The organism is Streptomyces sp. NPDC058470 (assembly GCF_042721055.1).
Classification (GTDB): domain Bacteria; phylum Actinomycetota; class Actinomycetes; order Streptomycetales; family Streptomycetaceae; genus Streptomyces.
Genome location: NZ_JBHXMF010000038.1, coordinates 1 through 46,931, shown reverse-complemented (window position 1 = coordinate 46,931; position 46,931 = coordinate 1). Strand labels below are relative to the sequence as shown.

Here is a 46,931-nt window from a genome sequence, read left to right as displayed (position 1 = left end):
CGGGGACGGCCTGGTGTGTGGCGGGGGGTGGTGTGGTTCGTGGGTTGGGAACGGCCTGGTGCTCGGCTGAGAGCGGCCTGGTTTCGTGGGCCGGGAACGACCTGGTTCATGGGCGGAGCAGGACCTTTCCGACCTTCGGGTCGCCGGACCCCACCAGTTCGATGGCCGCCGGGAACTCGGCGAGCGGCAGCTCGTGCGTGACCAGCGGCAACGGGTCGAGGAGCCCGGCGCCGAACACCCGCACCGTGTGGGCCCAGGCAGTCGGCGGCGCCCCGAACACGGTGTGCACCTCCAGCTGTCGTACGACGAGATCGGTGGGGTCGAGACCCTCGGCGCCCGGCGCCGGGATACCCGTGAGGACCAGGCGTCCGCCACGCCGGAGCAGGGAGGCGGCGGTGCGCGCGGCGGACGCGGACCCGGCGGTCTCGATGACCACATCGAAGTCCTCGGGCAGTACCTGTTCCTTCGTACGGAAGTCGGTGGCGCCGAACGTCCTGGACAGCTCCGCGCGGTCGGGACGGGTGCCGACGACCAGCAGTTCGGCCGGGGAGCCCGCCGTGAGGAACTGCACGGCGAACATCCCGAGCGTGCCGGTGCCGACGACCGCGACCCGCTCTCCGGGCAGTGCGGCCGCCTTGAGCGCGGCGGCCGCGATGCACGCGGCGGGCTCCAGCAGGGCCGCCGCCGTCAAGTCGGCCTCGTACGGCAGGACATGGAGGAGGCGGGCGGGCAGGGTGAGGGTGGCGGCCATCGCGCCGGGCCGGGTGAAGCCGGTCTCCTCGTACCCCGCCGTGCACAGCGTGGTCTCGCCCGCGTGACAGCGGTCGCAGACCTGACAGTTGCGGAAGCCCTCCCCGACGACCTTGCGCCCGACGAGAGCGGGCGGCACCCCGGCACCGATCGCGTCCACCGTCCCGGACCACTCGTGGCCGGGGATGAGGGGGTAACGGACGTACCCCTTGGGCCGGTTGCCCTGGTAGACCTCGCGGTCGCTGCCGCAGATACCGACGGCGTGCACGCGCACAAGAGCCTCGCCGGTATCCGGCCGCCTGGGCTCATGAACGGTCAGCCGGTGCTCGCCCGGGGCCGTGACGAGGACCGCCTTCCCCGTACTCACTGAGCGCACTTCGGCCTCCGCTGCTCCCAGCCGTCCGCCCACAGGTCGAACCGGGCCTGCTGCTGCGGGAATTCGGCCGCCGCGTCGACGTCCAGCTCGACACCGAGGCCGGGCGCGTAGGAGAGGTGGAAGTACCCGTCGACGACCTCAGGGGCCCCCTTCACGACCTTCTTGATCTCCGCGTCCGCGAAGTCGTTGAAGTGCTCCAGAATCTTGAAGTTCGGCGAGGAGAAGCCGACTTGGAGGGAGGCGGCGGTCAGGACCGGCCCGCCCACGTTGTGCGGCGCGACGAGTATGTAGTGCGCCTCGGCGGTGGCGGCCAGTTTCCGGGCCTCCCAGATACCCCCGATGTGACCGACGTCGGGCTGGATGATGTCGACGGCCTGGCTCTCGAACAGCTCACGGAACTCGATGCGGTCGTGGATGCGTTCGCCGGTGGCGAGCGGGATGTCCACCTTGGCGGCGACCTTCTCCAGTGCCTTGAGGTTCTCCGGCGGAACCGGCTCTTCCAGCCAGGCGGGTTCGAAGGGCGCGAGTTCGCGGGCGAGCCGGACGGCGGTCGAGGGCGAGAAGCGGCCGTGCATCTCCAGCATCAACTCGGTCCCGGGGCCGATCGCGTCGCGCACGGCCTCGATCAGCGAGACGGAATAGAGGGTGGCCTCGTGGTCGAGCTCGAAGTGCCCGGTGCCGAAGGGGTCGATCTTGAGCGCCTTGTATCCGCGCGCGACGACCTCCTGAGCGGCCTTGTGATAGGCCTCCGGGGTCCGCTCGGTGGTGTACCAACCGTTGGCGTACGCCTTGACCTTGTCGGTGACCGTGCCGCCGAGCAGCTGCCAGACGGGCACGCCGAGCGCCTTGCCCTTGATGTCCCAGCAGGCCATCTCGACGACGGCGATACCGGACATCACGATCTCGCCGGCCCGGCCGTAGTCGCCGTACTTCATCCGCTGGACGAGATCCTCGACAGCGAAGGGGTCCGAGCCGAGGATGTGGTTGGCCTCCGCCTCGCGCAGATAGCCGATCAGCGCGTCGGTGTGGCCCAGCATGCGGGTCTCGCCGACTCCGGTGACACCTTCGTCGGTGTGCACCTGGACGTACGTCAGGTTCCGCCAGGGCGTCCCGACCACGTGTGTGCTGATTCCCGTGATGCGCACGGCAGTTGCCCCCTGTGCTCTTCGTCTCTGTTCGAAATTTCGTCATCCGTTCGAAATGTTGGCGTGACAGTAAGGAAGCAGCCCGGGGGGTGTCAATGGGTCGAACGCTCAACGGTTTCGATGTGATGCGCGAGGGATGCCTGGGGATGTTGGGAAATGTGCGAGGGCGTCCCCAACTCGGCCACCGGAACGGGTGGTTCCCCACAGAACATTCACAGCCGTGACTATGAACGTTACCTGTGGGGAACTTAGTCTTCCGGCGTCATGGACTACTGCCTCCCGTGCCACAGGCACCTCAATGGCGCCCTTGCATGCCCGGGGTGCGGCACACCGGCCGAAAAGGTCCGCGAACACGCGGACGCGGTCGAATCGCGTCCGAAAGCGGAGGACGGTGTCGACAACGGGCACGATGACGACGACACGGGTCCCCGTGGGCGGCGTCGGGGTTCCGCCGCGGGCGGGGGCAGCCGCCGGGACCGGAAGGCCGCCGCGCACCGGCGAAGGCGCCGTGGAGCCCTGATAGTCGGCGCCGGCCTGCTTCTCGCCGCGGGCGGCCTGAGCCTCGCCGAACTCGGCGTGGAGGCCCCGGGGTCCAGCCCGAAGGCCGCGACGGCCGACGAGTCACCCGAGGGAGGCGCCAACACCCCGGCCGAGACCGCCCTGCCCATCGATGACACGGCAGGCTCCACCGGCGCCTCGGCCGGCGCCTCACCCTCGGCCTCGGCCTCCGAGTCGGCCTCGCCGTCCGCATCCGTATCCGCCTCGGAGTCCGCCGAGGCGGAGGACGGCGATGAGGGTTCGGCCTCAACGATCACCACCCCGGAGACCTCGGCCCCCGAGTCCACGACACCCACTGAGACCTCCCGGCCCCCGAGCACCGACCCGACCTCGGCCGACCCGACACCGGAGCCTTCACCTTCGAAGTCGTGCGACCAGATCTTGTGGTGGTGCGCGTAGGGGTTTTCAGCCTGTCCGGCGTTTGAGGACGGGCGCGTCCAACGCGACACGGGGGTCTGGGGCGGAGCCCTCAGGAGCAAGGGACGGGTGGGGGTGGAGGGGGCGAAAACCCGGACCACAGCACTACGCGGCGAGCATCCGCTGAAGCAGCCCTCGCAGCGACACCCGCTCCTCCCGCGACAGCCCCGCCAACGGCTCCCGCGCAAAGCGGAGTGATTCCCGCAGACTGCGAGCAACCCGCAGCCCCTCCTCCGTCGCCGCCGCCAGCTTGACCCGGCGATCCGAAGGATCCGGCCGCCGCTCGACCAGCCCCCGCACCTCCAGCCGGTCCACGATCCCGGTGACATTGGACGGTTCACACTTCAGCTTCTGCGCAAGCCGCCGCATCGGCAGCGGCTCCAGCGACAGCAGGCTCAGCAGCCGCGCCTGCGCACCCGTCAGCGCATGCTCACCGGCGGCTTCCTCGTACTCCTCGTGATATCGCGCCACCACCGTGCCGATGAGGTCGACGACCTCCAGCGTCAGCGGGTCGATACGGGGGGTCTTCTGCGTGGCCATGCGCTCCAGAGTACCCCGTTACTTGACATCATGAAATATTCAGGAGCATGGTTGTTTCAGGTGCTGAAATACCTGAGCCGTCAGAGCCGCAGACAGCACCCGCAGCAACCCGTAGGAAAGGCGCCCTCCCATGACCGACACCCCCCAGCTCCCCGCCGTCAGCCGCGAATGGCACCTGGTCAGCCGCCCGGAAGGCTGGCCCAAGCCCGAGGACTTCGCCCTGGTCGAGGCCGAGGTGAAGCAGCCGGGTGAGGGTCAGGTGCTGGTACGGAACAAGTACCTCTCCGTCGACCCGTATATGCGCGGCCGCATGAGCGCCGCCAAGTCGTACGTCGCCCCCTTCGAGCTGGGCAAGGTCATGCAGGGCGGCGCGGTCGGCGAGGTCGTCGCCTCCAACGCCGAGGGCATCGAGGCCGGCGACCACGTACTGCACTTCCTCGGCTGGCGCGAGTACGCCGTGGTCGACGCCAAGCAGGCGGTCAAGGTGGATCCGGGGGCCGCGCCGCTGAGCACGTACCTCGGTGTGCTGGGCATGACCGGCCTCACCGCGTATGCCGGTCTCCTGCGCACCGCCTCCTTCAAGGAGGGCGACTCGGTGTTCGTGTCGGGCGCCGCCGGCGCGGTCGGCAGCCAGGTCGGCCAGATCGCCAAGCTCAAGGGCGCCTCGCGCGTCATCGGCTCGGCGGGCTCCGACGAGAAGGTCAAACTGCTCATCGAGGAGTACGGCTTCGACGCCGCGTTCAACTACAAGAGCGGCCAGGTGCACGCACAGCTGCGCGAGGCCGCCCCCGACGGCGTGGACGTCTACTTCGACAACGTCGGCGGTGACCACCTGGAGGCGGCCATCGGCCAGCTCAACCGGGACGGCCGCATCGCGATCTGCGGCGCGATCTCCGTCTACAACAGCACCGAGCCCGTCCCCGGCCCGAAGAACCTCGCCCGCCTGATCCAGACCCGCGGCCGTATCGAGGGCTTCCTCGTCGGCGACCACTACGATCTGCAGTCGCAGTTCGTCCAGGAGGTCGGCCCCTGGGTCGCCTCGGGCACGCTCAAGTACCGCGAGACGGTTGTCGAGGGCATCGAGAACAACCTGGAGGCGTTCCTCGGGGTCCTGCGCGGCGACAACACCGGAAAGATGATCGTCAAGCTCTGACCTTTGCCCGCCGTTCTGCTGGGCTTCCGATCCCCGCCCTTCTACTGGACTTCCGGCATGCGGTAACTTCTTTCCATAATCGTCGCGATCGCGGGCGCGAGTCGCGGCGGACCAAGGAGGAACGCACCGTATGTCCATCCAGCAGTCAGACGTCCTGTACACCGCCGTCGCCACCGCCGAGAACGGCCGCGACGGCCGAGTAGCCACCGATGACGGCAAGATCGACGTCGTCCTCAATCCGCCCAAGGAGATGGGCGGCAGCGGCGCCGGGACCAACCCGGAGCAGCTGTTCGCCGCCGGTTACAGCGCCTGCTTCCAGGGCGCCCTCGGCGTCGTGGCCCGTCAGGAGAAGGCCGACATCTCCGGCTCGACCGTCACCGCGAAGGTCGGCATAGGCAAGAACGAGGACGGGTTCGGGCTCATCGTCGAGATATCCGCCGCCATCCCGAACGTGGATACGGCGACGGCCACGGCGCTGCTCGAGAAGGCCCACCAGGTCTGCCCCTACTCGAAGGCGACGCGCGGCAACATCACCGTGACGCTCGTCTGACCGCAGTCGTTGCACACGACGGAGGCCGCACCCCAAGGACGTGGGGTGCGGCCTCCGTCGTACGGGCCCTGCTACTGCGGAAGTGTGAGCAACGCCCGGGCCACCTGCGGGAATTCACCCTTCGGATGGTCGCGGAAGAGCGGTTCCGTCCCGAAGAGGACCGCGTGCGGACCACTGACGACGGAAGCCTGGCCCCCCGCCGCCGCAGGCCCGGCCGTGCCGTCGGCCAGCGCGCGCCAGTGCCCGGAGACGAGCGGATCGCCCGTCGCGTACGACTGTTCCACGCGGACCCCGGGGCCGAGGTCGGTGAACCAGAGTGGGGCGTAGACGAAGCTGTGGTCGGGGGCGCCTGCGGTCACCGCGCCCGAATTCACCACCCGTACAACGCCGTTGGCGTCCCCGTCACCCGCCACCGGCCTGACGGCGAGCAGCCCTGTGGCGGCGTTGAGGGCGGCGCCGGTGGCTCCGCGCCCCACCAGGCCATGGGTGTCCAGGAAGGCGCCCAGCGCGGCCCGTGCGGACGCGTTGAGGTCCGTGTGGCTGAGCCCGGATGAAGCGAACAGCACATCCGCACCGGACCAGTTGAAGCCCGCGTTGAGGATGGCCGTCGACACCGGGACCACGTCGAAGTTCATCTCGCGCAGCGCGAACAGCTCGCCCGGGGTGACGGCGGCGGCGACCCGGGTGAGACGCAGGGGAGTGCCACCGGTCACCTTCGTCGCGTCGAAGGCGACGTCGTACCTGCGGGCGGCGACGACGGCCTTCACCCGGGCGGAGGCCGGCACGATCGCACTGCCGTCGGCGGCCTGCTGTACCGAAACTCCCTGCTTCAAGAGGGAGTTGAGGGCCGCGATCTCCTGCGGGTCGTCGAGGCGGAGCCTCAGGTCGCCGCGCGGGGCGACGTACCCGACGTCCGTGGCCGCGCCGACCGTGCGCAGCGGGACGGCCGCCAGACTGGTGCCGCCACGCACGGGCGTGACCGTCGCGCCCCACAGTCGGCCCAGGCTCCACCCAGAGATGTCGTACATCACCGACACCTTGTCGCTGATGTCCGTCCCGTCCGCCAGCAGCACATTGGCCATCCCGCGCTTGGGCTGACGCAGGTCGACGACGTAGCTGCCCTTCGCGTACGACCGTCCCGCGAGCCGGAATCCGGCGGTCGCGCGGGTGACGCGCACGTCGTTGGCGAGGAGGTGGTCGACGAGGCGGGCGGCCGCGGTCGCGGAGCGCTGTGTGGCGCCGCCCGGAATGACGTACGCGCGTGGGAACTCGGTCGTGTAGACGTCCTCGGGGCCGATGCCCGGGACGCCGGGGACCGTCTCGGCGGAGACCGGTACCTGCGCGGCTCCGGTCACGCCGCGCCGGAAGACCTCGATCTGGTCGGCGATGAGCGAAGTCCGTTGCGCCTGCGCGAAGTCGAGGGTCGCGCGCATGGCGGCGCCCGCGACAGCGACGTTGATCGCGGAGCGCCGCTTCAACTCGACGACCGGCAGCGACTCGTAGGCCGCGTTGTTCACCTGCATCGGGATCTCGACGGTGTGCGCGGCGACCGTGCCGTGGAACGCCGCGTACTGCGGTGTGAAGATCGGCGGCCAGTCGTCCCAGCCCTCCTCCTGGTCGCGGAAGGGGATCTGGGCCGGCTCCACACCGTCGGCGGCGGGTGTGTAGCCGAGGCCGTTGACGGCGGCCTCCATGCCCAGCGCGTTGGCGTAGGTGTTCTTGAGGAACAGGTCGTACTCGTAGTTCTCGCCGTGCGGCGGGGTCGTCGGCTCGATCAGTGTTCCGTTGACGTAGCCGTGCAGGTCGACCATGACCACGGGCTGCTTGTCGATGCCGATCTGGCGGATCGCGCGGGCCTCGGGCTGCGAGGCGGTGACGAAGTCCCGGTTCAGGTCGAAGCCGTTGGCGTTGGCGCGGGTGCCCGCGATACGGCCGTCGGGGTTCGCCGTGATGTTGAAGTACAGGCGGCTGTGGGCGAGGAGGTCGGCGGTCTTGCCGTCCTTGGCCGTCGCGAGCTGCTCGATGAGCCCGAGAGCCGCGTCCGTGCCCTCCCACTCGTTGCCGTGGATGTTGTTGTTGAAGAAGACGGGAGTCTTGTAGGTCTTCTTCACGGCCGGGTCCTTGGCCGCCGACTGCGGCGCGTTCTCGATGAGTTCACGCATCCGCTCCTGGGCGCGCGTCTCACGGGTGGACTCGGGCGCGGTGACGGTGACGAGGTAGAGGCGGTGGCCCCCGGCCGACTCGCCCGCGACCTCCACACTCACCCGATTACCCAGCTCCTGAAGGGAGTTCAGCTTCGGGGCGATCGCGTGGTACGGGGTGAGGCCGAGCTTGATGGACTTGTCGGCGGGGTTCACCGGGTCCGGGGTGAGGACCTGTTCACGGGGGTAGCCGGCGGGGGCGCCGGAGAGGCCGGTGACGGGGGTGGCGAGGGCGTTGAGGGCGGCGCTCGCGGAGTTCCTGGCGGCGCTGTTCCCCGCGGCGCCGTCCTGTGCGGAGCCTTCGCGCACCGGCGGGTTGCGGTCCGCGGTGGCGCTGTGCGGGGCGAGCAGGAGTGAGCCGGTCGCCGTGGCGATGACGGTGGCGGTCAGGACAGGTCTCGGTAGGCGCACGCGTCGTACCTCCTGGGTGATGCCTGCGATCGGCACAGGGTCGGTACGGCGAGGTGTACCTGTTCGACTCTCCCGCAACAAGAGGGCGTTTCCGTCACGCATGCCGTCACACACGCCGTCATGGATGCCCCTGGTGGCGCATTCCGGGCAGGTCGGGCAGGGCATGCTGAGTGCAACGGCCGAGCGGTACGCGCGTGGCGAGGAGAGCCCCGATGTCCCCGATTCCATCGCTTCCCAGCAGGCAGGACGTACTGCGCATGGCGCGCAGCACGACCGACATCACCGGCCAACTCCTCGACACGGCCGGGAACATCACCAGAATCGCCGTCAACACCTTTGATCCCCGCGACGGTTCGGGCGCGGAGGCGCTGCGTGTCCTGCGTGAGACCACGGCCGGGCTGGCCGAGGCGAGTGCGTCGCCGCAGGCACAGGAGGCCTTCTACCGGATGGTGGACACGCTGACTCGGCTCGGCACCAGCGGTGCGCCGCTGGCGGCACATCCCGTGAGCGAACCTGCCCAGGTGCTGCTCGCCGCGCTGGGCGACAGCCTGCTGCCGGTCCTCGACGCGGTGGCGCCCGCGGTCGAGGAGGCCGCCGACGCGCTGGGCGAGCTGGTCGACGCGGGCTCACCGCTGCTGCCCGCGGCGGCGGGGATCGCCGCGGGCCTGCTCCTCGTACTGACTCCGGTAGTACGGGCCGCCGCGGACGTCCTGCGCGACACGTCCCCCGAACTCCGGCGCATCGCCGAGGCGTTGACCGCCACGCTGGCTCCGCTCGTCCCGCTCCAGGTGGCCCTGGCGGAACGTGCCGCCACGGTGGGGGCAGGGGTCGTACGCGCTTCCCTGCCGCCCCTGGCCGACCTCACCGAGACGGCGGCTGCCGGCGCGTTGGCGGCCCGCCCGCTTTTCCTCGCAGGCGAGGAGTACCTCGTCTCCGGCCTGGAACACCTCCAGCCGCTCCTTCTGGCCATGGCCTCCCGGACCGGCCGCGTGGCCCGCTCGGCGGCGGTCCGCGTCTCGGCGGCGGTGTCGCCCGCGGTGGACCGGGGGGTGGTGGTGGCGGTGACACCGGTGTGACGGGTGATGTCACGTGAGCGGTTCGAGTAGAGCCAGTCGGTGTAGCGGGTGGGTGCGAGCGGTTCGAGTAGGGCCACTCGGTGTAGCGGGTGGTGGCGAGCGGTTCAGGAGAGCCAGTCGGTGTAGCGGGTGGTGGCGAGCGGTTCAGGAGAGCCAGTCGGTGTAGCGGGTGGTGGCGAGGTGGGCGTCCTTGTCGGTGAGGACGTCTCCCTTCACGACGGCGAACATGCCGGCGGTGGGGTCGGTGACCACGGTGCGGCCGTCGGGCTTGTGGGACAGGGTGATCCGGCCCAGCTCGTCCAGGGTGAAGATCTCGGGGCCGGCGATGTTGCGGATGCCTCCCAGCGGGGCGCCCGCGGCGACCTCCGCCACCGCGGCGGCCACGTCCTTGGCGGCGATCGGCTGGATCGGCGTGGCGGGCAGCCGGACGGTGTCGCCGTCGGTGGTCCACGACAGCACCGCGTCGACGAACTCCATGAACTGTGTGGCGCGGACGATCGAGTAGGGGATCGGTCCGGCCGCGAGGATCTCTTCCTGGAGCGCCTTCGCCCGGTAGTAGTCCAGCTCGGGGACCTGGTCCACGCCGACGATCGAAAGAATGACGAAGTGCCGGACGCCGCCCTTCTGCCCCACGGCCAGCAGGTTGTCCATCGAGGTCCGGAAGAAGGCCGGGGAGGCTTCGTCGAAGGTCGGGGAGTTCGTCAGGTTGACGATGACGTCCGCCCCTGCGGCCGCCTCGTCCAGGCCCTGGCCGGTGATGACGTCGGCTCCGGTGGACTGCGAGTGCGGTACCGCCTCATGCCCGGCGGCGTTCAGATTCCTGACGACCTGCGACCCGATCAGCCCGGTACCGCCGATGACCGCGAACTTCATGACATGCCTTTCGCTGGGATGGTATGTCCGTAAAACCGGCACATGGTCTCCGTGCGGGCGCCGCGCGGAGACCGAACCCGGACACTTTCTATCCGAGAATATACTCGGACTCATGCTGTCCGAGTCAAGTGGGTCTGGTTAGAGTGATCGAGTGAAGATGTCCGGCGGAGTCGAGTGGGCCCTGCACTGCTGCGTCGTGCTCACATCGGTCGACGAGCCCGTCCCCGCGACCCGCCTGGCGGAACTGCACGACGTCTCGGCGAGCTATCTGGCCAAGCAGCTGCAGTCCCTCTCCCGCGCCGGACTGATCCGCTCGGTGCAGGGCAAGTCGGGCGGTTACGTACTCACCCGGGAACCGGACTCCATCACGGTCCTCGACGTCGTCGAAGCGGTCGACGGTCCCGGCCCGGCCTTCATCTGCACGGAAATCCGCCAGCGGGGTCCCCTGGCCACCCCGCCCGAGTCGTGCACCGTACCCTGCGCGATCACCCGCGCCATGAACGGAGCGGACGCGGCCTGGCGAGCGTCCTTGCACGCCGTCTCGATCGCCGACCTGGTCCAGAGCGTCGGCTCCGACTACGGCCCCGGCGCGATGGCGGGCATCGGCACGTGGCTGACGACGCCGGACGCGTGAGCGCCGACCTGCACGACACTCAGGCCGGTCCCGCGAGGTGCGGCGCCGGACTCCGGAGGGGGACACCTTTGAAGAATCCGTTCGACGACGGCGGCCCGCTGGACAGAGCGATGCCCTACATAGGCTTGGCCGCATCGACTTGCCTGCTGGTTCAGGGCGTGCGCCTGTACATCTCGGGAAGCACCATCCTGTGGGCCCTCGCCGCCGGCGCCGTGTTCCTGGCCGCGAGCTTCGACATATACCGATCCCTACGGAAACCGAGGCTCACGCGCAAGCCGCAGTAGGTCATGCGACTGTCGGGCCGCATCGGCTGAGGAGTTCCTCGTCTCCGGCCTGGAACACCTCCAACTCCTCCTCCCGGCCAGGGCCTGCCGCGCCGGTCGCCGGCTCGCTCGACGGCGGTGTCACGGTTCCCGCATGGCCACGAGGTCAGGCAAGTTGGCCGTGCGATACGTATCCGCCGTGCTGGTCGTGACCATCAGCGAGCGGCTGTGACCAGCACGGCCGCAACGCTCCCTGGACCAGCTGCACCCTGCGGTCCAGAACGGCCGAATGAATCCCGACGGACGTCTCCCGCGTGTCCGCAGTCCGCAGTCCGTGCGCGGGTGGAGAGGCTCCCAGCCAGATGTGTCCGCGGCACGTCACCGACGAGTCGTTCTGCTGCGCTCATCGGATGTACCGCCACCGGCGATGCTCCGCGAGCCTCGAGCCCTCCACGACAGCCATCGCGGACAGCAGACCGAACCGTCCGCGATGCACGCAAACGCACGGACGCCGTCCTGCCGGACCTGCTCAAACTGAGGTGGCTGTGGCTCGTCCGCAGGGACGAAGGATTGGCCCTTAAACGCTGCGGCGCAGATCCCGGGTCTCCGGCAGTCGCTGGAGTCCGGCCGACTGGTACGTGGCGACGGCCGCGGTGTTGGAACTCGGCGTGATCACGAGGACGCTGGATGAGCCCAGTCCTTGGAGTGTGCGTGCCGCGGCAAGGTTGATCGCTCGACCGTAGCCGTGGCCGCGGTGGTCCGCGTGGACGCCCATCGGCTCGATCACCCCCGGTCTGCCCTCGCCCGCCGACCACACCGTCACGGCCGCTACAGCGTCGCCCTGGTCGTTGCGGGCGAGCAGGCAGCGCGCGTCGGCGTACGGCGTGCCTGCCGCCATCGCGTGCCAGCGTTCGTCGGTGAACGTGGACCTGTCGAACGCCGACTGCTGGACCGCGATCCGCTCGGGCGCCTGCTCCGGCCCGACCACTTCGATCCGTACGCCGGGATCCGGTACGGGCCTGCCGAGGTCGCGGCGAAGCGGTGTCCAGGGCTCGTCGCTTTCCCAGCCGCCCCGCATCAGCACGTCCTGGACGAGAGCGCCCGGCGGGGCTTCCACGTACGCCTTGCCCTCGGGCAACACACCCCGCCGCGGTGTCGATGCGTCCTCGGCCACCCGCTGCGCCAGCTCGTCATCCTGCAGTGCCGCCGGCGCGATCGCCAGCCGCAGCAACTCCGGTCCGTCCAGCAGCCCGACCGCCAGTAGATCCCCTGCCCGGCTCCACGTCCGAATGGCCTCCGCCGTTCGCTCCGCGCCGAATCGCCAGAACCAGCCGATATCACCCGGGTGCAGTTGCGTGGGCCCGTCGTCGGACTGCCACTCGCTCAACGCCCTGAAGATGTTGTCGAGTTGGTCGACCGCAAGCGTGCTCGTCCTGATGGCCATCCCCCGATTGCACACCAACTGGCCGGTCCTCCGCACCCGAAATTCCTGCCCCTGAGGCTCAGCTTTCCTTCAGTGCGGGTTGCACCCACATGAGGTGGGCAAAGGTTCAATGAGCAGGAGGCGCTGCGTTGCCAGGGCATACCGAGCGCGGATCACTGCGCGGATGAAGTGCTCCAGCGCAACTTGTGCAACCCGCAAGGTAGCTGAGCATGCCCCGGCCATGGACTCCCTCCGCGCTGGTCCCAAGCAGTGCCAACGCCCGCGGCTGAGCCTGCTTCCCATACAGACCACCGGAGAGGGCCAACCTCGACCCGCCTCGAAGGCGGCAGTCACCCCACACGATGAGCACTCCTCGCCCGGTACCAGCCGACCGGGGCCGGACTCGGCGCAGACTTCCACCTGCGCGCCCACGCCACCCGCTGGGGACCCGGACACCGACAGCCGAGACCCCTCTTCCACCGGGGCGAATACCCAGCCCCGCCCAGGAAAACCTCAGCTCATCAGTGACGCTAAAGTTCCCCCATGCGCGACTTCGGGGTGGGGTTCAACTACTTGGTGCAGGGGCAGCGGTGGGTGGGGAGGCATGGGAAGCAGTATGGGTTCGGGCTGCTTCCGGGGCTGATCACACTTGTGTTGTACGCGGGGGCGCTCGTCGCCCTGGCGGTGTACGGCGATGACCTCATCGGCTGGGCCACCCCGTTCGCGGACGACTGGAGCAGCCCGTGGCAGGGCCTCTTCCGCGGCTTCCTGACCGTTGTGCTGTTCGCCCTCGCTCTCCTCCTCTCCGTGGTCACCTTCACCGCGGTCACCCTCCTCATCGGCCAGCCGTTCTACGAGAACCTCTCGGAGAAGGTCGACCGGGACGTCTCCAAGGACGGCACGGCCCCCGAGTCGGGCCTGCCGCTGTGGCGGGAGCTGTGGATCTCGGCCCGCGACAGCCTTCGTATCGTCGTGCGGGCGGCCCTGTGGGGCATCCTGCTCTTCGCCCTCGGCTTCATCCCGTTCGTCGGACAGACGGCCGTCCCGGTGATCGGCTTCTTCGTCACCGGCTTCTTCCTCACGGAAGAGCTGACCGCGGTGGCGATGCAACGCCGCCGCGTCGACCTCCGCCACCGCCTCACCCTCCTCCGCTCCCGCAAGACCCTGGTCTGGGGCTTCGGCACCCCCCTCGCCGTCTCCTTCCTGGTCCCGTTCGTCGCCGTCTTCCTGATGCCCGGCGCGGTCGCGGGCGCCACGCTGATGGCCCGCGACCTGCTGGGCGAGGAGACGGCGACGGACGGCGACCGGGACAGGAACGGCGCGGACGATCAGGAGCGGGCGTCCACGGGCTGACCCCCGGCGCCCACCGCCCTGGTCAGGAGCGGCGCCCACCGTCCCGGTCACGAGCCGGCGTTCACACCACGCTCAGGACGCCGCCTCCACCGCCACCGTCAAAATCGTCCGCACCTGAGCGATGATGTCCAGCCGGTTCTGTACGAACTCGGCGTCCGTGACCGCCCCGGTCGCCGGGTCCGTGTTCCCCGTGCCGAACTGCAGCACGGGCGTGTGCACATGACCGCCGGGCAGACTGTCGTGCAGGCCGAGACGGTCGCGCAGCAGCGTCGCGCGATAGGCGATCTCGTTGGAGAGGTAGTCGCCGCCGCCCCCGGCGCGAGCCGTCGAACCCGGCGTCGGGCCGGTGGGACGTACGACAGCGGTGGTGCCGCCCGCCGGGATCTCGGTCACCGACGTGTTGTCGTACACCGGGAAGCGGCCCGTGTTCGCGGCCACGATCTCCGCGTACGGAAGGGTCGTTGACGTCCACTGCGGCTGTGAGGCCGGGTCGGTGACCGGGACGGTCTCGGGGACCCCGGTGTTGAGGTTGTCGCCGAAGCCGCCCCGCCAGGCCCCGTTGGTCCGCTCCACGTCGAACCGGCCCACGCGGCCCTGGCTGACGGTGGTGAACAGATCCACCTGCGGCAGAGCCGACCGCAACGCCCGCTCGACCATTCCGTCGGTGAAGTCCTTCCAGCGGACCGGGAACATGGCTGTCTCGATGCGCGCCGGACCGTCCGCGGTCTGGATCGTCGTACCGTCCAGGGCGAGCGCGCTGGCTCCGGACGGGTTGGAGATCCGGATGTCACGGTCCAGCGTGAACGGATCGAATCCGGTGACCAGGATCCGCTTCACGCCCTTGGCCTGGGGATAGCGGATGGCGTCCTGACCACGCGAGGACACCTCCAACTTGCCCAGCAGCTTGTCCCGTTGGGCATCCGTGAGCGCGAACTCCGGCTCCCACTCGCGCACTTCACGCGTCATGCCGAGGCGGGCCCAGTACAGCGGTCGGTCGTCGTCCCGGCTCAGGTCCCCGCCCGCCGGACCCCGGCCCTGCGCCCGGTCCACGGCCCGCTGCCACAGCCGCGCACCCTGCTGTACGGCGGCACGCTCGGCCTGCGCGTACGAGTCGGCCCGCTCCAGCGCCCGCGCGAACTCCGGTGCCACGGTGTCGAATCCGGAACGCCGCAGGATTTCCTGGGGCGCGGCCTTGTCGAGCCGCAGCTCCTCCACAGTGGGGGTCTCGGCGGCCGACGGGGCGGCGGAAGCGGTGGGCGCCACCGCCAGCCCCGCCACCAGGGTCAGTCCGACTGCGCCGATCCGAGTACGTATGTGATTCAAGGGAGTTCTGGCCTTCCGCCGCTGTGGGGTGCTGCCGGACAGCGGAAGTATCCCGTGACGCGTGGGGCGTACGCCATCGTAAGAAGATCCCGGCCCGCGGACGGCCGAGGCAGGATGGAGAAGGAGATGTCCAAAGACCTCGCCACGCGCTTCAACCAATAGTTCGACCGTCTTCGACAAGCGCTTCAACCAGGACTTCAACGTGGAGGTGTCGCCGTGGCGGAGACCGAGCAGACCCCGTCGGACCGGACTCCGTCGGACCTTCACAGTGAACAACCGGGTCTCCCAACGTGCCCTGCGCGAGCTCTACTTGGCCCCCTCGAGGCCATCGTCCAAAACGCCCGCCCCCAAGGCCGGTGCCACCCCTTGGTACGCCTTCGGACACGGCCTCGGCTACACCGACTGGACGTACGAGTCGATCGAGGTCGACGGCAGGACCGCCACGATCCGCGTCCGCAACTCCGGCGAGCGCGCCGGGCGTGAGCTCGTCCAGGTCTATCTGGCGCCGACCGAACAGGACAGCGGCCGCCCGGCCCGGTGGCTCGCCGGTTTCGCGGGGGTGGAGGCGGGACCCGGCGAGAGCGTCGAGGCCGTCGTCGAAGTTCCGCGCCGCGCCTTCGAGGTCTGGGACGAGACGGCGAACTCGTGGGCATTTGTGAAGGCTTCGTACGAGATCCAGGCAGGACGCTCGATCGCGGACCGCCGCGTCGCGTCGGGCATTACCGTCTGACCCAGGACGAGCCGCCCTCCTGAACAGTCCCGGTCCGGAACCTGACAGACCGGGCCGGGGCTCGGGAAGAACAAAGAGCTCAGAGTCCTGGAACCACCAGCCCCTCCGGGGACGGCGGGGCGATAAGCGGTTGTCCTGGGTCCGGGGCTGGGGCAGGATCCGGGCATGACTCCTCAGCTTGTACGGAAGGGCGGCCTCCGCCCCGGCCGTTGACCGGCCCCGCCGTCGACGCGCGGCCCACCTTCTTCGCCCACGCGCTCGCCCTGAGCGCCCTGTACGGCACCGGTCCCTGGCCGGACGACGGGCGGCCCTATCCCGATGAGCCCCCGGGCGGCGAGCAGGCCCTCATGCCGAGTGTCGTCCTCGACTCCGTCCGGGCCGAGCACTTCGGGATCGGTCAGGACAGCGACGCCGTCGCAGGACTCGCCCGCCGCATCGCGGACCTTGCCGTCCCCGGCCTCGACCTCACCACCAGCCCCGACACCGATCTCGGCGCCGCCCAGGAACTGCACGACTGGCTCGCCGGGGGCGGCGCCGACGCGTTGTGCACCGCCGACCGCATCGGTCCGGCGCTCAAGGAGCGCGGGGTCAGACGCGGCCCCGTCGGAGCGATCGGGCGGTGGCTCGCCGAGACCGGCACCCACCGGGCCGCCGTGAAGACCGGGATCGTCCTGGTCGGCCTGGCCGGTGACACCCGCGACCGCGAACTCCTGCTGCTGCTCGGCTCACTCGACGAGTTCACGCTGTACGCCGCGGTCGCGCTGCGCCGCACCCTGGACGAGCCCGACCAGGCCCTGCACGCCCTGGGCCGCAGCGTCACCGGCTGGGGCAGGATCCACGCGGTCGAGCGCCTGCAGGGCACCCAGGACCCAACCATCAAGGGCTGGCTGTTGCGCGACGGCTTCCGCAACGGCGTCATGAACGAGTACCTGGCCCCGCTCGCCGCCACCACCGGCGGCCTGCTCGACGCACTCCTGGAACCCGCCGACCGTATCGACGAAGCCCTCCTCGAAGGCGCCGGGGACATCCTCGCCACCCTGGCCAACGGCGAGGGCGGTCCCACCACCGGGCTTCGCGAGTACCCGGACGCCGTCTCCGCCCTCGGCCGCTACGCCGAACTCGCGGCGACCGCACCCCGCACCCTCACCCGGCTGGAGGCCCTGCTCAGCATCGAGCGGTACGTACGCCTCAAGGCCCCGGACGGCGACTGGGAGCCGGCCGCCGTCACTGAACTGGCCCGCAGATACGCCGCGTTGCTGGCCCTGCCCGACTGGGACGAGCTGGTCCTCACCCACCTCTCGGACCCGGTCCGCCCCGACTTCGGCCTGGGTATCTGGGTCGCGGGCAGGCGGGGGCTGCGGCCGGTGCGCCAGATTCTGGACCACTTGGAGCACGAGCCGCTCGACGCCCATGCCTGGCACCACCTCCTGCGGGACGCCCGCCCGGCGGACCTGCCCCCGATCCTCGCCGCGGCCGAGCGTCTCCTCCCGCTGGCGGAGCTGGCGAACGGCCCCGGCGACGACCTCGGCCTGGGCCGTGACCGCATCGTCGACCGTGTCCTCGAACCGATCGTCCAGTCGCTCGCCCACCATCCGGGCCACGGCTGGCCCATACTGCGCGCCGCGCTCCTGAACCGGGTCACGCGCAACCGCCGGGCGGCCCGGCGCACCCTGCGGGCCTGGCCGCCCGGCTCCCTGCCTCCGGAGGCGGTGGAGCTGCTGGCCGCACCGGACTGTGTGCCGGAACCGGAACCGGAACCGGAAGGGCAGCAGGAATAGCCGGTCGGGACCTCGGGTTGGTGCGGGCATGACGATCAGCGATGCCCCATCCGTGCCGCCCGAGGTCCTGCGCTACACCGCCTTCTCCACCGACCCGGCCGGCGGCAACCCCGCAGGAGTGGTCCTCGACGCCGCCGCCCTGGACGGAGCCGCGATGCTCGCGATCGCCGCCGAGGTGGGGTACAGCGAGTCCGCCTTCATCACGCCGCCGCCCCCGGAGCTCGCCGACGGCCCCGGCCGCGCCTACAGCATCCGGTACTTCAGCCCCAAGGCCGAGGTGCCGTTCTGCGGTCACGCCACCGTCGCCACGGCCATCGCCCTCGCCGAGGCGGGCGAGATCTCCGCGTCCGGCACCGGCGACCTCGTGTTCGCCACCCGGGCCGGCATCGTCCCGGTGACCGTCGCCCGGGTCGACGGGCAGCTGCGGGCCACGCTCACCAGCGTCGAGCCCGCGGTCGAGGAAGCCGGTGAGGCCGATGTCGCGGAGGCACTGGCCGCGCTCGGCTGGACGGCCGCCGATCTGGACCCGGCCAGTGAGCCCCGTATCGCCTTCGCGGGAGCCCGCCATCTCGTACTTACGGCCGCCACCCGCTCCCGGCTCGCCGACCTCGACTACGACTTCGTGCGGCTCGAAGCCCTGATGCACCGGCTCGACCTCACCACCGTCCAACTGGTGTGGCGGGAGTCGGATTCCGTCTTCCACGTCCGCGACCCGTTCCCGGTGGGCGGCGTGGTCGAGGACCCGGCCACCGGGGCCGCGGCCCTCGCCTTCGGTGCGTACGCGCGCGAGCTGGGCCTGGTCCCGGACGCGGCCGTCCTCACCCTCCACCAAGGTGCGGACATGGGCCGCCCCGGCCTGCTGACGGTGGAGCTCAGGGCGGGCGATCCACGCGTACGGGTGTCCGGTGCGGGAGCCCGGATCCCCGACCAGGCCTGACCAGGGCCGGCTAGTCCCGCACCGCGAAGTCATAGACGGTCTCCGACCCGTACACCCCGCCCGGCCGCAGCTCGGTGCTCGGGAACCCGGGCCGGTTCGGGGAGTCCGGGAAGTGCTGTGTCTCCAGCGCGATGCCGTCGCCGGGCGCGAAGGGCACCGAGCCGTCGAGATGGTCGGCGGTGTAGAGCTGCAGACCGGGCTCGGTGGTCGCCACGGTCAGTACGCGCCCGGATGCCGGATCGTGCAGCTCGGCGACCTCGACGGGCGTCTCGGTCGGCCCCTTGTCGAGCACGAAGTTGTGGTCGTGTCCGGCGCCCACTTTCCGCGCCTCCCGGAAGTCGAAGCGGGTGCCCGCCACGTCCAGGAACTCGCCGGTCGGGATGAGGTCCCCGTCCACCGGAGTCAACCGCGAGGCGGCGATACGGAGTTCGTGCCCGCCCGCGCTCCCCGCGCCGCCTCCGCTCAGGTTCCAGTACGTGTGGTTCGTCAGGTTCACCACGGTCGGCGCGTCCGTGACCGCCTCGTACGCGATCCGCAGCGCGCCACCCTCATCCAGCGTGTACGTCGCCGAGACCTCCAGGCGCCCAGGGAAGCCCTCCTCGCCGTGCGGAGCGACCCGTGACAGCCGGACCCCGTGTTCGACCGCCTGCGCGTCCCACACGCGCTTGTCGAAGCCGTTCTCGCCGCCGTGCAGGGAGTTGGTGCCGTTGTTCTGGGCCAGGTGATAGGTCCGACCGTCGAGCGGGAAGCGGCCGCCCGCGATCCGGTTCGCGTACCGCCCGACCAACGCTCCCAAGTACGGCTCCGGATGCGCGAGATACCCCGCCAGGTCCGGGAAGCCCAGCACCACGTCCACGGTCGCCCGATCCCGACCCGGCACCTCGACCGACTGCACGATCCCGCCGTACGTCAGGACCCGCACCCGTACACCGGAGCGCTCCAGCGTCCAGCGGTGGACCGGGGTGCCGTCCGGAAGGGTGCCGAAGAGTTCGTCGTACATGATCGGAAGCCTAGGCCCTTTCGTCACCTTCCCGTCTGCCTCGCGGCCCTCCGGGCGACGACGGGAATGTGACGACAGGACCTAGGTCAACCGGTCGCGATCGAGCGGCCGGCCGGTGCGTCACGGCCTGGTCATGCCCGCATCGGCAGAGGACGGGTCGGCGGGTCACATGTATGGGCGGCCTCCGCGTGCAGCGGCCCCGTGCCGGCCCGAAGAGGTGTGGCCGGGCGGGCATGGCGCACCGCGACCACTTCGGCGGCGATGGACAAGGCGGTCTCCTCGGGGCCGAGCCCGCCCGGATCGAGGCCGACAGGAGCCCGCAGACGTGCGAGTTGGCGCTCCGTCACACCTGCCGCGATCAGCGACCTGCCCCGCTCGGCACACGTATGACGTGACCCGATGGCCCCCACATAGGCCAGCGGACGGCGAAGTGCTTCACACAACAGCGGGATATCGAACCTGGGGTCGTGCGTCAGCGATACCACGACCGTGTCGCGATCGGTTCCCGCGCTGCCGAGATGCCGCGCCGGATGGTCGACGACGACTTCATGGGCGTACGGGAATCGTTCGGGAATGGCGAATACCGCACGCGCGTCGCACACGGTCACGCGATATCCCAGAAATGCTCCGATCTGGGAGAGCGCCCGTCTGAAATCCACGGCCCCGTACAACAGCATCCACACGCGGCGGTCCGGCTACCTCAAGGTGCGCGACCGCCAGTCCTACGAGTTCGCCCTCGCGTCGGCGGCCGTCGCGCTGGACATCAGGGGCGGCGTCATCCGCGGTGCCCGCGTGGCGGTCGGCGGAGTCGCCACCGTGCCGTGGCGGTTGCCGAAGGTGGAGCGCGCGCTGGTCGGCAAGCGCCCCGGGCGCAAGACCTGGACGGACGCGGCCTCCCACGCCGCGGACGGCGCGACCGCGTTGTCCGGGAACGCGTTCAAGATCACGCTCATCGAACGCACCGTGCGCCGTCAGCTGATGACGATCGGAGGGCAGTGATGGCCGACACCGTTGTGGGGCAGGCGCTCTCCCGCGTCGACGCCCGGCTGAAAGTGACCGGCGCCGCCACCTACGCCGCTGAGCACCGATTCGAGGGGCTGCTGTACGGCGTCATCGTCAACAGCACGGCGGCCCGGGGCACGGTGTCAGCCATCGACGTGGACGCGGCCCGCGCCCACCCCGGCGTGGTGCGCAACGCCGACGTTCCCGAACTCGACGCCACCTTCATCAACACCGAGGACCCTCAGGCGGACCCCATCGGCGTCAAGGGACTGGGCGAGATCACCATCGTCGGCGTCCCGGCGGCCATCGGCAACGCGGTCTTCAACGCCACCGGCAAACGCCTCACCGACCTCCCCATCCTCCTGGAGGCCCTCCTCTGAGAAGTCCTACGGCGAGTTGATGTCATCCGGTCGCTGCCGCTCCACACGGCGGCGACCGGCGGCCCGTGTCACGCCACCGGTTCCTTGGACGTCACCACGTGATAGGCCATCTCCGCGAGCTGCGCCTGGCCGTTCTTGCTCGGGTGGAACCAGTCCCAGTGGCTCAACTGATCGGTCCCGAAGCGGTAGTCGAAGACTGCACCGCCGTCGAAGCGGCAGTACTTGTCCTTCGCGCAGACCTCCTCCAGAACCCTGTTGTACGCCTCCACGCGGTCCTGCACCGTGTCGCGCCGCAGCGTCGCCGCCGCGGTGAGGGAGTCCGCGTCCTCCAGCATCGAGGGGCAGATGCCCAGCTTCCAGATCTGCTTGCCGACCGGGTTGCTGCGACCCTCGGACCAGAGCCGCTTCAGGTCCGGCACGCTCGACACGTACACCTGGGTCTTGGGCAGCGTGGCGCGCAGCGTGCCGAGCGCGTCCTCGAAATCGGCCTGGAACTCGGCGACGGATGTCATCGCCGAGACGGACGCGCGGCAGGCGTCGTTGGCGCCCGCCATCACCGCCACCAGCTCCGGCTTCTCCGTGACGGCCTGCGCCATCTGCCCGGGCAGATCCGCCATCCGCGCCCCGGTCACCGCGTAGTTCCAACTGTGCTCCGCCGCCCCGGCCGTCCCCAGCAGCCGTACGGCGAGACTGTTGACCTCCTTGTCGCTGCCGGTCGCCCAGGACGCCTCGGGGCAGTCCGACAGCACGGCGCACGCGTCGAAGCCGCGCGTGATGGAGTCGCCGATCGCGGCCACGGACTCGGGGCTGCGGTCCCAGGCGGGCGTGGGCTTCGGGGACGGCCTGCCATTGGCCGTGGTGCCCTCCGGTGCCGAGGAGTTGCCACCGGAGGCGTCGCAACCGGCAATGCCCAGCAGGGCCGCCGCCGCGACGGCGAGGACGGCCCGCGAACGGTGGCTACGGTTCCGCATCCACTGGTCCCCTCGATCGTTGTGCAGGGTCGGTCACTACCCCGACGGACACGGTCGGTCAACACCGCGTCCCCTTGGGTGAAACCTCAATGTTTCTGCGCGCTGGGACCGACGGTACGTCACACTCCTGACGCCGCCGCACGGTAGCCTCGCCACGTGGCAGCCCCGCCACCGCCGTCCCGCTAAGTTACAAGATGCGTCGCTCTGTCCGGAGGCCCCAGTGACGACACGTGGAGTTCTCTACGTGCACTCCGCGCCCCGCGCGCTGTGCCCGCACGTCGAGTGGGCCGTCGCGGGGGTGCTCGGCACCCGCGTCAACCTCGACTGGATCCGGCAGCCCGCCTCGCCGGGCACCTGGAGATCAGAGTTCTCCTGGAAGGGCGAGGTCTCCGCCGCCTCCAAGCTCGCCTCCGCACTGCGCGGCTGGCAGATGCTGCGCTTCGAGGTCACCGCCGAGCCGTGCCCCACGGCCGAGGGCGAGCGCTACAGCTGCACCCCCGAGCTGGGCATCTACCACGCCGTCACCGGAATCCACGGCGACATCCTGATCCCCGAGGACCGCCTCCGCGCCGCGCTCCTGCGCTCCCAGCGGGGCGAGACCGACCTCGAGGCCGAACTCGCCAAGCTCCTCGGCAAGCCCTGGGACGACGAACTGGAGCCCTTCCGGTACGCGGGCGAGGGCGCCCCGGTGCGCTGGCTCCACCAGGTCGTCTGAGCAGTTCCCCTCAACCGCACACGAAGGGCCCCCACCACACGGCGGGGGCCCTTCACGTACGTAACGAAAACAGCGGGAACTAGACCGTCCGGAACGCAAGCACCACGTTGTGCCCACCGAACCCGAACGAGTCGTTCAGCGCGGCGATCCGCCCCGAGACGGGCAACTTCCGCGCCTCACCGCGAACAACGTCGGCGGCAGCCTCCGCCTCGGGGTCGAGGTTCTCGACGTTGATGGTCGGCGGAGCCACCCGGTGGTACAGGGCGAGCACGGAGGCGACCGACTCCACGCCGCCCGCGCCTCCGAGGAGGTGACCGGTCATCGACTTGGTGCCGGAGACCGCCATGTGGTCGGCGTCGTCGCCGAAGACCTTGCGCAGCGCCTTCAGTTCGGCGACATCGCCGGCCGGGGTCGAGGTGGCGTGCGCGTTCACGTGCACGATCTCGGCCGGGTCCAGGTCGGTGTTGTCGAGCAGGTTCTGCAGTGCGTGCGCGATGCCGCGGCCCTCGGGCTCCGGCTGCACGATGTCGTGGGCGTCGGAGGAGATGCCCTGGCCGACCGCCTCCGCGTAGACGCGGACGCCGCGCCTGGCGGCGTGCTCGGCCGACTCCAGGACCAGGACGCCCGCGCCCTCACCGAGGACGAAGCCGTCGCGCGCGATGTCGTAGGGGCGCGAGGCGCCCTGCGGGTCGTCGTTGTTCTTGGACATCGCCATCATGTTGCCGAACGCGGCGATGGGCAGCGGGTGGATGGCCGCCTCCGTACCACCGGCGATGACGACGTCGGCGCGGCCGGTACGGATCATCTCGATCGCGTAGCCGATGGCCTCGGCGCCCGACGCACAGGCGGAGACCGGGGTGTGCACACCGGCGCGGGCGCCGACGAGCAGACCGACGTTGGCGGACGGGCCGTTCGGCATCAGCATCGGGACGGTGTGCGGGGAGACGCGGCGTACGCCCTTCTCCTTCAGCACGTCGTACTGGTCGAGGAGGGTGGTGACGCCGCCGATGCCGGAGGCGATGACCGCGCCGAGCCGGTCGGGGTCGACGCTCTTGTCCTCGCCCGCCTTGTCGGTGAAACCGGCGTCGGCCCACGCCTCCTTGGCCGCGATCAGCGCGAACTGCGCCGAGCGGTCCAGTCGGCGGGCCTGCGGGCGCGGGATGACCTCACTCGGCTCCACGGCGATCTGCGCGGCGATACGGACCGCCTGCTCGGCGGCCCAGTCCTGCTCCAGGGCGCGGACGCCGGAACGTCCGGCGACCAGGCCCTCCCAGGTTGAGGCTGCGTCGCCACCCAGCGGTGTGGTTGCGCCGATACCGGTGACGACCACGGTGCGATTGGTCGGGATCACGGGAATTCTTTCTCCAACGGATACGAGGATTCAGCGGCGCCACCGCCGGGTGGCGGGGCAGTCAGCCCAGGGATCGGGCAGTCAGCCCAAAGTTGACCGGAAGGATCAGCCCTGGTTCTTGAGGATGTAGCTCGTCGCGTCGCCGACGGTCTTGAGGTTCTTGACGTCGTCGTCCGGGATCTTCACGTCGAAGCGCTCTTCGGCGGCGACGACGACCTCGACCATGGACAGCGAGTCGACGTCCAGGTCGTCGGTGAAGGACTTGTCCAGCTGGACGTCCTCGGTGGGGATCCCGGCGATCTCGTTCACGATCTCGGCGAGACCTTCGACGATCTCTTCCTGAGTGGCGGCCATGTCAGGCGCTCCTTCGGTATGTATCCAGAGGGGGTGGCGGTACTCCGTCCGGAGAGATCCGGACGGTGTGCCTAGGGGAGGGTAACGACCGTGGCGGCGTACACGAGACCCGCCCCGAAGCCGATGACGAGCGCGGTGTCGCCGCTCTTCGCCTCGCCGGTCGCCAGAAGCCGCTCCATCGCGAGCGGAATCGAGGCGGCCGACGTGTTGCCGGTGGTGCGTACGTCGCGGGCGACCGTGACGTGCTCCGGCAGTTTCAGTGTCTTCACCATCGAGTCGATGATCCGCTCGTTGGCCTGGTGAGGGATGAAGACGTCCAGGTCTGCCGAGGTGATCCCGGCCGCGTCCAGCGCCTGCTGAGCGACCTTCGCCATCTCGTAGACGGCCCAGCGGAACACCGCCTGGCCCTCCTGCGTGATGGCGGGGAACTTGATCTCGCCCTTGGAGTCGAGCGGCAGCTGGGACACGTCACCGATCCGGAAACGGTCCCACGGCACGGTCTGCTTGATCGTGCCGGACTTGTCGCCCTCGCTGCCCCAGATCGTCGGGCCGATGTGCGGCTCGTCGGAGGGGCCCACGACGACCGCTCCCGCGCCGTCGCCGAAGAGGAAGGCCGTCGCGCGGTCCTCCAGGTCGGTGAGGTCGGAGAGACGCTCGACGCCGATGACAAGGACGTACTCCGCGGAGCCCTCGACGACGATGCCCTTGGCGAGGGTCAGGCCGTAGCCGAAGCCCGCGCAGCCGGCCGAGATGTCGAAGGCGGCGGCCTTGTTGGTGCCGAGCTTGTCGGCGATCTCGGTGGCGATGGCAGGGGTCTGGCTGAAGTGCGACACGGTGGCGACGACGACCGCGCCGATCTGCTCGACACTGATCCCGGCGTCGGCGATCGCCTTGCCGGACGCCTCGATGGACATCGCGGCGACGGTCTCCTCGTCGTTCGCCCAGTGCCGGGTCTCGATGCCGGAGCGCGAACGGATCCACTCGTCGGACGAGTCGATCGTCTCGAGAATCACCTCGTTGGGCACGACCCGCACGGGACGGTAGCCGCCCACGCCGAGGATGCGCGCGTACGGGGCGCCCTTGCTGGGCTTGATCTTCGACATGCTCTCAAGCTCCTTGTCAGGCACTGTGCTCGGCGATGAGCTCGCGAGCCGCGTCGAGGTCGTCGGGGGTCTTCAGCGCCAGCGTCCGCACGCCGGGCAGGGCGCGCTTGGCCAGACCGGTCAGGGTGCCGCCGGGGCACACCTCGAGCAGCGCGGTCACGCCGAGCTCCTTGAAGGTCTCCATGCACAGGTCCCAGCGGACCGGGCTGGCGACCTGGCCGACCAGCCGGGCGACGACCTCGTCACCGGTGGCCACGGCCTTGCCGTCGTTGTTCGAGACGTACCTGAACTTCGGGTCCGCGGGAGTCAGCTCCTCGGCGGCCTTGGCCAGCGCGTCGACGGCGGGTGCCATGTGGCGCGTGTGGAAGGCACCGGCGACCTTCAGCGCGATGACCTTGCGTACGCCCTCGGGCTTGTTCTCGGCGAGCTCGGCGAGCTGCTCCAGCGTGCCGGCGGCCACGATCTGGCCCGCGCCGTTCACGTTCGCCGCCGTCAGGCCGACCTTCTCCAGATGCACAACCGTCGTCTCGGAGTCGCCGCCCAGCAGGGCGGACATCCCGGTCCGTGTGATGGCGGCGGCCTCGGCCATTGCCAGGCCCCGCTTGCGCACGAGCCGGAGCGCGGCCGTGTCGTCCAGCACTCCCGCCAGCGTGGCGGCGGTGATCTCACCAACGCTGTGGCCCGCGACGGCACCCGGGGTCACCTCGCCCAGCGCGGCGGCGGACAGCAGTCCGGCCGCGACGAGCAGCGGCTGCGCCACGGCCGTGTCACGGATCGCGTCCGCGTCGGCCTGGGTCCCGTAGTGGGCAAGGTCGAGCCCAATGGCGTCCGACCAGCCGGCGAGGCGGTCGGCCGCGCCGGGGAGGTCGAGCCAAGGAGTCAGGAAGCCGGGCGTCTGGGCACCCTGGCCGGGAGCGACGAGTACGAGCACTCTCACACTCTCTCTTGTGGACGGCCAGGACCGCCCGTGGGGACAGGGACGAAGAACACGAAGCGGAATTGTAGGGCCCCGACAAAAGCCTAGGTTTGTGGATCTCCGCCCGCCAAACGCCCCAGGATCAGTGCGATGCGCAGCGTGAACGCGGAGCGTACATCCGAAGGCGACCAACCGGTGACGTCAGTCACACGTCGGAGCCGGTAGCGCACGGTGTTGGGGTGGACGAAGAGCATCCGGGCCGCGCCTTCGAGACTGCTCGCCTGTTCCAGATAGACGGCGAGTGTCTCCAGGAGCGCGGAGCCGGCCTCCTCCAGCGGTCTGTAGATCTCCTCCACCAGCTGGTCGCGAGCGGCGGGGTCACCGGCGATCGCGCGCTCCGGCAGCAGATCGTCCGCGAGTACCGGCCGTGGCGCGTCCTGCCAGGCGAAACACGCCTTCAGCCCGGCGGCGGCGGCCTGCGCGGAGCGGGTGGCGGCGAGCAGGTCGGGCACGACGGGCCCCGCGACGACGGCGCCGGCCGCATAAGGCCCGATCAGCGACTTGGCGACGGCGAGCGGGTTGTCGCTGCCGCCCGCGATGACGACAAGGCGGTCCCCGAGCACTCCGGTCAGCACCTGGAGCTTGGCGTGCCGGGCGGCCCGCCGGATCGCCTCGACCGTCAGCTCGCTGTCACCGTCGGGCGCCGTACCCAGCACCACGCAGACATGTTCGGGTGAGTTCCAGCCCAGCGCCGAGGCCCGGCTGACAGCGCCCTCGTCGGCCTCGCCGGACAGCACCGCGTTCACGACGAGCGATTCGAGGCGGGCGTCCCAGGCCCCCCGCGCCTCCGCCGCCTGGGCGTACACCTGGGCGGTCGCGAAGGCGATCTCGCGGGCGTAGACGAGGAGCGCCTCACGGAGCACGGACTCGTCCCCGGGCGCCGCGACCTCGTCGATCGCGCTCTCCATCACCTCGATCGTGGTCCGCACCATCTCGACGGTCTGACGCAGGGTGATCGCCCTGGTCAGTTCGCGCGGCGCGGTCCCGAACACATCGGTGGAGATGGCCTGCGGGGCGTCCGGGTGCCGGAACCACTCGGTGAAGGCGGCGATTCCGGCCTGGGCGACCAGACCGATCCAGGAACGGTTCTCCGGGGGCATCGCCCGGTACCACGGCAGCGTCTCGTCCATCCGCGCGATGGCCTGCGCGGCGAGACTTCCGGACGACTTCTCCAGCCGCTTCAGGGTTGCCGCATGTGCGCGGACGTCGAGCGGGGGGCGTGCGGTGTTGCTGGTTTCGGGTTCGGGCACGGGACAAGACTGCCTTATCCGGACGGAGGTGTGCGGCGGCGGGTCGCGAGTAACGGGCTGGGGTGCAATAGGGAGTGGGTCAAGGAGCGGCGTCCGGTGCGGTCGATCGCAAGGCGCCGGAAGGTCCTCGTACCGGAGCTACCAGGACATTTCGGCAACGCCGCGAGCGGCCGTGCAGGGCGCCGCGACGCCGCTCCCTATTGCACCCCAGGTCGTAAGCGCCGGGAGAACGCGGGGGCGGGGCTACGGTGGGGCTGTGATGGATGTCCGCCGCGCCGACGAGCGCTACAGCGGAGGGGGCCCGGCGACCGGGATCTCCTCGCTCCACGCCTTCTCCTTCGGCCCCCACTACGAGCCGGACAACCTCCGCTTCGGCGCCGTGATCGCCTGCAACGAGGAGCGGCTCGCCCCCGGCGCCGGCTTCGACGAGCACCCGCACAGCCATACCGAGATCGTCACGTGGGTGGTGGAGGGCGAGCTGACCCACCGCGACTCCACCGGCCACGAGTCGGTGGTCCGCCCCGGTGACGTGCAGCGCCTCAGCGCCGGGGGCGGCGTCCGCCACGTGGAGCGCAACGACGGCACGGAGCCGCTGACCTTCGTCCAGATGTGGCTGGCCCCGCTGGAGCCCGGCGGCGAGCCCGCCTACGAGATCGTCCACGGCATCGCGGACTCCACGCCGTACGCCGTCCCGGAGGCGGGCGCCATGCTCCATGTACGCCGCCTGACGGCGGGGGAGCGGACGGCGATTCCGGACGCGGCGTACGCGTACGTCCATGTCGTACGCGGTGAAGTGCGCTTGGACGGCGAGGAGTTGGGTCCCGGCGACGCGGCCCGCATCACCGACGCGAAGGACCTGGAGGCGGTGGCGGGGTCTCCGGCGGAGCTACTGGTGTGGGAGATGACGGCATGACGGTGGCCCGGCCGCCGGACGACCGGGCGCAACCGTCGGACGACGGGGCTCAGCCGGACGTGGGCTCCTCCGCGTTCCGCCACACCGTGATGTCCACCGACACGTAGTCGCTGGGGTCGCCGCTCGGGGCCGAGCCCTGGAAGGTGATCAGGCCGATGTGGCCGGACGCGGTGTGGACGCACATCTGGGTGCCCTTGGAGAGCTGGCCGAGGGTGACCGTCTCCGCGTACCGGGTCTCGGCGCGGCAGGTTTTGAGGGAGCCCTTCACCGAGTTGTTCAGCAGGACGATTTTGTCGCTGCTGCTGCCCACGTGCTTGTCGTTGAGGGTGTCGAACGTGGAGTAGTAGAAGTCCCCGTCGTCCTCGTACGCACCGCCCACGTCGCTGGTGACCGGCCTGGGCGGCGAGTCGGCGAAGCGCACGTAGTAGTTGCCGGGGATGTTGATGCCCTTGTAGGTGGCCGGCTTGGGGTCGGGGAGCGGCGCGGAGCCGCTGGAGTCCGAGCTTGAGCTGGTGCCGGAGGCGGAGTCGTCCTTCGTGCCGTCCATGTTGCCGAGGAGCGAGACACAGCCGCCGACCACCAGCACGAGCACCCCCGCGATGATCGCGAGGACCTTGCCCGCATTGCTCTTGGGCGGCGGGAGGGGCTGGGGGTACGGATACGGGTACTTCTGGGCCGGCGGCTGCGGCTGCCAGGTGTTCTGCGGCGGGTACGGCGCCGTGGGGTGCGTGGGGTGTGTCTGGTGCGCGGGTTGCTGTACGTACGGCGGCGGGGTGGGCGGAGGCGTCGGGACGTGGGCCGCGTGCACCGTGTGCGCGGCCGGGTCGACGCCCGGAGCGCTCAGCTGGGTGACCGGAGCGGTCGGCGGAGGCACCGCGTCGGCCGGAGTGGTCGGTGTCGCCGGGGCGTCTGCGCGGGCCGCGAGGAGCTCCGCCGATGCGGAGACCCGCCGGGTGATCTGCTCGCCGATCGGGTCGGGCAGCCAGGACCCGGACTGGCGCAGCGGGGTGGGCGAGGCCTCCTGGCACAGGGCGATGACGTCGGCCGGTGAGGGCCGGTCGGCCGGATTCTTGGCCAGCAGGCGGGTGATGAACCGGAGTTCGTCCGGGAGGCCGGTGAGGTCCGGATCCTCGTGGACGATGCGGTACAGCACGGCGTGCGAGGGCCCGTCCCCGTACGCGGAACTGCCCCGTGCCGCGTACGCGGCGACCTGACCGAGGGCGAAGATGTCCGACGCGGGGCTGAGCTCACCCCGCCCCGAGGCCTGCTCCGGTGACATGAAGGCCGGGGTACCGATGGAGACACCGGTGTTGGTCAGCGCGGTGGCGTCGGCGGCACGGGCGATACCGAAGTCGATGACCCGCGGGCCGTCGGCGGCGAGCAGCACGTTCGAGGGCTTCAGATCGCGGTGGACGATGCCCGCGCCGTGGATGACCGACAGGGCCTCCGCGACCCCCGCGATCAGCAGCAGGACCGTCGGCACCGGCAGCGGTCCGTGCTCGGTGACCGCCGAGGCCAGCGACGGGCCGGGTACGTAGGCGGTGGCCAGCCAGGGCTGGGTGGCGCTCTCGGTGTCGTGGTCGAGGACCGGCGCGGTGTAGAGGCCCTGGACGCGCTGGGCGGCCTGGACCTCCTGCTTGAACCTGCGGCGGAACTCGGGGTCCTCGCTCAGCTCAGGCCGGATCGTCTTCAGCGCGATCGGGTGCCCGCCCGGCGTGTACGTCAGGTACACCGTGCCCATGCCGCCCGCGCCGAGCCGTGCCGCGAGCCGGTAGCCCGCCACGACCGTCGGGTCGCCGACCTCCAACGGGCGGAAATGCCCGCCCGGTTGTGTCTCGCCCATTGTTCTCCCCCGAAATTTGTGAGGCATGTGTGCAGGGGGAGGCTAGTCGAACGGATCAATGCCCGTCTCAGGTGGAGCCTTCAACTCCAGCTTCGTTCACCGATTCTTGACGTCTTCGAGCACCGCGTCCGTGAACGGCGGCCACGCCTCGACGGCCCACGGCCCGAACCCCCGGTCGGTGAGGGCCACGCAGGCCACGCCCGCGTCGGGGTCGATCCACAGGAACGTACCCGCCTGCCCGAAATGACCGAAGGTCCGCGGTGAGGACGAACTCCCCGTCCAGTGGGGCGACTTGGAGTCGCGGATCTCGAAGCCGAGCCCCCAGTCGTTGGGGTTGCGGTGCCCGTACCCCGGCAGGACGCCCTTGGTGCCCGGGAACTGGACGGTCATCGCCTCCGCGACCGTACGAGGATCCAGGAGCCGCGGAGCCTGCACCTCGGCCGCGAAGCGCACCAGGTCGTCCACCGTGGACACCCCGTCCTTCGCGGGCGACCCGTCGAGTGTGGTCGACGCCATCCCCAGCGGATCCAGCACCGCCTGCCGCAGATACTCCCCGAACGGAATGTCGGTCGCCTTGGCGATGTGCTCCCCGAGCACCTCGAACCCGGCGTTGGAGTACAGCCGCCGCTCCCCGGGCACCGACGTCACCCGGTGCTCGTCGAAGGCGAGTCCGGAGGTGTGCGCGAGGAGATGACGAACGGTCGAGCCCTCGGGCCCGGCGGGTTCGTCGAGTTCGATAGCGCCTTCCTCGTACGCGACGAGGGCGGCGTAGGCGGCAAGCGGCTTGGTCACCGAGGCGAGCGCGAAGGGCCGCGCACCGGGCCCATGGCTCCCGAGCAGCGTGCCGTCCGCGCGGACGACGGCCGCCGCGGCGGTGGGAACGGGCCAGTTCTCGATCAACGCGAGGCTCTGCAGTGACATGTGGACGAGCCTAAGCGGCTCAGAGCCGGAGCCGCATCGAGGGGTCCGGCTTGCGCACGAAACCGAGCGAGGCGTACAGCGGCTCGCCTTCCGCGGAGGCGTTGAGGTCGACCTGGGGGACACCCCGTTCGCGGTACCAGTCGAGAAGTGCCTCCACGACGGCGCGGGCGTAGCCGCGGCGCCGCGCGTCCGGATCGGTGGCGACGCTGAAGACGTATCCGATCGCGCCCTGCGGATTGGCCCCGTTCCCGATGCGGTAGTCGATCGTCCCGGCGACGAGTGCCGCCAGCGCGTCCGGCCGGTCCGGATGGTCGATGACGAAGGCCGCGAAGTCCCCGTCGGGGTCGGCGAGCCTGCCCCGTACGGTGGGAAGCGATTCGGCGTGCCAGGTGCTGGGCGAGTCGGTGCCGAAGACCGAGTCGAGCATCACCTGGCGCAGACGCAGCACTTCCTCGGCGTCCTCGGGCACGGCACGGCGTACAAGAGTCATGATCCGCAACGTAGACACACCGAGCGGGCGACGTCACCGGATTTTCATGGTTCCGCTTGCTTGGAGTGCACTCCAGGGTTTTAGCGTGGAGGTCATGACGGTGATGGAGACCACGGCCGAGGCCGGTAGCAGTCCCGATCTGTGTGCCGCGCCCCCTGAGCGGGAGCTGCGGCGCCCGGACGGCCAGGACAACTACACGATCAGCGAGGTCGTCGCGTACACCGGCCTGACGGCGCACACCCTGCGCTGGTACGAGCGGATCGGGCTGATGCCGCACATCGACCGCTCGCACACCGGACAGCGCCGCTACACCAACCGCGACCTGGACTGGCTGGGCCTCGTCGGCAAGCTTCGGCTCACCGGAATGCCGGTCGCCGACATGGTGCGGTACGCGGAGCTGGTGCGTGCGGGCGACCACACCTACATCGAGCGCTACGAACTCCTGGAAGCGACCCGCAGGGACGTAAAGTCCCGGATCGCCGAGCTCCAGGACACCCTCGCGGTGCTCGACCGCAAAATCACTTTCTACGCGGACGCCGGGAGTGCCCTGGCGTCGGAGAGGTCCTGATGACGGACAGTAAGATCGCGAAGGTGGAGCTCGGTACCGGCGGCCCCGAGGTCGGGGTGCAGGGCCTGGGCTGCATGGGCATGAGCTTCGCGTACGGGCCCGCCGACGCCGACGGGTCGCGGGCCACCCTGGAGCGGGCGCTGGAGCTCGGCGTCACGCTCTACGACACCGCGGACGCCTATGGGGAGGGTGAGAACGAGAAGTTCCTCTCCCCGTTCTTCAAGGCTCACCGCGACGAACTCGTCATCGCGACGAAGTTCGCCATGACGATCCCGCCGGACGACCCGACCAAGCGGATCATCCGCAACGACGCGCCCTACATCCGGCAGGCCGTCGAGGCGAGCCTGCGACGGCTGGACGTCGATGTGATCGACCTCTACTACATGCACCGGCGTGACGTGAACATCCCGATCGAGGAGACCGTCGGGACCATGGCCGAGCTGGTGCGCGCGGGCAAGGTCAAGCATCTCGGGCTGAGCGAGGTGACGGGCGGGGAGCTGCGTGCGGCACAGGGCGTGCATCCGATCGCCGCCGTGCAGTCGGAGTGGTCGCTGTTCAGCCGTGACATCGAGGCCGGGGTGGTACCGGCGGCGCGTGAGCTGGGTGTGGCGCTCGTGCCGTACTCGCCGCTCGGGCGTGGGTTCCTCACGGGGTCCTTCGCGGACGCCGGGAAGGAGCTGGCGGCGGATGACTTCCGGCGTCGCCAGCCCCGCTTCAACGGGGACAACGCGGCCGCCAACGTCGCGCTCCTGGAGTCGGTACGCTCCGTCGCCGACGCGCATGGCGCCTCGCTCGGGCAGGTCGCGCTCGCCTGGGCACAGCAGCGGGCCGCCGTGTACGGGCTCGCCGTCGTCCCGATTCCCGGCACCACCAAGGCGAAGCGCGTCGAGGAGAACACGGCCGCCACCCGGATCGTCCTCAGCGAGGCCGAGCTGGGTCTGCTGGAGCCCATCGCCGCCAAGGTCGCGGGCGACCGCTACGCGGACATGAACTTTACGTCGGCGGGCCGGGAGTAGCGGGGGGCTGGGGTGGGGTGGGGTTTTTCGCCCCCCTCCGCCCCGTTTCAGCCCGTCCGGCGTTTGAGGACGAGCGCGTTCGGCGCGATACGGGGGTCTGGGGGCAGAGCCCGCCCCCAGGAACAAGGGACGGGTAGGGGCGGAGGGGCCGACTACATCCTTGAGCGGCTCCGCCGCGGGCCACCCCCCGCCCCCGGTCACAGCTCCGCCAGCAGCTCCGCCTTCTTCGTAGAGAATTCCTCGTCCGTCACGAGGCCGGCGTCGCGGAGCTCGCCGAGGTGCCGGATGCGCTCGGCGATGTCGGCGGGGTCGCGCCGGGACGCGGGAGGGGCGAGGGCCGGTACAGGCGCCCCGCCGGACCCCCGTACCGCAGCCAGCACAGCCGCCGCGAACGGCAACGACTCGTGCACCGGCCCGTACCCGAGCCCGAACACGACCGCCGCCGGATCCTGATCGGCCTGCGCGGGCTGTGCCACAGCCGGCTCACGGCGCAACAGCCGCAGATGCCCTTCGAAGACCTCGGGCGAACGCCATTCGACACCGCTGAGCCCCGTGACGGGGAAGGTCTGGTCACCGGCCTTCCACTTCGCCGACGAGGCTCCCGTCCAGAACCACCGGAAGGACACCGACCGACCGTCGAAGGACGCCTTGCCGTCGTACGCCTTGAAGTGCAACGGCGCCTCGGGCGCCCCGACGAGATACCGCTCGGCGGGTTCGTCGTCCTTCGTGAGCTGCGCGCGCAGCTCGTCCGCGTAGTACTCGGCGAGTGTCTCGCGCTCGGCGGGCAGCACCAGACGATAGGGGTCGCACCCCTCCTTGAGCTGTCCCGCGGCCGCCTCCATCAGCGGGTCGGCGCCGGGTCTGGGCACGGCATGCAGAACCACCGTGCCGCGCTTCCCGGGCGTCAGTGTCACCGCCGCGATCGCATCGAGCGGGATACGGCGTTCGCCGAGCGCCTGGAACAGCTTCGGCGTGCGGATTCCCCGTTCGAAGCGGATGAGCACGGAGTCGGACTCGAACTCCCAGACGGCATGAAACCCGGCCAGTACGTCACCCATGCGGGCCATCGTATGCGGCGCACAGGCCCGCGTCGCCTCCCTTGGCGGACCGCGGTCCTTTCGCTTCTACGCGCGTCAGGCTGACGACCCGCCGGACAAACCCGTCCGGCACGCTTCATCCGTGTGCGCGCAGTCCACCGAGCCGTACGCGCCGATGCCGATCTCCGCGAAGTTGTGGAGGCTGTCGGTGCCCGGCTCGAAGTAGCCGGTGTGGCCCTTGGAGCCCCGCGCGGACAGGACCCGCGCCCCGAACCCCGCCGACACCGGGTCGGCGCCGTGTCCGAGCCCTCCGACCTCGAGGTGCGGTACGTCCTGGATCCAGTCGTCGGCGTCCCGCATCGCCCAGACCTGGGCCGTGGTGTGCAGTGCCGTGACCGTGTCGGCCCGCATGCCGGGGCTGCCCGCGACCGCTATGTCGGAGACCCGGGAGGGCAGCTCCTTGGCGGCGACCCCGCACAGCACGGAGCCGTAGCTGTGGCAGTACAGCGCCACCGATGAGCTTCCCGGCAGCGCTCGTACCAGTGCGTTCAGCCGGACCGCGCCCTCCTCGGCGCGCATCGCGGTGGCCGAGTCGATGCCGAGCCCGCTGGGTGCGGTGTAGTCGGCCCAGGCGATCACGGCCGTACGCGTGGTGGGGCTCGCCTCGTGCTCCGCCGCGTACAGGGACTGCGCCATGCCGACCGGCGCCGTGTACTTCTTGGCCGTGCGCTGGAAGGTGAGCAGGGTCGTGTCGACGCCTGGCACCACGACCGAGACGCGTTCGGCCGTGTCGAGGTCTCCGACGACCTCGGCGATCCGGCCCGATCCCATCGGGTCGAAGGCGAGGATCTTGCGGCCCTTTTCGAGCAGCGCCTCGTAGCGGTGCATACGGCGGCCCGCCTCGTGCTGCCCGAGTGGCGAGAGCCGGGTGTCGTGCATGCGCTTGAGCTCGACCTTGCGCTGTTTCTCCAGGGCGAGGCGGTTCGCCTGGTAGCGCAGGGTCACGGGCGCGCCGTTCATGTTGCCGACCGCGAGGGGGTAGCTGTGGGCGAGACGGTCGCGCTGGCCGGCGTCGAGCGAGGCGAAGAAGCGGGCCACGACGCTCGGCGCGGAGCCGGTGTCCGGGAGCGGGCTCCCGGCGAGGCTGCCGTGCTCCCACGCGGAGCGCGAGGATTCGAGGGCCGACGACCCCCGATGGCTGTGAATCGCGGTCCAGCCACTGGTGGCCAGCATCACGAACACCACGGCCAGCGCGAGCAGTGCGCGCCAGACGTTCAGTTGGGGGGAAGCGTCGAAGGAAGTCACTGGGAGGACACACTAGGAGAACAAACGGGTCTCGCGTTAACCGAGTGAGGCGGATCACGTTTCTGGTGGGGTAACTGGGGCAAAGCGTGTTCAACTTGACCTAAATCGTCACGCTGGGTAAGGAAAGTCGAACTTCAGTGGGCGATCTGTGACTCTGTGTGCTGGATGGGCGGTGTGGGGCGCGCCGGTCGGACGTCTCTCCGTACGGCAGGAGTTATTCCCTACGCCATGTTTCCGCCAGTGCGGGCCCCACATGGCTCAGGTAGGAGGCGGTCAGTTCGCGGATCCCCTCGACGCCGATGTCCTCGCCCTGGCCCCACAGGCGGCTCGTCACACGCATCACCCCGCTGAACGCGGCGACCGCGACGCGTGGGCGCGGGTCCGCGTCCAGGTCGAGACCCTCGCGCTCGGCGATCACCTGTGCGATCTCCTCCTCCAGCTCCGCGGAACGGCGCAGATTGACGGCGAGCAGCGCGGGTGTCGACTCGATCAACCGAAGGGTGCGCATATGCAGTTCGATCGGGATGACGGCCTCGATCGCCTCGCCGATGGTGTCCCAGCTCTCCAGGACGGAGCGCCGCAGAACCTCCAACGGGGCTTCGTGGGGTGGGCGTTCGCGCACGGCGGCGACGAAGTGCGACTCGGTGAGCCGCTGGGTGAAGAGGGCGACCTCCTCCTTGCCCGCGAAGTAGCGGAAGAAGGTGCGCTGCGAGACGTCGACGGCCTCGGTGATCTCGTCGACGGTCGTGCGCTCGTACCCCTGGCTGGTGAACAGTTCGAGGGCGGCGTGCAGGAGCGCGTCCCGGGTGCGCTGTTTCTTGAGCTCGCGCAGTCCCGGTCGGGGCGCCGGGCCGGTATGGTCCGCCGTGTCCATGGTCCCTCTTCTCTGCTGTCTCGCCTCCGGATCGTCCGCACCTTGTGAACCGTCTGCCCAGTTCAGGGTATTCGCGAGTGACGTGACAGTTACCGACTTGTCAATTGGTTTGTCAACTGTCAGCGGCTGACACTAGCCTCGAAAACATGACTAGTCAGACCACCGTCGACGCGACGGGACCGGCCGACAAGGCCCCGGCACCCGTCTCCGGACCGACGCCGTCCGCGGGGCTGCGCGGCCACCCCTGGTTCACCCTGTTCACCGTCGCCTTCGGCGTCATGATGGTCGCCCTGGACGGCACCATCGTGGCCATCGCCAACCCGGCCATCCAGAAGGACCTCGGCGCGAGCTTCGCCGACGTCCAGTGGATCACCAACGGCTACTTCCTCGCGCTCGCGGTCACCCTGATCACCGCGGGCAAGCTCGGCGACCGGTTCGGTCACCGGCAGACCTTCCTCATCGGCGTGATCGGCTTCGCCGCGGCCTCCGGGGCCATCGGGTTCTCCAGCAGCATCGCGCTGGTGGTCACCTTCCGCGTCCTGCAGGGTCTGTTCGGCGCGCTGCTGATGCCGGCCGCGCTCGGACTGCTGCGGGCCACCTTCCCGGCCGAGAAGCTGAACATGGCGATCGGCATCTGGGGCATGGTCATCGGCGCGTCCACCGCGGGCGGCCCGATCCTCGGCGGTCTGCTCGTCCAGCACGTCAGCTGGCAGTCGGTGTTCTTCATCAACGTGCCGGTCGGCGTCATCGCGCTGGTCCTCGGCGCGCTGATCCTGACCGACCACCGTGCGAAGAACGCGCCCCGCTCCTTCGACATCCTCGGCATAGCCCTGCTCTCCACCGCCATGTTCTGCCTGGTCTGGGCTCTCATCAAGGCCCCGACCTGGGGCTGGGGCGACGGCCTGACCTGGACCTTCCTGGCCGCCTCGGTGCTCGGCTTCGGGCTCTTCGCCTTCTGGGAGAAGCGGGTGAAGGAACCGCTGATCCCGTTGGGGCTGTTCCGCTCTGTGCCGCTGTCCGCGGGCGTGGTCCTCATGGTCCTGATGGCCATCGCCTTCCTGGGCGGCCTGTTCTTCGTCACCTTCTACCTCCAGAACGTGCACGGCATGAGCCCGGTCGACGCGGGCCTGCACCTCCTTCCGCTGACCGGAATGATGATCGTGGGCTCCCCGCTGGCCGGCGCCATGATCACCAAGACCGGCCCGCGCATCCCGCTCGCCGGCGGTATGGCCCTCACCGCGATCTCCATGTACGGCATGTCCACGCTGGACACGAACACCGGCAGTTTCGTCATGTCGCTCTGGTTCGCCGGTCTCGGCCTCGGTCTCGCGCCGGTCATGGTCGGCGCCACCGAGGTCATCGTGGGCAACGCGCCGATGGAGCTCTCCGGTGTCGCCGGTGGCCTCCAGCAGGCCGCGATGCAGATCGGCGGCAGCCTCGGTACGGCGGTACTGGGCGCCGTCATGGCCTCCAAGGTCGACGGCGACCTCGCGGGCAACTGGGCCGACGCCAAACTGCCCCCGCTCACCCCGGACCAGCTGGACGCGGCCTCCGAGGCGGTCCAGGTCGGCGCCGCGCCGGTCACCCCGGACACGCCCGCCGCCCTCGCCGCGCAGATCACGGACGTCGCCCACGACACCTTCATCTCCGGCATGAGCCTGGCCTGCCTGGTCGCGTCCGGGGTCGCCGTCGTGGCGGTCTTCGTCGCCCTGCTCACCAAGCGGGGCGACAACGCGGAGGCGGGCGCCGGCGCCGGCCACATCTAGGACCTGTTCCTGTCCAGGGCCTGTCCCCGGGCCCGCTCCAGGGGCCGTTTCCCCTATCAGGGTGACAACGCTAAAGATCCCTCGCACCCGGCACGCGCCGCACGTCACAGTGGGTCAAGTCCTCCGTACGACCTGGAGGACGACCGGACTTGCGGCGCGCTGCCGGAGGGGGGCAGCGCGCCGCCAGGTCTTAAGCCGGGATACGGGGGTACCCGCATATCGACCCGAACCGACCGAGCCTTTCCGGGAGTTCAGGAGTTGATGGATGATGGCGGGCTTTGGAAACGGCACGCGCAGGTACCCCCGTTCACGTAGCCGTACGAGGTCACGGACCGGGCCGGATCGCGCGACGCTGGGCACCGTGGGGCTCATCTGCGCGATCGCCGGTTTCTTCGTGCTGGGGATCATCCTCGGCCCGGTGGCGATCGTCTGCGGCTGGCTCGCCATGGGCCGCAGTTGGGCCGGAGCCCGTCCCATCCCGGCCGTCGTCGCGCTCGTCCTGGGCGCGATCGACACGCTGCTGGCCATCATGTGGCTGGCCGGCACGGCAGGCCCGGGCACCGGACTGCTCTGACCGCGGTCCAGAACGGCAACTCGCACCGACTCGCGCTTCGCACACGGCGGTTGACCAGAGCGACGAGTGTTCCTCCGCCGCACCCGGCACCGGGTGCGGCGCCGCCGTGAAGGGCGTGCCTTCAGGCGCCGTACTCCGTGACAGCGTCGCCACCTCCGCCCGCAGGGCGCGTACCTCCTCCGTGAGGGCGGTGATCGCGGCCGTCTGCCGGCGTTCCTCGACGTCGTCCATCTCGAAGCGGGAGATGAACCAGGCGGCGATGTTGGCGGTGACGACACCCAGCAGGGCGATGCCGGAGAGCATCAGACCGACCGCGAGCACGCGGCCCAGACCGGTGGTCGGGGCGTGATCCCCGTACCCCACCGTCGTCATCGTCGTGAACGACCACCACACGGCGTCGCCCAGCGTCCTGATGTTCCCGTTCGGCGAGTCCCGCTCCACGGAGAGGACCGCGAGTGAGCCGAACATCAACAGGCCCACCACCGAGCCCGCGACGTACGTCGTGAGCTGTATCTGTGAGGCGATCCGGGCCCGTTGCCCGACGAGCAGCAGCGTGGAGACGAGCCGCAGCAGCCGCAACGGCTGGACCAGCGGCAGCACCACCGCGAGCAGGTCCAGCCAGTGTGTCCGTACGAACTCCTTGCGCTGCTCGGCCAGCACCAGCCGGGCGGCGTAGTCTGCCGCGAACGCGCCCCACACCACCCACTCCACCGCCGTGCACACGGACGCCACGTCATGACCCGCGGCGGGCCACACGATCGGCACGGCGTAGGCGACGGCGAACGCCAGGGCGAACCCCAGCAGCGGCCGCTGCGTGCGCCGCTCCCAGCGGACCTGTGCCGACTGCTCCTTCATGCCCGCATCGTAAGTAATAAGAAGACAGCGAAGGGGCGGCGAGGCCCGTGGCCCCACCGCCCCTCAGGAGACGTACGAGAGACGTACGCAAAGGAGACGTACGAACTACGCGTCGCCGCCCGCGGCCCCCGGGTCGGCCGCCTGCACGTCGAGCAGTTGGTAGCGGTCGATCGCCTGCTTCAGCACCGACCGGTCGACCTTGCCCTCGCGCGCCAGCTCGGTCAGCACCGCGACCACGATCGACTGCGCGTCGATGTGGAAGAAGCGCCGGGCCGCCCCACGCGTGTCCGCGAAGCCGAAGCCGTCGGCGCCCAGGGACTGGTAGGTCCCCGGCACCCAGCGGGAGATCTGGTCGGGGACGGACCGCATCCAGTCGGAGACGGCGACGAACGGGCCCTCGGCCCCCGACAGCTTCTGCGTCACGTACGGGACGCGCTGCTCCTCCTCGGGGTGCAGCAGATTGTGCCGCTCCACCTCGATGGCCTCGCGCCGCAGCTCGTTCCAGGAGGTCGCCGACCAGACGTCCGCCTTCACGTTCCAGTCGGCCGCCAGGATCTGCTGCGCCTCGACCGCCCACGGCACCGCCACACCGGAGGCCATGATCTGCGCCGTGGTGGTGCCTTGATCGCCCGACTTGAGGCGGTAGATGCCCTTCAGAATGCCGTCCACGTCCACGCTCTCCGGTTCTGCCGGATGCTGGATCGGCTCGTTGTAGACGGTCAGGTAATAGAACACATCTTCGCTATCGGGGCCGTACATCCGGCGCAGCCCGTCCTTGACGATGTACGCGATCTCGTACCCGTACGCCGGGTCGTACGCGACACACCCCGGGTTCGTCGAGGCGAGCAGCTGTGAGTGGCCGTCCGCGTGCTGGAGACCCTCACCGGTCAGAGTCGTACGACCGGCGGTCGCACCCAGTACGAAACCGCGCGCCAACTGGTCGGCCATCTGCCAGAACTGGTCGCCGGTGCGCTGGAAACCGAACATCGAGTAGAAGACGTAGACCGGGATCAGCGGCTCGCCGTGCGTGGCATACGCCGAACCCGCGGCGATCAGCGACGCCGTACAGCCCGCCTCCGAGATGCCGTCGTGCAGCATCTGGCCCGTCGGGGACTCCTTGTACGCGAGCAGCAGATCGCGGTCCACGGACTCGTACTGCTGGCCGAGCGGGTTGTAGATCTTCGCGCTCGGGAAGAACGAGTCCATACCGAAGGTGCGGTACTCGTCGGGCGCGATCAGCACGAACCGCCTGCCGATCTCCTTGTCCCGCATGAGGTCCTTGAGCAGCCGGACGAACGCCATGGTGGTGGCGATCGACTGCTGGCCCGAGCCCTTCTTCACACTCGCGTACGTCTTGTCCTCGGGAAGTACGAGGGGCTTCGACCGCACGACACGGGTCGGGACGTACCCGCCCAGGCTCTTGCGGCGGTCGTGCATGTACTGGATCTCTTCCGAGTCCCGGCCCGGGTGGTAGTACGGCGGGGAGCCGCCCTCCAGCTGCTGGTCGGTGATCGGGATGTGCAGCCGGTCGCGGAAACCCTTGAGGTCCGCGGTCGTCAGCTTCTTCATCTGGTGGGTCGCGTTGCGGCCCTCGAAGTTCGGGCCGAGCGTCCAGCCCTTGACGGTCTGTGCAAGCACCACCGTCGGCTGGCCCTTGTGCGCCTTGGCCGCCGCGAAGGCCGCGTACACCTTCTTGTGGTCGTGACCGCCGCGCCCCAGGTGCAGGATCTGGTCGTCCGTCATGCTCTCGACCATCGCGCGCAGCCGGTGGTCGTGCCCGAAGAAGTGCTCACGGATGTACGCGCCGGTCTCGGTGGCGTACGTCTGGAACTGGCCGTCCGGCGTGGTGTTCAGCTGGTTGACCAGCACCCCGTCGCGGTCCTGTGCGAGCAGCGGGTCCCAGGTGCGGTCCCAGACCAGCTTGATGACGTTCCAGCCGGCGCCCCGGAACTGCGACTCCAGCTCCTGGATGATCTTGCCGTTGCCGCGCACCGGGCCGTCGAGCCGCTGCAGGTTGCAGTTGACGACGAAGGTCAGGTTGTCCAGGCCCTCACGCGCCGCGATCGACAGCTGGCCGAGCGACTCCGGCTCGTCCATCTCGCCGTCACCGAGGAACGCCCACACGTGCGACTTGGAGGTGTCGGCGATCTCGCGCGCCTCCATATAGCGGTTCATCCGCGCCTGGAAGATCGCGCCGAGCGGGCCCAGGCCCATGGAGACGGTCGGGAACTCCCAGAAGTCCGGCATCAGCCGCGGGTGCGGGTACGAGGACAGCCCGTACGGCGCCTTCGACTTCTCCTGCCGGAACGCGTCGAGCTGCTGCTCGCTCAGTCGGTCCAGCAGGAACGCGCGGGCGTAGATGCCCGGCGAGGCGTGCCCCTGGAAGAAGATCTGGTCGCCGCCGTCGCCCTCGTCCTTGCCGCGGAAGAAGTGGTTGAAGCCCACGTCGTACAGCGAGGCGGAGGACGCGAAGGTGGCGATGTGACCGCCGACGCCGATACCCGGACGCTGGGCCCTGGACACCATCACCGCCGCGTTCCAGCGGGTCGCGTTCAGGACCTTGCGCTCGATCTCCTCGTTGCCGGGGAAGAACGGCTCGTCCTTGGTGGCGATCGTGTTGACGTAGTCCGTGCTGCGCATCTCGGGCACGGCCACGCGCTTCTCGCGGGCCCGCTCGATGAGCCGCAGCATCAGATAGCGGGCGCGCTCCCGGCCGCGCTCGTCGACGGCGGCGTCGAGGGAGTCGAGCCACTCCTGAGTCTCCTCAGGGTCGAAGTCCGGGACCTGGCTGGGAAGGCCGCCAATGATGATCGGGTTGCGATCGGATCCGGAAGCCACGCTGTTCCTTCGCTGTCGGAGGGCTGTCAGAGGGGGCTGTACTTCGCTGTGTTCACACCGTTCCCCATCGTGTACCCGGCGAACGGAATCGTCACCTCTACTGGGAGGTAACCGGGACGTTCTCGCAGTACGTTGGGACGTGCCCGGCCAAAACGCAACGATACGCTCAGTCCGTGACGCGTTCCGCAAAGTCGTTCGGGTCTCGTATCCTTCAAGGGTTGTGAAATTCGCAAACCGGACAGAAGGGTGTGGTGCGCGTCACCAGGTGCCTCGACTCCATGCCTGGAGTTGCGTCGACACCGCCAGGATCGTCACCGTTTCGGCGGTCTCGACGGCCGGGTACTTGCGCGATCCGCCCCGTCCGTGTGGACTACGGCCAATGCTTCGCGCACGCGCGTGGCCAGAAGACTCCCCAGGCTCCGACAAAGCCGGGGGAGACCCCAACCAGAAACATGATCAGGAGGCAACCCGTGAGCGCGACCGCGGACCACGCGGAGGAGAGGACGAACCCTGCCGCAAGGCTGGGGTTCCAGCCCGAGCAGGTGGTCCAGGAGATCGGCTACGACGACGACGTCGACCAGGAGCTCCGCGAGGCCATTGAGGAAGTCATCGGCAGCGAGCTCGTGGACGAGGATTACGACGATGTCGCCGATGCCGTGGTGCTGTGGTTCCGCGACGAGGACGGCGACCTGACCGACGTACTGGTGGATGCCACCACGTACATCGAAGACGGCGGCGCCATCCTCCTGCTGACGCCGAAGACCGGCCGTGACGGCTACGTGGAGCCGAGCGACATCGCCGAAGCGGCGACGACTGCGGGTCTGTCGGCGACCAAGAGCGCCAGCGTGGGCAAGGACTGGAGCGGCAGCCGGCTGGCCACCCCGAAGGGGGCCAAGTCCGGCAAGCGCTGATACCCCGCCGGGCCGATCCGGGCAACCACTCCGGCGGTTCATGCCGCCGGACCCCTGGACATGCGGCCTGAAGGGCCTCGTCCTCGAACGCCGGACCCGCTGACACGCTCAGCCGGTCCGGCGTTCTGCCGTGTCGCCCTTCCCCGGGGTCGCGGTGGTCGCTGCGTAGGGTGGACTCACCCGAACAGCCCCCTGGAAGGGAAGCGTGTGACTATGGCGATCGCGGTCGGCACCAAGGCGCCGGACTTCGAGCTCAAGGACAACCACGGCGCCACCGTGCGACTGTCCGACTTCCGCGGCGAGAAGAACGTGGTGCTGCTCTTCTACCCGTTCGCTTTCACGGGTGTGTGCACCGGCGAGCTGTGCTCCCTGCGCGACAACCTGCCGCAGTTCACCGACCGTGACACCCAGCTGCTGGCCGTCTCGAACGACTCCATCCACACCCTGCGCGTCTTCGCCGAGCAGGAGGGCCTGGAGTACCCGCTGCTCTCCGACTTCTGGCCGCACGGCAACACTTCGCGCGCGTACGGCGTCTTCGACGAGGACAAGGGCTGCGCGGTGCGCGGCACGTTCGTCATCGACAAGGAGGGCGTCGTCCGCTGGACCGTGGTCAACGCCCTGCCGGACGCGCGCGACCTGAACGAGTACGTCACGGCGCTCGACACCCTGTGATTGTTCGGTCCCAAGCCCTGCAGGGTGCGGGAACCCGTCACTAGGATCGACACGTTGATCCGATACCGAACGCAGTCGGGGCATCCCGCCCCTGAACACCAATGGAGGACTCGTGGGAGTCAGCCTCAGCAAGGGCGGCAACGTATCGCTTTCGAAGGAGGCCCCGGGACTGACCGCGGTCATCATCGGTCTGGGGTGGGACATCCGCACCACCACCGGCACCGACTTCGACCTCGACGCCAGCGCCATCCTCACGAACCCGGACGGCAAGGTCAGCAGTGACGCCAACTTCGTGTTCTTCAACAACCTGAAGAGCCCGGACGGCTCGGTCGAGCACACCGGGGACAACACCACCGGTGAGGGCGAGGGCGACGACGAGCAGATCAAGGTCAACCTCGCCGGCGTCCCGGCCGACATCGAGAAGATCGTCTTCCCGGTCTCGATCTACGACGCCGAGAACCGCCAGCAGTCCTTCGGCCAGGTCCGCAACGCGTTCATTCGCGTGGTGAACCAGTCGGGCGGTGCGGAGATCGCGCGCTACGACCTGTCCGAGGACGCCTCGACGGAGACCGCCATGGTCTTCGGCGAGCTCTACCGGCACGGCGCGGAGTGGAAGTTCCGCGCCATCGGCCAGGGCTACGCCTCGGGCCTGCGCGGTATCGCGCAGGACTTCGGCGTCAACGTCTGAGCAAAAGCCCTTCGGCCCATCCGTCCGGCGCCGCACACTTCACGTGCGGCGCCGGACGCGCTCGGCAACCCAACGTATGACCTCGGGGAGGACCAGAATCATGGGCGTCACGCTCGCCAAGGGGGGCAATGTCTCCCTCTCGAAGGCCGCACCCAACCTCACACAGGTGTTGATCGGGCTCGGCTGGGACGCACGCTCCACCACCGGAGCCGACTTCGACCTGGACGCCAGCGCACTGCTGTGCAACTCCGGCCGGGTGCTCGGCGACGAGTATTTCGTGTTCTACAACCAGCTCAAGAGCCCGGAGGGCTCGGTGGAGCACACCGGGGACAACCTCACGGGTGAGGGCGAGGGTGACGACGAGTCGATCCTGATCGACCTCTCCAAGGTTCCGGACAATGTGGACAAGATCGTCTTCCCGGTCTCCATCCACGACGCCGACAACCGTGGCCAGACCTTCGGCCAGGTCAGCAACGCTTTCATCCGCGTCGTCAACCAGGCCGACGGCCAGGAACTCGCGCGCTACGACCTGTCCGAGGACGCCTCCACGGAAACGGCGATGATCTTCGGCGAGGTTTACCGCTATGGAGCGGAATGGAAGTTCCGCGCAGTGGGGCAGGGGTACGCGTCGGGCTTGCGGGGCATCGCTCTAGACTTCGGAGTCAACGTTTCGTAAAGCCGGGTACGGCGGGGGGAAACCCTCTCCGGACTTCGTCCGGGGGTAGCCCCCCAACACACGATGGGGTAACCAGTGGTCCTGAAAACCTTCGGCTGGTCGTTCGCGGTCACCGCGGTCGGCTTGGTCGCGGCGGTGTTGATCGACGGATGGACAGCGTTCGGGATCGTCCTGATCCTTTCCGTTCTCGAAATCTCGCTGTCCTTCGACAACGCGGTGGTCAACGCCGGAATCCTGAAGAAGATGAGCCCGTTCTGGCAAAAGATCTTCCTCACGGTCGGTGTTCTGATCGCCGTCTTCGGAATGCGGCTGGTCTTCCCCGTCGTGATCGTGGCGATCACCGCGTCGCTCAACCCCATCGACGCCGTCGACCTGGCGCTGAACGACGCGGACCGCTACCAGCAGCTGGTCACCGACGCGCACCCGGCGATCGCTGCCTTCGGCGGCATGTTCCTGTTGATGATCTTCCTCGACTTCATTTTCGAGGAGCGTGACATCAAGTGGCTCGGCTGGATCGAGCGCCCGCTGGCCAAGCTCGGCAAGGTCGACATGCTGTCGGTCTGCATCGCCCTGGTCGTCCTGCTCGTCTCCGCGCTGTACTTCGCCTCGCACGCCCACCAGCACGGCGGCATCCACGTCGACAAGGCGGAGACGGTCCTGCTCTCCGGCGTCGGCGGTCTCATCACGTACCTGGTGGTCGGCGGACTCTCCGGCTTCTTCGAGAACCGGCTGGAGGAGGAAGAGGAGCGCGAGCACGAGGCCGAGGAAGAGGCCAGGCGCGACGGCAAGCCGGTCTCCGCGGTGACCCTCGCCGGCAAGGCCGCGTTCTTCATGTTCCTCTACCTGGAGGTCCTGGACGCGTCCTTCTCCTTCGACGGTGTCATCGGCGCCTTCGCCGTCACGAACGACATCATCCTGATGGCGCTCGGCCTCGGCATCGGCGCCATGTACGTCCGCTCGCTCACGGTCTACCTGGTCCGCCAGGGCACCCTCGACGACTACGTCTACCTGGAGCACGGCGCGCACTACGCGATCGGCGCCCTCGCGGCGATCCTGCTCGTCACCATCCGTTTCGAGATCAACGAGTTCATCACCGGTCTCACCGGTGTCGTCCTGATCGCCTGGTCCTTCTGGTCCTCCGTGCGCCGCAACAACGCGCTGGCGGCGGCCGAGGGAAAAGGTGAGCCCTCGGACGACAAGGCCGAGGTCTCGTCCGGGGTCTGACCCCGGCTCGGGTTCCGGGGTGTGACCCGGGCCCAGGTGAGGAACGCTCTTGTACGGGGCGGCCGCGTGGACGAGTACACGCGGCCGCCCCCCCGGCCGAAAGAGGGGACGGGGGGGGGGAATGGGGAACTGGCAGGACCTGTGGGGCGGGCGCAAGGCCGACCACG

The 46,931-nt window shown here is 69.7% G+C and carries 43 protein-coding genes and 3 pseudogenes; 23 read left to right on the top strand and 23 right to left on the bottom strand.

Features of this window, described 5'->3' with window-relative positions; genetic code table 11:
* Window positions 1-106 precede the first annotated feature (106 nt).
* Together ACFWP7_RS26390 and ACFWP7_RS26385 are read right to left on the bottom strand one after the other, a co-directional pair.
* A complete protein-coding gene (locus tag ACFWP7_RS26390; protein ID WP_384385625.1) occupies window positions 107-1,126 on the bottom strand; it encodes a zinc-binding dehydrogenase in 1,020 nt (339 codons plus the stop codon).
* On the bottom strand, window positions 1,114-2,271 hold the full coding sequence (locus tag ACFWP7_RS26385; protein WP_384385622.1) for a mandelate racemase/muconate lactonizing enzyme family protein: 1,158 nt from the start codon (window positions 2,269-2,271) through the stop codon (window positions 1,114-1,116). The genes ACFWP7_RS26390 and ACFWP7_RS26385 overlap by 13 nt, the downstream gene beginning before the upstream one ends.
* Before the next feature lie 264 nt (window positions 2,272-2,535).
* Here ACFWP7_RS26385 and ACFWP7_RS26380 point away from each other — a divergent pair, with 264 nt between their 5' ends.
* Window positions 2,536-3,228 (top strand): hypothetical protein, encoded by a 693-nt coding sequence (locus ACFWP7_RS26380; RefSeq protein ID WP_384385619.1) that lies wholly within the window; start codon window positions 2,536-2,538, stop codon window positions 3,226-3,228.
* 123 nt (window positions 3,229-3,351) lie between these two features.
* Here ACFWP7_RS26380 and ACFWP7_RS26375 read toward each other — a convergent pair whose 3' ends face one another.
* The gene (locus tag ACFWP7_RS26375) at window positions 3,352-3,786 is read right to left on the bottom strand and encodes a MarR family winged helix-turn-helix transcriptional regulator (protein WP_384385617.1); all 435 of its coding nucleotides are present in this window, start codon (window positions 3,784-3,786) and stop codon (window positions 3,352-3,354) included.
* 130 nt (window positions 3,787-3,916) lie between these two features.
* On the opposite strand from ACFWP7_RS26375, the gene ACFWP7_RS26370 reads away from it, so the two are divergent.
* Both ACFWP7_RS26370 and ACFWP7_RS26365 read left to right on the top strand, forming a co-directional pair.
* Window positions 3,917-4,939 (top strand): NADP-dependent oxidoreductase, encoded by a 1,023-nt coding sequence (locus ACFWP7_RS26370; protein ID WP_384385615.1) that lies wholly within the window; start codon window positions 3,917-3,919, stop codon window positions 4,937-4,939.
* A gap of 130 nt (window positions 4,940-5,069) precedes the next feature.
* Window positions 5,070-5,489 carry an organic hydroperoxide resistance protein gene (locus ACFWP7_RS26365; RefSeq protein ID WP_384385612.1) on the top strand — a complete coding sequence of 140 codons (420 nt, stop codon included), beginning with the start codon at window positions 5,070-5,072 and terminating at the stop codon, window positions 5,487-5,489.
* Between the two features lie 71 nt (window positions 5,490-5,560).
* On the opposite strand, the gene ACFWP7_RS26360 is transcribed toward ACFWP7_RS26365, so the two are convergent.
* A complete protein-coding gene (locus tag ACFWP7_RS26360; protein WP_384385609.1) occupies window positions 5,561-8,203 on the bottom strand; it encodes a M14 family zinc carboxypeptidase in 2,643 nt (880 codons plus the stop codon).
* A gap of 110 nt (window positions 8,204-8,313) precedes the next feature.
* Between ACFWP7_RS26360 and ACFWP7_RS26355 the strand changes: the two genes are divergently transcribed.
* The gene (locus tag ACFWP7_RS26355) at window positions 8,314-9,177 is read left to right on the top strand and encodes a hypothetical protein (RefSeq protein ID WP_384385606.1); all 864 of its coding nucleotides are present in this window, start codon (window positions 8,314-8,316) and stop codon (window positions 9,175-9,177) included.
* Between the two features lie 144 nt (window positions 9,178-9,321).
* Here ACFWP7_RS26355 and ACFWP7_RS26350 read toward each other — a convergent pair whose 3' ends face one another.
* Window positions 9,322-10,050 (bottom strand): SDR family oxidoreductase, encoded by a 729-nt coding sequence (locus tag ACFWP7_RS26350; RefSeq protein ID WP_384385603.1) that lies wholly within the window; start codon window positions 10,048-10,050, stop codon window positions 9,322-9,324.
* A 157-nt stretch (window positions 10,051-10,207) separates the two neighbouring features.
* Here ACFWP7_RS26350 and ACFWP7_RS26345 point away from each other — a divergent pair, with 157 nt between their 5' ends.
* Window positions 10,208-10,684 carry an RrF2 family transcriptional regulator gene (locus ACFWP7_RS26345; protein WP_384385745.1) on the top strand — a complete coding sequence of 159 codons (477 nt, stop codon included), beginning with the start codon at window positions 10,208-10,210 and terminating at the stop codon, window positions 10,682-10,684.
* Window positions 10,685-10,752: 68 nt separating this feature from the next.
* Window positions 10,753-10,968, top strand: a complete 216-nt coding sequence (locus ACFWP7_RS26340; protein ID WP_384385600.1) for a hypothetical protein — start codon at window positions 10,753-10,755, stop codon at window positions 10,966-10,968.
* 556 nt (window positions 10,969-11,524) lie between these two features.
* Here the strand turns inward: ACFWP7_RS26340 and ACFWP7_RS26335 are convergent.
* Window positions 11,525-12,391, bottom strand: a complete 867-nt coding sequence (locus tag ACFWP7_RS26335) for a GNAT family N-acetyltransferase (RefSeq protein WP_384385597.1) — start codon at window positions 12,389-12,391, stop codon at window positions 11,525-11,527.
* A gap of 522 nt (window positions 12,392-12,913) precedes the next feature.
* On the opposite strand from ACFWP7_RS26335, the gene ACFWP7_RS26330 reads away from it, so the two are divergent.
* On the top strand, window positions 12,914-13,723 hold the full coding sequence (locus ACFWP7_RS26330) for an EI24 domain-containing protein (protein WP_384385594.1): 810 nt from the start codon (window positions 12,914-12,916) through the stop codon (window positions 13,721-13,723).
* 72 nt (window positions 13,724-13,795) lie between these two features.
* Here the strand turns inward: ACFWP7_RS26330 and ACFWP7_RS26325 are convergent, their stop codons facing one another.
* On the bottom strand, window positions 13,796-15,046 hold the full coding sequence (locus ACFWP7_RS26325) for a pyroglutamyl peptidase (RefSeq protein ID WP_384385591.1): 1,251 nt from the start codon (window positions 15,044-15,046) through the stop codon (window positions 13,796-13,798).
* A gap of 349 nt (window positions 15,047-15,395) precedes the next feature.
* On the opposite strand from ACFWP7_RS26325, the pseudogene ACFWP7_RS26320 reads away from it, so the two are divergent.
* The 3 genes and pseudogenes from ACFWP7_RS26320 to ACFWP7_RS26310 all read left to right on the top strand — a co-directional run.
* Window positions 15,396-15,776: pseudogene (locus ACFWP7_RS26320) on the top strand (fibronectin type III-like domain-contianing protein); the annotation flags it as partial.
* Window positions 15,777-15,985: 209 nt separating this feature from the next.
* Window positions 15,986-17,554 (top strand): hypothetical protein, encoded by a 1,569-nt coding sequence (locus tag ACFWP7_RS26315; protein WP_384385589.1) that lies wholly within the window; start codon window positions 15,986-15,988, stop codon window positions 17,552-17,554.
* 28 nt (window positions 17,555-17,582) lie between these two features.
* Window positions 17,583-18,491: a PhzF family phenazine biosynthesis isomerase gene (locus ACFWP7_RS26310; protein WP_384385586.1), complete on the top strand. Its 909-nt coding sequence runs from the start codon at window positions 17,583-17,585 to the stop codon at window positions 18,489-18,491.
* 10 nt (window positions 18,492-18,501) lie between these two features.
* Here the strand turns inward: ACFWP7_RS26310 and ACFWP7_RS26305 are convergent, their stop codons facing one another.
* Window positions 18,502-19,491, bottom strand: coding sequence for an aldose epimerase family protein (locus ACFWP7_RS26305; RefSeq protein WP_384385583.1), 990 nt, complete (start codon window positions 19,489-19,491; stop codon window positions 18,502-18,504).
* Window positions 19,492-19,622: 131 nt separating this feature from the next.
* A complete protein-coding gene (locus ACFWP7_RS26300; protein WP_384385581.1) occupies window positions 19,623-20,168 on the bottom strand; it encodes an XdhC family protein in 546 nt (181 codons plus the stop codon).
* 10 nt (window positions 20,169-20,178) lie between these two features.
* On the opposite strand from ACFWP7_RS26300, the pseudogene ACFWP7_RS26295 reads away from it, so the two are divergent.
* Together ACFWP7_RS26295 and ACFWP7_RS26290 are read left to right on the top strand one after the other, a co-directional pair.
* A pseudogene (locus ACFWP7_RS26295) lies at window positions 20,179-20,490 on the top strand (FAD binding domain-containing protein); the annotation flags it as partial.
* Entirely contained in the window at window positions 20,490-20,873 is a 384-nt protein-coding gene (locus ACFWP7_RS26290; protein WP_384385578.1) for a hypothetical protein, read from the top strand. The pseudogene ACFWP7_RS26295 and the gene ACFWP7_RS26290, both read left to right, overlap by 1 nt.
* Before the next feature lie 68 nt (window positions 20,874-20,941).
* On the opposite strand, the gene ACFWP7_RS26285 is transcribed toward ACFWP7_RS26290, so the two are convergent.
* Entirely contained in the window at window positions 20,942-21,844 is a 903-nt protein-coding gene (locus ACFWP7_RS26285) for an SGNH/GDSL hydrolase family protein (protein ID WP_384385575.1), read from the bottom strand.
* A gap of 220 nt (window positions 21,845-22,064) precedes the next feature.
* Between ACFWP7_RS26285 and ACFWP7_RS26280 the strand changes: the two genes are divergently transcribed.
* Window positions 22,065-22,559 (top strand): DUF3145 domain-containing protein, encoded by a 495-nt coding sequence (locus tag ACFWP7_RS26280; RefSeq protein ID WP_266826886.1) that lies wholly within the window; start codon window positions 22,065-22,067, stop codon window positions 22,557-22,559.
* Between the two features lie 79 nt (window positions 22,560-22,638).
* Here the strand turns inward: ACFWP7_RS26280 and ACFWP7_RS26275 are convergent, their stop codons facing one another.
* From ACFWP7_RS26275 to ACFWP7_RS26255, 5 genes are all read right to left on the bottom strand, one after another.
* Complete coding sequence (locus ACFWP7_RS26275) at window positions 22,639-23,910, bottom strand: beta-ketoacyl-[acyl-carrier-protein] synthase family protein (protein WP_384385572.1); 1,272 nt, start codon at window positions 23,908-23,910, stop codon at window positions 22,639-22,641.
* Between the two features lie 105 nt (window positions 23,911-24,015).
* Window positions 24,016-24,264 carry an acyl carrier protein gene (locus ACFWP7_RS26270; protein WP_266463227.1) on the bottom strand — a complete coding sequence of 83 codons (249 nt, stop codon included), beginning with the start codon at window positions 24,262-24,264 and terminating at the stop codon, window positions 24,016-24,018.
* 71 nt (window positions 24,265-24,335) lie between these two features.
* Window positions 24,336-25,367 (bottom strand): ketoacyl-ACP synthase III, encoded by a 1,032-nt coding sequence (locus ACFWP7_RS26265; protein WP_384385568.1) that lies wholly within the window; start codon window positions 25,365-25,367, stop codon window positions 24,336-24,338.
* Window positions 25,368-25,383: 16 nt separating this feature from the next.
* Window positions 25,384-26,298 (bottom strand): ACP S-malonyltransferase, encoded by a 915-nt coding sequence (locus tag ACFWP7_RS26260; RefSeq protein WP_384385566.1) that lies wholly within the window; start codon window positions 26,296-26,298, stop codon window positions 25,384-25,386.
* A gap of 89 nt (window positions 26,299-26,387) precedes the next feature.
* Window positions 26,388-27,593: a PucR family transcriptional regulator gene (locus tag ACFWP7_RS26255; RefSeq protein ID WP_384385563.1), complete on the bottom strand. Its 1,206-nt coding sequence runs from the start codon at window positions 27,591-27,593 to the stop codon at window positions 26,388-26,390.
* A gap of 259 nt (window positions 27,594-27,852) precedes the next feature.
* Between ACFWP7_RS26255 and ACFWP7_RS26250 the strand changes: the two genes are divergently transcribed.
* A complete protein-coding gene (locus tag ACFWP7_RS26250) occupies window positions 27,853-28,506 on the top strand; it encodes a pirin family protein (RefSeq protein ID WP_384385742.1) in 654 nt (217 codons plus the stop codon).
* Window positions 28,507-28,555: 49 nt separating this feature from the next.
* Here ACFWP7_RS26250 and ACFWP7_RS26245 read toward each other — a convergent pair whose 3' ends face one another.
* From ACFWP7_RS26245 to ACFWP7_RS26235, 3 genes are all read right to left on the bottom strand, one after another.
* Window positions 28,556-30,349, bottom strand: a complete 1,794-nt coding sequence (locus tag ACFWP7_RS26245; protein WP_384385560.1) for a protein kinase — start codon at window positions 30,347-30,349, stop codon at window positions 28,556-28,558.
* A 96-nt stretch (window positions 30,350-30,445) separates the two neighbouring features.
* Window positions 30,446-31,270, bottom strand: coding sequence for a serine hydrolase domain-containing protein (locus ACFWP7_RS26240; protein WP_384385557.1), 825 nt, complete (start codon window positions 31,268-31,270; stop codon window positions 30,446-30,448).
* 19 nt (window positions 31,271-31,289) lie between these two features.
* Complete coding sequence (locus ACFWP7_RS26235) at window positions 31,290-31,760, bottom strand: GNAT family N-acetyltransferase (protein WP_384385554.1); 471 nt, start codon at window positions 31,758-31,760, stop codon at window positions 31,290-31,292.
* 94 nt (window positions 31,761-31,854) lie between these two features.
* On the opposite strand from ACFWP7_RS26235, the gene ACFWP7_RS26230 reads away from it, so the two are divergent.
* Together ACFWP7_RS26230 and ACFWP7_RS26225 are read left to right on the top strand one after the other, a co-directional pair.
* Window positions 31,855-32,328: a MerR family transcriptional regulator gene (locus ACFWP7_RS26230; protein WP_384385551.1), complete on the top strand. Its 474-nt coding sequence runs from the start codon at window positions 31,855-31,857 to the stop codon at window positions 32,326-32,328.
* Window positions 32,328-33,344, top strand: a complete 1,017-nt coding sequence (locus ACFWP7_RS26225; RefSeq protein WP_384385548.1) for an aldo/keto reductase — start codon at window positions 32,328-32,330, stop codon at window positions 33,342-33,344. The genes ACFWP7_RS26230 and ACFWP7_RS26225 overlap by 1 nt, the downstream gene beginning before the upstream one ends.
* A 197-nt stretch (window positions 33,345-33,541) precedes the next feature.
* On the opposite strand, the gene ACFWP7_RS26220 is transcribed toward ACFWP7_RS26225, so the two are convergent.
* The 3 genes from ACFWP7_RS26220 to ACFWP7_RS26210 all read right to left on the bottom strand — a co-directional run bounded on the left by ACFWP7_RS26220 (window position 33,542) and on the right by ACFWP7_RS26210 (window position 36,560).
* The gene (locus tag ACFWP7_RS26220; RefSeq protein ID WP_384385545.1) at window positions 33,542-34,402 is read right to left on the bottom strand and encodes a DUF4429 domain-containing protein; all 861 of its coding nucleotides are present in this window, start codon (window positions 34,400-34,402) and stop codon (window positions 33,542-33,544) included.
* Window positions 34,403-34,477: 75 nt separating this feature from the next.
* Window positions 34,478-35,686 carry an alpha/beta hydrolase gene (locus tag ACFWP7_RS26215; protein ID WP_384385542.1) on the bottom strand — a complete coding sequence of 403 codons (1,209 nt, stop codon included), beginning with the start codon at window positions 35,684-35,686 and terminating at the stop codon, window positions 34,478-34,480.
* Between the two features lie 214 nt (window positions 35,687-35,900).
* Window positions 35,901-36,560: a TetR family transcriptional regulator gene (locus ACFWP7_RS26210; protein ID WP_384385539.1), complete on the bottom strand. Its 660-nt coding sequence runs from the start codon at window positions 36,558-36,560 to the stop codon at window positions 35,901-35,903.
* Between the two features lie 146 nt (window positions 36,561-36,706).
* Here ACFWP7_RS26210 and ACFWP7_RS26205 point away from each other — a divergent pair, with 146 nt between their 5' ends.
* Together ACFWP7_RS26205 and ACFWP7_RS26200 are read left to right on the top strand one after the other, a co-directional pair.
* Window positions 36,707-38,326, top strand: coding sequence for an MFS transporter (locus ACFWP7_RS26205; protein ID WP_384385536.1), 1,620 nt, complete (start codon window positions 36,707-36,709; stop codon window positions 38,324-38,326).
* A gap of 265 nt (window positions 38,327-38,591) precedes the next feature.
* Window positions 38,592-38,900 carry a small hydrophobic protein gene (locus ACFWP7_RS26200; RefSeq protein WP_384385533.1) on the top strand — a complete coding sequence of 103 codons (309 nt, stop codon included), beginning with the start codon at window positions 38,592-38,594 and terminating at the stop codon, window positions 38,898-38,900.
* Window positions 38,901-39,029: 129 nt separating this feature from the next.
* On the opposite strand, the pseudogene ACFWP7_RS26195 reads toward ACFWP7_RS26200, so the two are convergent.
* Both ACFWP7_RS26195 and aceE read right to left on the bottom strand, forming a co-directional pair.
* Window positions 39,030-39,755, bottom strand: a pseudogene (locus tag ACFWP7_RS26195) (potassium channel family protein); the annotation flags it as partial.
* 105 nt (window positions 39,756-39,860) lie between these two features.
* Complete coding sequence (gene aceE / locus ACFWP7_RS26190; protein ID WP_384385530.1) at window positions 39,861-42,593, bottom strand: pyruvate dehydrogenase (acetyl-transferring), homodimeric type; 2,733 nt, start codon at window positions 42,591-42,593, stop codon at window positions 39,861-39,863.
* Between the two features lie 470 nt (window positions 42,594-43,063).
* Between aceE and ACFWP7_RS26185 the strand changes: the two genes are divergently transcribed.
* The 5 genes from ACFWP7_RS26185 to ACFWP7_RS26165 all read left to right on the top strand — a co-directional run bounded on the left by ACFWP7_RS26185 (window position 43,064) and on the right by ACFWP7_RS26165 (window position 46,764).
* The gene (locus ACFWP7_RS26185; RefSeq protein ID WP_384385527.1) at window positions 43,064-43,504 is read left to right on the top strand and encodes a DUF3052 domain-containing protein; all 441 of its coding nucleotides are present in this window, start codon (window positions 43,064-43,066) and stop codon (window positions 43,502-43,504) included.
* 213 nt (window positions 43,505-43,717) lie between these two features.
* Window positions 43,718-44,176: a peroxiredoxin gene (locus tag ACFWP7_RS26180; protein WP_384385525.1), complete on the top strand. Its 459-nt coding sequence runs from the start codon at window positions 43,718-43,720 to the stop codon at window positions 44,174-44,176.
* Window positions 44,177-44,288: 112 nt separating this feature from the next.
* Window positions 44,289-44,864: a TerD family protein gene (locus ACFWP7_RS26175; RefSeq protein ID WP_384385523.1), complete on the top strand. Its 576-nt coding sequence runs from the start codon at window positions 44,289-44,291 to the stop codon at window positions 44,862-44,864.
* A gap of 100 nt (window positions 44,865-44,964) precedes the next feature.
* Window positions 44,965-45,540: a TerD family protein gene (locus ACFWP7_RS26170; protein WP_384385520.1), complete on the top strand. Its 576-nt coding sequence runs from the start codon at window positions 44,965-44,967 to the stop codon at window positions 45,538-45,540.
* 75 nt (window positions 45,541-45,615) lie between these two features.
* The gene (locus tag ACFWP7_RS26165) at window positions 45,616-46,764 is read left to right on the top strand and encodes a DUF475 domain-containing protein (protein ID WP_384385517.1); all 1,149 of its coding nucleotides are present in this window, start codon (window positions 45,616-45,618) and stop codon (window positions 46,762-46,764) included.
* The last annotated feature ends 167 nt before the right edge of the window (window positions 46,765-46,931 follow it).

Excerpts from the sequence above, each read along its gene's own strand:
- ACFWP7_RS26270 (WP_266463227.1), bottom strand. The coding sequence starts at position 24,264 with ATGGCCGCCACTCAGGAAGAGATCGTCGAAGGTCTCGCCGAGATCGTG.
- ACFWP7_RS26335 (WP_384385597.1), bottom strand. The coding sequence starts at position 12,391 with ATGGCCATCAGGACGAGCACGCTTGCGGTCGACCAACTCGACAACATC.
- ACFWP7_RS26245 (WP_384385560.1), bottom strand. The coding sequence starts at position 30,349 with ATGGGCGAGACACAACCGGGCGGGCATTTCCGCCCGTTGGAGGTCGGC.
- ACFWP7_RS26345 (WP_384385745.1), top strand. The coding sequence starts at position 10,208 with ATGTCCGGCGGAGTCGAGTGGGCCCTGCACTGCTGCGTCGTGCTCACA.
- ACFWP7_RS26235 (WP_384385554.1), bottom strand. The coding sequence starts at position 31,760 with ATGACTCTTGTACGCCGTGCCGTGCCCGAGGACGCCGAGGAAGTGCTG.
- ACFWP7_RS26300 (WP_384385581.1), bottom strand. The coding sequence starts at position 20,168 with ATGCTGTTGTACGGGGCCGTGGATTTCAGACGGGCGCTCTCCCAGATC.
- ACFWP7_RS26310 (WP_384385586.1), top strand. The coding sequence starts at position 17,583 with ATGACGATCAGCGATGCCCCATCCGTGCCGCCCGAGGTCCTGCGCTAC.
- ACFWP7_RS26170 (WP_384385520.1), top strand. The coding sequence starts at position 44,965 with ATGGGCGTCACGCTCGCCAAGGGGGGCAATGTCTCCCTCTCGAAGGCC.
- ACFWP7_RS26355 (WP_384385606.1), top strand. The coding sequence starts at position 8,314 with ATGTCCCCGATTCCATCGCTTCCCAGCAGGCAGGACGTACTGCGCATG.
- ACFWP7_RS26330 (WP_384385594.1), top strand. The coding sequence starts at position 12,914 with ATGCGCGACTTCGGGGTGGGGTTCAACTACTTGGTGCAGGGGCAGCGG.
- ACFWP7_RS26180 (WP_384385525.1), top strand. The coding sequence starts at position 43,718 with ATGGCGATCGCGGTCGGCACCAAGGCGCCGGACTTCGAGCTCAAGGAC.
- ACFWP7_RS26365 (WP_384385612.1), top strand. The coding sequence starts at position 5,070 with ATGTCCATCCAGCAGTCAGACGTCCTGTACACCGCCGTCGCCACCGCC.
- ACFWP7_RS26375 (WP_384385617.1), bottom strand. The coding sequence starts at position 3,786 with ATGGCCACGCAGAAGACCCCCCGTATCGACCCGCTGACGCTGGAGGTC.
- ACFWP7_RS26230 (WP_384385551.1), top strand. The coding sequence starts at position 31,855 with ATGACGGTGATGGAGACCACGGCCGAGGCCGGTAGCAGTCCCGATCTG.
- ACFWP7_RS26285 (WP_384385575.1), bottom strand. The coding sequence starts at position 21,844 with ATGCGGAACCGTAGCCACCGTTCGCGGGCCGTCCTCGCCGTCGCGGCG.
- ACFWP7_RS26250 (WP_384385742.1), top strand. The coding sequence starts at position 27,853 with ATGGATGTCCGCCGCGCCGACGAGCGCTACAGCGGAGGGGGCCCGGCG.
- ACFWP7_RS26205 (WP_384385536.1), top strand. The coding sequence starts at position 36,707 with ATGACTAGTCAGACCACCGTCGACGCGACGGGACCGGCCGACAAGGCC.
- ACFWP7_RS26305 (WP_384385583.1), bottom strand. The coding sequence starts at position 19,491 with ATGTACGACGAACTCTTCGGCACCCTTCCGGACGGCACCCCGGTCCAC.
- ACFWP7_RS26225 (WP_384385548.1), top strand. The coding sequence starts at position 32,328 with ATGACGGACAGTAAGATCGCGAAGGTGGAGCTCGGTACCGGCGGCCCC.
- ACFWP7_RS26200 (WP_384385533.1), top strand. The coding sequence starts at position 38,592 with ATGATGGCGGGCTTTGGAAACGGCACGCGCAGGTACCCCCGTTCACGT.
- ACFWP7_RS26370 (WP_384385615.1), top strand. The coding sequence starts at position 3,917 with ATGACCGACACCCCCCAGCTCCCCGCCGTCAGCCGCGAATGGCACCTG.
- ACFWP7_RS26360 (WP_384385609.1), bottom strand. The coding sequence starts at position 8,203 with ATGCGTGACGGAAACGCCCTCTTGTTGCGGGAGAGTCGAACAGGTACA.
- ACFWP7_RS26240 (WP_384385557.1), bottom strand. The coding sequence starts at position 31,270 with ATGTCACTGCAGAGCCTCGCGTTGATCGAGAACTGGCCCGTTCCCACC.
- ACFWP7_RS26380 (WP_384385619.1), top strand. The coding sequence starts at position 2,536 with ATGGACTACTGCCTCCCGTGCCACAGGCACCTCAATGGCGCCCTTGCA.
- ACFWP7_RS26210 (WP_384385539.1), bottom strand. The coding sequence starts at position 36,560 with ATGGACACGGCGGACCATACCGGCCCGGCGCCCCGACCGGGACTGCGC.
- ACFWP7_RS26290 (WP_384385578.1), top strand. The coding sequence starts at position 20,490 with ATGGCCGACACCGTTGTGGGGCAGGCGCTCTCCCGCGTCGACGCCCGG.
- ACFWP7_RS26350 (WP_384385603.1), bottom strand. The coding sequence starts at position 10,050 with ATGAAGTTCGCGGTCATCGGCGGTACCGGGCTGATCGGGTCGCAGGTC.
- ACFWP7_RS26220 (WP_384385545.1), bottom strand. The coding sequence starts at position 34,402 with ATGGGTGACGTACTGGCCGGGTTTCATGCCGTCTGGGAGTTCGAGTCC.
- ACFWP7_RS26265 (WP_384385568.1), bottom strand. The coding sequence starts at position 25,367 with ATGTCGAAGATCAAGCCCAGCAAGGGCGCCCCGTACGCGCGCATCCTC.